Below are 53,134 nucleotides of genomic sequence, written 5' to 3'. Positions count from 1 at the left end.
CTGTTACACCGCTCCAGTTTCCTACATATTCATAAGAACCAGTAAGTGCATTAAATAATGATGTCTTCCCTGTATTCGGATTCCCTAGCAAAGCTACCTTATTCACGCTAATTCCACCTTTATCATTTTCGCGTCACAATGACGAATACTAATTAACTGTCCACGACACTCCAATGTACAAGGACCTTTAAACATCGCTTTCTGTTTCAGGCGAAGTTCGCTTCCTTCCGCTAGACCGAAAGCAGCTAGTCTACGCTTTAATAGCTGATCTAAAGACTGAATGCTTTTTACTAACACTTTCTCTCCAATTTTAATATCTACTAAGCTCATAACCTTCCCCCTCAGAAGAGAATGATAATTATTTTCAAAAAAATTATACCACACCCAATTTCTCTTGTACTATACCCTTTTGCTTCATATTTATTAACATTTCGCTACAATTGTATTTCAATTATTGTCATGCTGTATTCATTTGCCATTCTCATCCATTTCGCTTACAATAAACAATAGCAAATAAAGAATCTCGTTATCACTGGGGGAGCCATGCCGCTGAGAGGGAACACTTCGTTCCGACCCTTCGAACCTGTTAGTTAATGCTAACGCAGGGATTGTGCAAACGTCCGAAATACATACCTCATTTTTATTTACGTATTTCGTATCCTCCTATGATATCTATTCTTTTTTGTACAACTTGGATTTAGGGGGAGACAACATGCGTAACACTAATTTACAAGCGATGATCGAATCTGCTATTCTTGCAGCCTTCGCCATGGTCATCGACATTTTACCATTATCAATTAAACTTCCAACAGGCGGTTCTATCTCATTCGCTATGATTCCTATTTTTATTATTGCTTACCGCTGGGGCTTTAAATCAGCTTTCTTAGGTGGTTTAGTTTGGGGACTATTACAAATTGTCGTAGGTGATGCCTACATTTTAACACCAGTTCAAGCATTCATTGAGTACTTCATTGCCTTTGCTTTTATCGGATTTGCCGGGTTATTCTATCGTCCAATTCAAAATGCACTTTTAGCATCTAATGCGAATGGCAACGAACAATCAAACTTAAGTAGCCATAAAAATAAACCTTCATCAAAACAAAACCAAGGAAAGAAAGTAATTGGATTCATTATCGTTGCTACATTTATCGGTAGTCTAGCTCGTTACTTCTGTCACTTTATTGCCGGTATTATTTTCTGGGGACAATATGCACCGAAAGGTCAATCAGCTGTGCTATATTCATTAATCGTAAATGGCAGCACAATGCTTGGTTCTTTTATTCTATGTACAGTTTTACTTATATTTTTATTTATCACTTCACCACGCTTATTCAAAAGCATCAATGCTTATCAAATAAATGCAAACAAAAAGGGCGCTTAACTAGCGCCCTTTTTTATATCAAAATTCTCAATGAGTAATATCAATAATAAATACAATAAATGCACAAAGAAAAATAAATACCATCACACCTAGTAAATTGCTATTCATGGCTAATCTACTCCTTACATAACCTCTTTTTCTAACAAGATTATATCTCTTAAAAATAAAGATTAGGTAAAGATAATATGAAAATAACTTAAAAAAAAGCGTAGCATGTATGATCTACGCTTTTTTCGGTAAGTAGAAGTAAAATAACACACCGTCTTCTGTATTCTTTACTCCATATTCAGCTTCGTGTAGTTCTAAAATATTCTTTGAAATGGCAAGCCCAAGCCCCGTTCCACCTTGTGAACGATGACGCGCTGCATCCACGCGATAAAAACGATCCCAAATTTTATCTAATTGCTCTTCTTCAATATGAGTACCTTTATTTTCAATACACACTTTTATACGATTTTTCTCATCTATTGTAGAAATAATAATATCCTCTTTATTCGGTGTATAACGTATGGCATTCGTAATGAAGTTCACGATGACTTGTTCAATCCGGCCTTGATTTGCGACTACTTCAAATGGACCTATGTTTTTATGAACACGAAGTTCTTTTTTCTCTATTTCTACAGAAAGGTGTTCACATATATCTTCAATTACTGTATCGATATAAAATGAATCCATTTTCATTTTATATGTACCTGACTCAAATTTAGCTAACTCAAGCATATCTAAAATTAACGTATCCATTTTATCTACTTCTCGTTCCATCGCTTGAAAATAGTACTCTTTTTTATGTTCAGCTACCCCATCCTTTAAAATAGAAATACAGCTTTTCATAATACTTAGCGGTGTTTTTAATTCATGCGAAACACCAGAAATGAATTCCTTCCGCGTCTTTTCTAGCTTTCTTTCCTTTTCAATATCTTGTTCTAGCTGTCCAATATGCGAATGGAGTTTATTCGATAGCGTATTAATATTTTTCGATAAATCACCAATTTCATCTTTTGAAGTAATTGGTATTTTTTCTGTGAAATCTAAATGCGCTATTTTTTTGGTCGTATCATTTATTTTTAATAACGGTTTTGCGATTTGTTTTGAGTAATAGAACGAAGCTAGAAATATAAGAACGACTACAAACGCAACAATGTAAATGTAATAATCTTGCACCATTTGCACAGCTTCATCTACAGGCTGTAAAGAAGCCATTGCATAAATATATGTTACCGATCCGTCTTTTTCTTTTATTGGTTTGATTAATAATTTATATTTTATATCATTTTTTTCATAGTCCATTGTTTGTGTTGCATATTGTATGTGTTTGTTTTCCTTTAGTAATAAATCAGCTTGAAATTCTTTTATGTTATCCAAGAATATACTATTTTTATAAATTGGATTCACAGGACCTTTTACATCTGGGAGCTGTACTTTTGTAACACGTCCTTCTATGTAAAAGCCTAATTCCTGAGCAGCTTCTTCCTGAACAGCTGGTTTCTTTTCCTTAACAAGTTGCTCCCCAGCTGCTCTCCTTTTCTCCTCATCTAATTTAATTTTCTCCTGAAACGCTTTTTCTAATGGCTTATTAGATCCATTTAAATTTTGCTTACTTAACGTGAAAGAGAATGGAATAAAACTATCTTCTTGTTTCATCCCAGAAACAGACATTATTTGTCCTAAAAACTGATCTGATGATTTATTATCAATCTCCTCTATATTGACGAGATTGTATAAGGGAATCTTGAATATTTGTTGTCCAAACTCCTTTTGTTTCCTACGGTCTATCGTTACCTCAAAATAAAAATCATCCACATGTTTTAAATTCCCATTCTGATCTAATGTCGTAATCCACGTATTATTTTCTCTAAAAAAGTCTTGCTCCAGTTTCTGAATTCCTTCTGCATTTCCTGCGTAATTTAAATAATTCTTTTCAAAGGAATTTAAATTCACTTTAATATCTTCTACTTTTCGATTCGCATAATATTGTTTGAAAAATATCGTTTGTCCAATAAATATCGTCGCTAAAATTAACATACATAATGCTGTTGTGAGAGTAAATAATTTTAGTACAATCCCTTTTCTCATACATTCCCCTCAAATTTATATCCAGTTCGTACTACAGTTGTAATGTACTTTGCTTTCTCTCCTAATTTATTTCGCAAATTACGAATATGGCTATTAACTGTTCGATCATCGCCAGCAAATTCGTATCCCCAAATTCTTGAAATTAATTGTTCCCTTGTTAGTACAATCCCTTGGTTTTTCATGAAATACACCAATATTTCAAACTCCGTATGCGTTAAACTAACATCTACCTCATCAACAGTAACAGTACGTGATGGAAAATGAACGTGGATACCATGAATTGATAACGTATCATCTTCATTCTCTAAAGGTTTCTTCGATGCTTTTCTACTTTCTAATAATCGTTTCGCTCTTGCTAATAAAATTGGTGGACTGTACGGCTTCGTCACATAGTCATCTGCTCCAAGTTCAAAACCAAGTAACGTATCATCTTCATCTACGCGCGCCGTCAACATAATAATAGGCACCTCGGACGTCTTCCGAATTCTTCGGCAAACAGACCATCCATCGAGTTCCGGCAACATAATATCTAAAATAACTAAATCAACCTCTTCTTCTTCAAATACAACTAAAGCTTCTTTCCCGTCCCTTGCTTCAAACACTACATATTGTTCACTTAAAAAATAGTCCTTTAATATTTCACGTAATATATCTTCATCTTCAACAATTAAAATGTTTTTTGACATAACGTATGTATCCCCCTCTCGCCTTCAGAAACTATAATTTTATTTTGAATAACTAGCAGTTAACTTCGCCTCGATAATATATCTATCCGGTGCATCTCCTATATAATCAAATGGGTAACAAGTTGTTAGTGTTAATAGTGGTTCTTCTTTTTTTATAATAACAGTACGATCATCCGCATGGGTAATCCACGTCTTTTGAATTTCATATGTGTAAGTTTTATTATCATACTCTAAAATAAGAGTATCCTTTTCTTTCAACTCTCCTAAATCTGTAAATACAGTATCCCGATGCCCACTTAATACAGTATGTCCCCCTCCAGATGGCGTTGTCGTTAAATCGCTAACAAACATACCAACTCCTTTTTTGAGCGTTGCATCATTCGCTCCCCAATATATAGAAAACTTCTTCTTTATTTTCGGTATATTTAACATTGCTACTTTTTCTCCTTCTTTATGTTCTATTTGAGAAGAAGGCACTTGAGAAGTTACAGGTGTTTCATGAGAAAGTTGAGTATCTTGTATATTTTTAAGTTTCTTTATTTCTTCTGCCGTTAATTCTTGCGCAGAGCTTTTTCCTTTATACCATTCCACAGCGTAATATGATCCCATGAATAGCCCTATGGCCATCAATATGATACCGATATAATTGAGTAACTTCATGTTTCATCCCTCCATGCAAAAAATGGTAGGAATAACCTACCATTTTTAATATATGAAATTATCCCATTCTTTATAGGACAATATTTTATTTACGCCTTAACTTTATTACGACGATTCAAACCAAATAATGTACCTACCGCTACGAGACATGCGCTTAATCCCATCATTGCTACATTATTAGATGCTGTATTTGGTAATTTTTCACCTTTTACAATTGGCTTCGCTACTTCTTTTTTTGCCGCATCATTTTTTTGTTTTACTTGTGCCTCTTCTTTTTTCCTTACTTCATTCTTTTGTTGCTCTTTTATCGCAGCTTCTTTTTTAGCCATATCACTTTTCTCTTGTACTTGTGCCGCTTGCTTTTTCTCTTCTTCATTTTTTTGCTGCGCCTTAATTGCTTCTTCTTTTTTAGCTTTATCTTGTTGCACTTGCGCTGCTTCTTCCTTTGTTACTGTTCCAGTATCCGCACTTGCTACTGAAGAATATCCTACTGTTAAAAGTGCCATTGCACAGATTGGTAATAGTTTCTTTTTCATTTTATCTCTCTCCTCTTATACGTTTTACATCACTTCGCATCGGATGTATCACTAGAATAAACAAGAGATATAAATATAAGATGCAGATGAAATATATTTCATTTAAAGATTTCATTGTAAAAAATAAAAAAACATCGCAATATATACGATGTTTTTTTGGGTGCGTGTCTCAATATTTACATGTTACTTTCGCGTGTTTCAGAAGTAGAGCGGGCCGGAGCGATAACTAATTGTCTCGGCTCAGTTTTCTTGAAGTGATTTTTGACGTTACACTTACGACGTTGAACAACCCACGCTTTAATAGGATTTGTTAAAATAATCTTTTGCTCTTCGTTAGGGGCCTCTTCTTCCAATCTACAACTTTCGCTCCATTTACGCCATTTCATTGTAAATTGCGAAGAAGAATGATCGTCTTTACGATCAAACAAGTGCAAAAAATCCATTTCTCCAGCTAGCATTACGGTGTTACTAGTCGCTAAAAAAGAAAAGGTTGTCCAACGTTTCTCCATGCCCTCCTACTCCTTCTTCACATATAGAGTACCTAAAACTTAATTTACCTAAAATATGCTTGCCTTTTACCTTACACCCTTAGTTTATCCAAAATACTATTATGCAACTATCGATTTGTCTTACAACTACCTTACAGTTTTGTAAGAAACGAAAAAACCTTCACTATATATACGTGAAGGTTTCTTAATTCTTATCTATATGATTTTTCATATTATCAAGTCCAGCTTCTTTGAGCTGTGATATCATACCGTGGGAAATTGCGCCTAATACTAAAGTCATTCCAATTAGTGAAATGCGAATTGCAGGTACATCAATTATGTAAGCCAACATACCAAGAACAATTGTTAAAAGCAATGCTTTTATAAATGTTACACTTGTATACTGTTTCTTTTTCATCATAATCACCCTTTGTGGAAGCGTTTTCTTAATGTAATCAGTATATCATATCATCTGACTATTTTGTGGGGATTTTTGTAAAAACCTTATGTCTTCTTTGACTTTTTTCTTTCTATCCTTTACAGTCGAAATGTTCACAAGTTTTACACTGTAGGAGGATTCAAATGAAAATTGAAATAAAAGACACTTTAATTTCTGAAGAACAATTACAAGCAAAAGTAAAAGAACTAGCACTTCAAATCGAGCGTGACTTTGAAGGAGAAGAAATCGTAGTTATCGCCGTATTAAAAGGTTCATTCGTATTTGCTGCTGATTTAATTCGTCACATTAAAAACGAAGTAACAATCGACTTTATCTCTGCATCTAGCTACGGAAATCAAACAGAAACAACTGGAAAAGTAAAACTATTAAAAGATATCGATGTAAACATTACTGGAAAAAACGTAATTGTCGTAGAAGACATTATCGATTCTGGTTTAACACTTCACTTCTTAAAAGATCACTTCTTCATGCACAAACCAAAAGCATTGAAATTCTGTACGTTACTTGATAAACCTGAACGCCGTAAAGTGGACTTAAAAGCTGAATATGTTGGCTTCCAAATTCCAGACGAATTTATCGTTGGCTACGGCATCGACTGCGCAGAAAAATATCGTAACTTACCATTTATCGCTTCAGTTGTAACGGAGTAATATAATAAAATAAAGTGAAACTTTAATCAGTGGTTTTTTTCTCCCACTGATTATTAGCCTTCACCAATCGGGCTTTTACGGGCAGTTAATCTCCCACCTGACTTCCTCGTATTCGGCGAAATTTGAGGTGGGAGTCTTACTGCCCGTTAAGCGGGGTAAACTTCCATCAATTACTGATGGAAGTTTATTTTCTATCACAATTCGTAAAAGACAAAGGGAGAGAATAAAAATGACAAAGACAAAATTTGAAAAGGTACTCCTCATCGTAAATCCAAAAGCTGGACAAGGCGACTTACATACAAATTTGGCGAAAATCGTACCACCTCTTGCGGCAAATTTTCCTGACTTACGTATCCTTCATACGAAAAAACAAGGCGATGCAACAAAATATTGTCAGGAGTTTGCTAGTAAAGTAGATTTAATTATCGTCTTTGGCGGTGACGGAACTGTATTTGAATGCACAAACGGCTTAGCCCCTCTTGAAACTAGACCTACACTTGCAATTATTCCAGGCGGAACTTGCAACGACTTCTCGCGCACACTTGGTGTTCCACAAAACATTGCAGAAGCGGCAAAACTTATCACAAAGGAACACGTAAAACCAGTTGACGTTGCAAAAGCAAATGGACAACATTTCTTAAACTTCTGGGGCATTGGTCTCGTATCTGAAGTATCAAATAATATCGATGCAGAAGAAAAAGCAAAGCTTGGAAAAATCGGCTACTACTTAAGCACAATTCGAACTGTAAAAAATGCTGAAACATTCCCAGTAAAAATCACTTATGACGGACAAGTATATGAAGACGAAGCTGTCCTTGTTATGGTTGGAAACGGTGAATATCTTGGTGGTATTCCTTCCTTTATTCCGAACGTAAAATGTGATGACGGTACACTTGATATTTTCGTAGTCAAGTCAACAGGCATTCAAGCGTTTAAAGATTATATCGGAAAGAAACTATTTGAAGACTCAAATGAAAATGATATTTTCCATGTAAAGGCGAAATCCATTCATATTGAAACAAAAGAAGAAAAAGAAGTAGATACAGATGGCGAAAGTTCGCTTCATACACCGTGTCATATTGAATTGTTACAAGGACACTTTACGATGATTTATAATCCTGCGGTTGTATAAGAAAAAACGAGTGCTATCACTCGTTTTTTCTCTTCTAATCTAGTTATGTTGTTGAATCATTTCTTGTATTTCTTTAACTCTCTCCAAAGTAATTCCATTTCTTTGTTCGATCGCTAAAGGATGCTCGGTTGGCTCTAATTCAACATACGGCGCCATTCCTACTTCTCTTATATGTACATTTGTTTTTAAATTTAGTGTTTCTGGATAAACTGGTATTTCTACAGATAACCAACCAAAGTAAGGATCACTATTTTCTCGGCCTCTTTCATCCCACTTCTCTAATACTTCATCATAACTTTCTTTACTAAGTGATGCCCACACAGTCCAAATGAAATTTTCGTGATAATCAATTATAGGAATCTCTAAACATCCTCTAATAAAATAATGTTCATCATCCATTACACAAAGATCTGATGTTAAATGGAACCGTCCCTCTCTTTCATGAGGCGCCACCTCGTAATAATAATATGGCGCTTCACTTCCGTAGCATAAAGGAAGTTTAAAACGATTCATCTGTACTTTTTCTCCGGATTTTCTTCTTCTTTTCATTTGTTATTCTTTCTCCTATCCTTTTCAGTCACAATCAAATTCTACCCAATTTTTCCAATGCGTATTAGCATTTTTATTCACAATAACACTTGAATCTTTCTTCTCTATTGCAGCGGCTACTGATTGGAAGAATTCATTTTCACTTACTTTTTCTTCTTCAACATGTTTCCATTCTTCCGTTTCATAGGCTACTTGCCAGTCGCCTTCTAAACCAAACTCTTCTAAAATTTCTTCTTTATCCCACCATAATAATTCTTTAGCTTCATCATTAGTAGCAAGCATACGCATGAAGTATGTTGGATACTGCTCTGTCGTTTGTACTTCTATTCCATTATTCGCATAATCTTCTTCTGTAAATTGATATTCAAAATGATGCTCACGAATCTTTAAACTGCCGTTATAAATATCCAGTATAAATTCACCTTCATCATCAAACAACTCATAATCGCCATCATTTAATTGCAAAATGCCATCATCACCCATTGAATGAGTAATACTATCTCCATATACTTGAATATCATTAAATACACCTAATGAACCTGTACCAACAAATTGAAACACCATTAACCAATCCTGATTCTCTCTTTTCATTATCTAAGATAGGAAATTCATACTTACTTTGCTTTCTATCTAATAACCTTAAAATATCTTTTTGCACATTTATCACCTTTTCATTAATATTATCTAACATTTACCGTGCTCTCATGCAGCTGAAAAAATTCCTCTTTCATTGAGTAATAAAAACTCTCAATCTGTTACTTGAAAAACTTCAGAATCTATATTTAATATTTTTTATAAATCTTGATGATTAAAGTTATCTCTTAGACCATGCATATGATAATTAGCATGTATACCATCAATATCTTCTGCTAATATGCTATGCATGTACCATCCATGCTCTTGTAGCATATTTTCTTCCCATGCATCTAAATCCTCTTCTAAATCTTCATCAAGCAAATTCGGATCATACCACACGTCCTCGTAATCTCCAGCAATTAAAAATCTCCAACCAGATGGTAACCCTAAATACTTCTTTATTTCAGGTGCCCATTCATCAATATGTTGAACGTGTAAAGGAAGAAAGAAATCTTCTTCTGTCCCCATTTCTTCACCAGCCCAAATGTACCAACCTGTCGTTCCGTTTTCTACAGGCATTCGTAACCCATTAATTGGAACGGTACCACTTTTCACATTTTGCGCTATTCCTAACTTAAAGTTATCTGGTATTCTACATACTCCGCCCCATATTTTTCACATATGCGTAGTTGCTCTTTTATGCATTTCTTCATCCTCTTAGCATACTCCTCATTTTTTGAAATATAGATTTCTTTGCTGAAGCACGCTCTAACTTCCATAACCCGCACGGATTATAAAATGAATCCTCTTGTTCATAACGATTATCTATATAATGAGATAGATGATACACAGGAGCATTTTCTGTGAAGTTAATTGTATCTCCATCTTTCAAATTAGGTTTTTCCAATATATTATGTAGGTTAAAATCATTTAATAAATCTACAGCTACTTCCGGCTCTATTCCTCCGTCTAAAACAACGTCTGGTAGATTAAATGCTTGCATTCCACATGAATAATAACCGTCCTCTTCATCTCCAACTAAAGTTACAAGATGTGAATACATAGGGAAGATTTCCTTATCCTCTGCAAGCTCTTGCCATTCTTCTTTTGAATAAGCTACACCTGCTGTTTCAACTTTTAAAGCAAGTCCACCTGCATTTAAAAGTTCCATTCCTACATCAATTACTTCTTGTAACCTCTCTGTATCGTCAACTTTTGCAATAACATACACTGTATAAGTATGCTTCTCCAAATCCCGAAGCAATTCTTCATCAAAACGCTCACCACTTGCATAGAAGAAAGCCTCTCTCAAAGAAGGATCTTGTTCATATATATCGATTTCAAAGCCAATCTCCTTCTCCTTATGGTGCATACTATTCCCTGCTAACATATAGTTACTTTTACTCACAACTTCTTGTATTAATTCTGTTCTATCTTTCCATAAACCAGGTACTCCAATAACGATTTGTGTCTCCATTAACATGCTCCCTTTCCAATTAAAATCACTACAATATTTTGGATGATAAAAAAGCATAGCTGAATTACTAAGCACATTCTACTAATCTTCTTTAAAACCCTTAAGAAATACGTAGTAAGCATTTCTTATATATATTGCTCTATATAAAATCCTAGTTATTTCTATATTGTATTTTATACTATCTATTAATTAGCGCTACTTACTTTCATTAAAAATCTAATGAATTCTAGAAAGAAACTCAACTAAAGAACATAAGGTTTTAAAGAAAAAATATCTATTCCGACTCTTTATCGACACTTTTCGATTTTCTATTTCATAATCACTCAAAATGAATTACAATATATTCATACAAAAAGATATCGTAAACTAAGTGTAATATCTACCTTGTTTATTAGTATTAAATAAACAAAAAATCCCGTGTCCAAACTCAACACGGGATTTTTTCATTTACTAACAATCCGAAAATAAGCACGAACCGTCAACAAATAATAACCAATATAAATAACGCTATACACGCCAATGCTAATTAACAACGGGACTGCAATTTCATATGGAATAACTGTCGCTAATCCTTTCAGCGCAAATAAAGTGTGTAATATACCAAGTACTAAAGGAGTGAAGAAGATAAATCTCATTTGTTTTGCGATTGCCTTTTTCATTTCTTTTTTCGTAACACCGAGTTTTCCAAGAACGATGTACCGTTCACGGTCTGCATGTGCTTCTGTTAATTGTTTGAAGTAAATGATAGATCCTGTTGCAAGTAAAAATACAAGTCCTAAGAACATACCACTAAACATCATTAAACCTGATATTTCAATACCATCACGGAAAATAGTATAGAAATCACTGAATTGTTCTCTTCCTTCTGCATCTTCTTCCGGTATTACTTTCTTTAATTTCTCTGTTAACACTTTACTATTTCTTTCATCTTTCACATCAATATTTTTCACAGTATGAGCTCCAATTGCCTTCTTCGCTTGCTCATACACTTCATCCGGAACGACAACTAGAAGTTCATATAAGTTTGTAATATTTTTTGCTTGTACATCTTTCACTTGTACTGGTGCTACTTCTCCAATTGGGAAGATAGCTTCTCGATTTTTATATACGCCACTATCCCTCTTCCCTTCACTGTACATGCCATCAAATGCATACGCTTCTGTCTTCTTTAAAGACACAGTTTCTTCATTTAAATACTTTGCAATTTTATTAAATGCTGACTGTGCGATAATTTCAGTTGTTCTTGCATGTAAACTATCTTTATTTGAAATATTATCACCGTATTCACCTATCACTTTTACTGTCTCTAACTCATATTGATGAATGACTTCATTCTTTTCTTCTTTTAAAATCTCATTCACTTTACGATCCACATGATTATCTTTCACTTCATATGAATAACTAACTGGCTTATATTTTTTTGCTTGCATGTATGTGTTGTAATACATCGTAACAGAAGTTCCAACCGCCGTTAACGTTACTGCGCTTAATACTGCAATCGTCGCTAACGATTTCGCATTTCCTTTAATGCGGTATAGTAACTGAGATGTCGTCACAATTTGCATTCCGTTATAGAATGAAGATTTTTTGTTTCGCACTCTTTTTAATACAAAGACTGTAAAGAACATAAATAATAAATATGTTCCAAGTACTGTTGCTAATAAAATGTAAAGAGCAAGTGGCATAAAGTTATCACTGTTTGCATTTTTAATAGCCGTTACTGATAAGAAATACCCTGATCCAATTAATAATATAGAAATGATAGCCATTATTTTAGAACCTTTTGGCATGACTTCGCCTTCGTTATCTGCACGGAATAGCTCAATTAACTTAAATTGATAAATAACGCGGTACCCTTTAAACGATGTGTATAAAATAATGAAACAAAAAATAACTGCTGTATCTATAACCGCTCCAATCGGTACTTCAAAGTGAACTTTTACACCTAACTCCATCATATTTACAAGTAAATTCAGGAACCCTTTTGAAAGTAAACTACCTATTATAATTCCGATTACTAACGATAATAACCCCATTAACATGTTTTCATAAAAAAGCATTTTACCTATTTCTTTCTTTCGAATACCAAGTAAAGAATAAAGACCTATTTCTTTCTTACGCTTTCGTGTAAAGAAACCATTCGAATATATAATAAATATAGCAACGAAAATAATAAGCATTACACTCGCAAGCTGGAATCCTCGTCCTATGTTATCTCCAGCTTCACTTATTTGTGAATTGTATTGCAACGCCTTAAACGTAAAATAAATGACAATACTAAAAATCATAGACGCAAAGTATATAAAATAATCTTTAAAATTTCGTTTTATATTCCGAAGTGCAATGCTAGATAAGTTCATTTGTAGCACCTCCAGATATGGAAGACATCACATCAATAATTTGTTGGAAGAATTGTTTGCGTGTCATACCCCCGCGGTGTAATTCTTTATATAACTTGCCATCTTTAATAAATACAACACGTTTACAATAACTTGCCGCAAATGCATCATGCGTTACCATTAAAATTGTTACACGATCTTTCTCGTTTAATGTTTTCATGCTTTCTAATAAATCTGTCGCTGACTTTGAATCAAGTGCACCCGTTGGCTCATCCCCAAAAATCATGCTTGGATTTGTTACAATCGCTCTTGATGCTGCACAGCGCTGTTTTTGTCCACCTGATGCTTCATGCGGATATTGATTTAAAATATGATCTATTCCAAACTTCTTCGCAATCGTCTCGACTCGTAATTCTACTTCTTTCGCCTTCACTTTTGATAAAGCGAGTGGCAGTGCAATATTCTCTCGTACTGTTAACGTATCTAACAAGTTATAATCTTGAAAAATGAATCCTAAATGATTACGACGAAATAGCGCCAATTCATCATCATTCATCTTCACAATATCTTTTCCATCAATTAAAATCTCACCTTTTGAAGCTGTATCAATGGTAGAAAGGACATTTAAAAGTGTCGTCTTACCAGAACCAGACGGTCCCATAATACCGACAAACTCTCCTTCTTTTACCTGTAAATGAATATCTTTCAACGCTTCAAACGTATTCCCGCCTGTATCATATATTTTCGAAATCCCTTTCGCCTCTAACATTGTTTTCATCTATCTGTACCTCCTGTTATGATTCTTGATGTTCTCTTTAAGCAACAGAATTCAGTATAGATACATTTTCTTAACAAATAGTGACGGGGTTTCTTAATATTTTCTTAAAAAAGAAATTTAATAATCATAAAAAAGCCTGCAGTTGTTACACTGCAGACTTTCAAATGTTTAATAAATTGATTAACCTAAATATGCTTGTTGTAATGCCTCTAAACCATCTTTATAAATTCCATGGAATAGATTAATTGCCTCTTCATCAGTAACCGCTACAGGAGTGAAGCTACCAGACCATTCAACTAATGATGTGTTAGCATCTTTACCTTCTTTCACACGAATTGTAGATAAATAGTTTGTCACAGGGAACGGTGCTTGCATAATTGAATATGTGTAGTAGCGCTCTTTCTCATTAAATGCTTCTAAACGCTCTACAATCGCATCGCCATCAGGATTAGCTAAATGGCGTACACGCCCGCCTTCCGTTACTTTACTGCTAGGAATATACGGTAACCAATCTGGAAGTGCATCAAAACCTCCAATTAATTTCCATACTTGTTCAGGTGAAGCTGGAATTTTAATAGATGTAATAGTGTTTGCCATTTTCATTACGCTCCTTTTTATTTAACGTTAATTGGTAGTGGTGCATGAGCTGCAACTAGTTTTTGTTCACGCATTTCTTCCCAGAACGCTGCCGGAATCACTGTTTTCAATGCAGCTTGGTCTTCTGCAATTCGTTCCGGTTTACTTGCACCAGGAATAACAGCTGTAACCGCTGGGTTAGCCAGTGAAAACTGTAAAGCAGCAGCTTTAATGCTAATTCCATGACGATCTGCAAGGTTTTTCATTTTATTAACTTTTGCAATGATTTCTGGTGACGCTTTTTGGTATTCGAAGTGAGCACCTCCAGCAAGTACACCTGAGCTATATGGTCCACCAACAACAATGTCCATATTGTTTTTTACAGCTGCAGGCATTACGCGTTGTAACGCACGCTCATGGTCTAATAATGAATAGCGACCCGCTAGTAAAGAAACATTTGGTTTTGCTTCTTCTAAGTCCAGCATAAGTTCAATTGATTCTACTTTGTTTACTCCAAGGCCCCAGCCTTTAATTACACCTTCATCACGCAATTGAGTAAGTGCACGGAATGCTCCTGTTCGAGCAATTTCAAATTGTGAAATCCACTCATCTCCATAAAAATCTTGTGCTACATCATGAATATAAACAAAATCTAGACGATCTGTTTTTAAACGTTTTAAACTATCCTCAATAGAACGAAGAGTTGCATCCGCACTGTAGTCATTGATGATTTTATTTTTACGACCAAATTCGAATAGTCCGCCCTTTTCACCTAAATCACGTGTAGATGGATCTTCCAATTCATCTGAAATAATTCGACCTACTTTTGTACTTAAGAAGTAATCATCACGATTTCGTTTCGATAGTGCTTCACCAAGACGAATCTCTGCTAAACCAGATCCATAAAGTGGCGCTGTATCGAAGTAACGAACACCATTATCCCAAGCAGCATCCACTGTTGCGATTGCTTCTTCTTCTGGAATATTACGGTACATATTACCTAGTGGTGCCGTACCAAAACCAAGTGTGCCTTTTAATAAATCTTTCATTTAAAATCTCCTCCTAAAATCTATTTAAAAATAATGAATGGATATCAATTAATGTGAAAAGGAATGACTGATCAAAAGCGATATAAAGGGTTCGAACAGTCAGAGAAGTATGCACTCCAAAGCACGATAGTTATTAAAAAAACATAGATACTTTGTAGTTTCATATTACTCATGTCCCTCTTACGTATGTAATTATGTCTCATCTAAGACCCAATAAAAAGTACGCACTTTAAAGTGTTATAGATACTAATAAGTAACAATTTTATGTTTCAACGTCTGTAGCTCCAAAATAAAATGATTAAAATTGATTTTATTAAAAAAATCCACTATTCCTGTGGAGGTCACTATAGAAGTTATCAGTGGAAAATGGAAAGTTAGTATTATTCCTTATAAAAAAAAGGCAAAACGAACCGAAGTATGTTCGTTTTGCCTTTTTATCTTCTTTAAAATATTACATTACATTTCGAACAAAAAGGAGCAGAATTTCCTTTTCTAATTTTCGAATCACATTTTGGACAATATACATATCGCTCTTCTATCTTTTGCCGCTCTATCATATGTAAGGATACTATTCTCATACTACACATAACCCCAATTAATATAAGACTAACAATGAGTAGCATAACTCTCACTCCCCTTCTACATGTTACCATAAAATAACAAACCCGATTCTCTCATCAAGAATCGGGTTTATACTTACAGTCCTAACTTTGCCTTTGCACCGTCAGGAATTTTATCTATCGTTACTTGCACTTTATCATGTAAAAACTGTCCTCTTGTAAGCACATGCCAGTACGAACCTTTTTGTAATTCACCTACTCCATCAATCGTTACTTCTTTTTCTTTCCCATCCTTATCGTAAGCTTTCACCGTATATTCACGGCCTTTATTTCCACCTAACTCTTTTCCATCCGTATCAATAATTGCATAATGATTCTCTATATCAAGAAATGGGTTCATCTGATCTAGCAACTTACTTCCATTTAATAAATATGCCGCCCCTGCGACAATAACAAGTAATGCTCCAAAAATAAATCTTTTCATCTATATTCCGCCTTTCATTATGTTTTCTTTAAGATGTTTCTAAGTATAGAGCTTATTTCTTAATAAAAACTCGTACGGTTTCTTAACATTTTCTTAAACTAGAAGTGAAATATTAATTAGAAAGATCAAAACAATAAAAAGTAATTTTTTACACCGTCATTGACGAAATTACACTGTGTTAAAAAAGGAGCTGCATGATGAATAAACAAGAATTTATTGAACTCGTTAATTCAAAATTAAAACTCATCCGTGTTGAAAATGATTTATCACAAGATAAAATGTCAGAAATTATTGGTTTATCGAAGAAAACATTAGTGGACATTGAAAAAGGAAGACGCACACTAACATGGTCAGGTGCTGTTTGTGTCGTAACACTCTTTGAGCAGAGCGATACAGTCCAGATGACATTTGGGGATGATGTGAATGAGATTATAAAAACAATCGCTTTTACACATTACAATACAAACTTCCCGAAAACTTTAGGAGGAAAAGTGTGGTGGCGACAAATAAAAGAATTAAACGGTTATCAAATACAACAAAATATTTTATCTCAACATTATAGAATTTTAGATAAAGAAGACCGTAGAATATGCCATTCATTCGAACTAGATGAAATTGAACAACGATTTATGGAAATGGCAAAAACATCTCAATAAAAATATTTTATTTATACGAAATAATGAAAGGAATAAAAGGATATGAAAAAAATAATGATTACAACGTTATCCCTTGGCCTACTACTTGGATTATCAACTGTTGTTCTTGCAAATACAGGCTCAAAAACTGAAAGTTACGCGGCGGAGCTTGCGCATTTCAAATTAACTAACCCTAATATCACTCGCTCAGAAGTACATTCAATCATGAAGCAAAGAGAAGAGTTGGATGAACTATATAAACAGGTAGATGTATTAGAACTAAATTATGGCATTCGTGTTGATAATACAAAAGATCCTCATACAGAACCAAAACACCGTGATGATTTACCAAAGTATCAGCGTGAGAAATGTATTCAGCTAAGTATCAAAATTTTGGAAAAAGAGCTTCAATTTTTAGATACTCAATATAAAGCTGGCCTCATAAAAGGAGATGTTTATACAATAGACAAAAACAATTTTAATCACTTTAAAGACAAAGAGTTGCAAGAACTAAGTCAATAAAATAAATTCCGGAGTATAATTCAAATGAAGAAACAGATACATATCACTATTTTAAATACGTTAATCATTAGCACGTTAGTATTCAATTTATTTATTTTCACATCAAGAATGAGCTTTTTGCCTTGGTATATTGAAGATGGCTGGGGATACTTAGGTTTAATATTTACATCCTTTATTTTCTTAATTGCCTTCTTTATGTCCTGGCAACTTCACAAAGGTGGAGAAATCACGGCCTTACAAAAGTTCATTCCACTAGCTTCTGCCATACTTTCAATCTTCGTTCTAATCACTCCATCAAGTGATTTTATGACGATATTAGCTAATCTGATCAATACAATCCTATTAACACTTTATATAACCGTATTTCAGACAAAGCCTAATGTAAGTGATAAGGAGCTATTACACTAAAAGGGAGAGTTATTCTACAAAATAACTCTCCCTTCTATACTACTCTCAATAAGTCTAAACCTTCATTCTACTTACTCATCACTGTACTTCTTCTTTGCCTATACACATAAACACCACTCGCAATAACAAAAACAAGCCCGCCAAAATACACGCCATACTCTATCGCGATCGCTACAATCTTGTTAATGTGTTGTCCAAATAATGAGCCGAGCACAAAGTAAACGAGTGTCCAAACAAATCCTGTCGTATAAGAATACAAAGCATACATCTTAAATGACATGTTATTCATTCCAACTAAATACGGCACGATATGTCTTACAACCGGTATGAAATAACTCGTAATTAGTGCGTAATGTCCGTATGCCTCGACCATTTCTTGTGATTTTATAAAATACTTCGCCTTCTTCTTTTTCATTAATTTATGGAGTACTTTTGTCCCAAATATTTTCCCTAGTATATAACCTAAAGAAAGCCCGGATACAACACCTAAATATGTTAATAAAAACGCAGGAATAACACTTAATATACCTAATGAAGATACGAAACCACCGCTCATCACAATCATTTCATCAGGAATTGGCATACCGATAATTCCTAACCATAAACAGAAAAATAATGCCCAATACCCGTACTGTTCAATGTATGATAATAATTCATGTAATTCCATTATGCATATGCTCTCCTTAGCTCTTTTTTACAGCTAAAGACGTAAGCTGGCGGGAAATTGAGCCACACTTTTTCTAATGTAATTTCAGGGAAGAAATGCTGTATAAAGCCTTTTTTCACAAGTGAATATTGAAATGTTATGAATTCCCCATTCTCATGTATCGCTTCCATTGCATTGTTTAAAATACGTTTTGAAACTTCTTCTGGTAAAGAAGTAAAAGGCAATCCTGATAAGACGTAATCAATGCATTCCATATTGAACTCTTCCATATACTTCTTTATATTTTCAGCTGAACCGTGTACAACAATGACGTTCTGCTCATCTTTAAATTTTCTCTTTAGCTCTTTGCAAAACACTTCATTAATTTCAATAAGAAGAAATATTGTTTCCTTCTTCTTTCTCTTCATAATTTCTTTCGTAAAAACTCCTGTACCAGGACCTAACTCTACAATGCATTTCGCTTTATTAAAATCAATTACATCTACCATTTTCTTTGCTAATATTTTTGAACTTGGCGCAATGGCACCAGTATGTTTCGGATGTTTAATAAATTCATGTAAGAATGTTATGAGTTGCATGTAAACCTCTCCCCATTCGTTCAATAGTTTTTAACTTGTGTCTAAGTATAACTATTGTTTCTTAATAAAAATTGAGGAGATTTCTTAAGATTTTATGAAGAATAAAAAAACAGCTATCGCCTATAGCGATAGCTGCCCCTTATTACTTCGCACTCACGATCTTATAATAAGAACGAACTGTTAAGAAGTAATATCCAATATAAATAGCGCCGTATACTCCGATACTAATTAGAAGCGGAATCATAATTTCAAATGGTAGTATGTTCCCTAAACCTTTTAATGCAAACAAGCTGTGCAGGATTCCGATTACTAACGGAATCGCAAAAATAAAGCTTACTTGTTTTGCAATCGCTTTTTTCATTTCTTGTTTTGTGACCCCTATTTTGTGAAGTACAACATAACGCTCACGATCAGCATTTGCTTCTGTTAATTGTTTAAAGTAAATGATAGAACCTGTTGCTAGTAAGAATACAAGTCCTAAGAACATTCCGATGAACATCATTAGTCCAGTTCCTTCAAGCCCCATATGGAAACCAGTGTAGAAGTCTCTAAATGGTGGCACCATTTCTGATTCACCAGCTGGCATCACTTTTGCTAATTTTCCCGTTAACACTTTACTGTTTCTTTCATCTTTTACATCGATATTTTTTACAACACGTGTTCCAAATGCTTGCTTCGCTTGCTCATACATTTCATCTGAAACGACAACAACTAGTTCACCTAAGTTTGTAATTGCATTATCATTTGCGTCTTGAATCGCCAATTTCTTCGTTTCATTTCCAATTTGGAATACCACTTTATTCCCTTTATATTGAGGGCTAAACTCATGCCCTTCAATATAAGAACTATCATATATAAATGCTTCTCCTGCAGCTACATTCACTGTTTCTGCATCAATTTTTTTAGCAAGTTTATTAAATTCAGATTGAGACATAAATTGATATTTCTCTGAGATACTGTAGTTCATATTAAGGATGAAATCAACTTTATCCCCTTCAAACTTTCCTTTTACAGGAACCATTTCAACTTCAAATTGATCTTTTACAGGATGATTTTCTTTCTCTTCAGCAAAAATCGCATTTACTTTCTTATCTAATTCTGCATCTTTCTTCTCATAAGAGTAGCTGTATGGTGCAACTGCTTTTGATTGTGTAAATGTGTTGTAATACATCGTAACTGACGTACCAACTGCTGTTAATGTTACCGCACTTAAAATAGAAATTGTCGCAAGTGACTTTGCATTTCCTTTAATACGATATAGTAACTGTGACGTCGTTACCATATTCATACCGTTATAAAACGATGACTTATTATTTCTTGAACGTTTCAATACGAATACTGTAAAGAACATAAATAGTAAGTACGTACCTAATACTGTCGCAAGTAAAATATAAAGTGCAATTGCCATAAAGTCTGCATACTTAACTGCCTTCATAAACATTAATGCTAAGAAATAACCTGAACCGATTAAGAAAACTGAAATTAATGCCATAATGACTGATCCTTTTGGCATTGCTTCTCCTTCACGTTCCGCACGGAAAAGTTCAATTAATTTAAAGCGATAAATTAAACGATATCCTTGGAGCGATGTATATAAAATAATCACAAGGAAAATAATTGCTGTATCAATAATGGCAGCCATCGGTACTTCAAAATGAACATTTAAGTTTAAGCCCATCATACTTACTAATAACTCAAGGAATAGTTTTGAAAGGACACTACCGATTGCAATCCCAATTACTAATGACATTAGTCCCATTAACATATTTTCATAAAAGAGCATTTTACCAATTTGTCTTTTACGAATACCTAATAACGAATATAAGCCAACTTCTTTTTTACGTTTACGTGTAAAGAATCCGTTCGAATATATAATGAACACTGCTACGAAAATGATAAGCATCACACTTGAAACTTGAAACGCACCGCTAATTTTTTTAGAGGCTTCCGCTGCTTTTTCCATTTGTGAATTATATTGCAGTGCTTTAAATGTAAAGTAAATGACGATACTAAAAATCATAGATGCAAAATATACAAAGTAGTCTTTAAAGTTCCGCTGTATGTTGCGGAGGGCAATGCTAGATAAGGTCATCAGCCATACCTCCAGAAATAGAAGACATTACGTCAACGATTTTTTGGAAGAACTGTTTACGCGTCGATTCACCGCGATGCAATTCTTTATATAGTTCACCATCTTTAATAAAAATAACTCGTTTACAATAACTCGCCGCAAATGCATCGTGTGTTACCATTAAAATGGTAGAGTTATCATATTCATTTAACGACTTCATACTTTCTAATAAATCTGTAGCTGATTTTGAATCAAGCGCTCCAGTTGGCTCGTCCCCGAAAATCATACTTGGATTTGTAACGATTGCACGTGATGCGGCGCAGCGCTGCTTCTGTCCACCAGATACTTGATATGGAAACTGACTTAAAATATGATCGATACCAAACTTTTTCGCAATTTCAAGAACACGTCGATCAATTTCATTTGCCTTTACTTTCGATAAAGCAAGAGGTAACGCAATATTCTCTTTCACTGTTAACGTATCTAATAAGTTATAATCTTGGAAAATGAAACCTAAATGATCGCGGCGGAATAACGCAAGCTTATCATCATTCATCTTCACAATATCTTTTCCATCAATTAAAATTTCACCGTCCGTCGCATTATCAATTGTAGAAAGAACATTTAGTAACGTCGTCTTACCAGAACCCGACGGTCCCATAATTCCAACGAACTCACCTTCTTTTACTTGTAAGTTAATGCCCTTTAACGCCTCAAATTTATTTCCACCTGTGTCATATACTTTTTTAATATTTTTTGCTTCTAACACTGTTTTCATCTCGACATCCCTCATTTCTTCTATTCTCTATTTTCACTATATACATTCTCTACTCTTGCCACTATCGATGTTTCTTACACAAACATGACAGTTATGTAAGGCACATAAGTAAAGACATCAAAAATTTAACGTAATGAATCAAAGTACTTTGTTACTATAACATTGGGATATCATACCATCCATTCATTCTCCTTACAGGAACATTACAATTTTGTAAGGTGAAAAAGCTACCTACAAAGTTGTGCACGAAATGTCGGATGGAGCTATTTCGTTCCTGCTATTCTATGTACAGAGGAGGTCATAATATGGATTCACTTAAAAATATGAATGCAGCAATGCACTATATTGAAGATAACCTTACGAATGAAATTGATTTTAAAGAAGTTGCGAGGCTAGCACTCTGCTCCGAGTATCACTTTAAAAGGATGTTTTCATTTCTAGCTGGCATATCGCTGTCAGATTACATTCGCTGTAGACGTCTTACTCTCGCTGCCTTTGAACTAAAAAACAGCAATATAAAAGTCATTGATGTTGCTATAAAATATGGCTACAATTCACCAGATTCATTTGCACGTGCATTTCAAAATTTGCATGGCATAACGCCTTCAGAAGCTCGAAGTACTAGTCATTCTTTGAAAGCTTATTCACCAATGACCTTCCAATTATCCATTCAAGGAGGAACTGAAATGAACTATCGAATTGAAGAAAAAGACTCATTTCGAATTATAGGTATTACAAAACGAGTGCCAATCGTTTTTAACGGTGTAAATGAAGAAATTGCTTCTATGTGGAAAAGTTTAAACCCACAGTCCATTCAAACATTAAAGATACTTTCAAATGTGGAACCAAATGGAATCATTAGTGCTTCTACAAATTTTTCTGAAGGAAGAATGGAGGAAAAAGGCGAACTCGATCATTATATTGGAGTAGCCACAACGAAAGATTGTCCAGAGCAATTCGCGCAACTTGAAGTCGCAGCTTCAACATGGGCTATATTTGAAGCTGTCGGTCCATTTCCTGATGCATTACAAAATGTGTGGGGACGTATTTATTCTGAATGGTTCCCTTCTTCAAACTATGAACTAGCAGGAGGTCCGGAAATATTGTGGAATGAAAGTAAAGAGATATCCTCGCCGAATTTCAGAAGCGAGATATGGATACCTGTTTTAAAAAAGTAATATAAGAGTCTAAACCTTTTCAAAATAAAAAAGCTGCTCTTCCTTTTTAAAGGAAAAGCAGCTTCTTTATTTTATCCCGCTATTTGCGGGCAGTAAAACTCCCACCTCAAAATTCAGGTGAAGCAAAGAAGTTAGGTGGGAGATAAACTGCCCGTAAACGCCCGATTGGTAAGGGCTAATAATCAGCGGGGGGATGAACCCCCCCACTGATTAAAGTTTCACTTTATACTTCTTCTCGACTCGTTCTTATACAAGAAAATAGTAATAATCGTAAGTACTATAACAACGACAAAAGTAAATACTCTGTCGTTCGAGATAGTACCGGTACCGATTAACAAGGCAGGTATAACTGCCATAATTAAGCCACCAAACATACCGATAAACGATCCTATACTTTGTTTTATTACTTGAGTTTCTGATACCCAATCATAATAACCAAATCGATTATTAATAAAAATTCCCCATACTGCCGAAAAGAGTGAGTATGTTATCGGTGTTATTACGATGAAAAGAGAACTCCAAATATCTAGTTTTAACCCAATTATTAGCAATACGGCACTAATAAGTGATGCAGGTATACTCAATGAAAGATTCATAAGAATTTTACTGTCATAAACCATCTTTGGCGCTATAGGCAATGACTTAATAATCCATACATTTTTTCCTTCTAAAGACAATGACACACATGTTGTACACGTCATTGAAATCGCTGCTGCAATAGCAAATGGAGCAATCTTTTGCAACAAGGGCTCAATTCCAGGGTACGCTATTAATTGACTTGGCCCTACTACAACTACAGCTAACGAGAAAGCTATCGCCATCACGACTCCCATTCCACTATTTATGACATACACTGTAGAAGAGAAGAAACGTTTCAGCTCTTTTTTATACAATGCGACCAATACACTTTCTTTTCTTATACTATTAATCTCATAATTTGAAAGCATATGATAAGTGGAAATCCCTGTGTTTATTTGCTTATATTTTAACGAAAGTATTTTTACAAAAAGATAATACCAACTAACTGATATCCCGACGAATAAGATGAAAGCTATAATATCAGCATGAACAATTGCTTTTTGAAACATGTTAGCTAGTGGATACACTTTAGTTAATTGCTCCGAAACAATTGCACCAATTCCGTTCATATCATTAAGGCTATATTGAGCATTTCCGTTTTTTAGCATAAAGAAACCGAATGTAATAATTACTATAAAACTTAAAATCGTAGTTATTTTATTCGCATTTTTAAATTTAGAAGCGATTGCCGTAATCGCAGCTCCAAAGATTGCTGCAATTGTTGTTGGAATTAAAGATGCTATAAACATACTGATGAACCACATAAAGTAAAAAGAAACTGATTGATTTTCATGTATGCCATAAACAACTCCCATCGGTAGCATGATTATGATTGAAAAGATTGTATTCAGCAAGTATAAATACAAAAATCTACTTGCAATAACAGTACTTACACGAATCGGCAATGACATTAAAAAGTCGTAATCCTTAAAAGCAAAAATTTCTCCATTTGCCTTAAATATAGTGAAAAACAACGTTAATACACTGCTAATAACTAGTGCATAAACGGGAATAATTTCACTCATTCCTAGTTTCACCAATCCATATGCCGAGGCTCCGCAATATAACATTAGCATGACACCAACTAGAGCAATAGATGCTGTCAGCAAAATCTTATTCTGCTTCTTTTTCTTATCTTTTTCATATTTAAAAGTGTTTAGACCGAGCTGCGTTATTAACCGGATTTTTAAAAGTCCTAAACTATTAGTATTCATTAGCAAGCTCCTTCATAAAGAGTTCTTCCAATGAACTTTCCTTTATTAAAGAATGCACTTCTCCTGAAAGTGCTAATTTCCCTCTATTTATCATCGCTATTTTATTACATAACTTCTCCGCTACATCTAAAACGTGCGTAGAAAAGAAAATCGCACTTCCTTTTTCACAAAGCTCTTTCATAATACCTTTCAAAACTACGGCTGCTTTTGGATCAAGACCAACGAAAGGTTCATCTAAAACTAATAATTTCGGTTTATGTAAAACCGCCGATATAATCGCTACTTTTTGTTTCATGCCATGCGAATAAGAAGATATTAAGTCTCCCAAGTAAGGTGTAATCTCAAAGGCATCCCCATACTTCTGGATCTGTTCTTCCCGATCCTTCGCCGGCACTTTAAATACATCCGCAACAAATTTCAAATATTGAATTCCTGTTAATTGCTCATATAAATCTGGATTATCAGGAATATACGCCATTACTCTCTTACATGCAATCGGATCCTTTTTTACTGAATGTCCATCAATAAAAATTTCGCCCTCTTCAAAATCTATAACTCCTACTAACGACTTAATTGTTGTACTTTTCCCCGCACCGTTATGTCCAATAAATCCAAAGATATCTCCTGCTTTAACAGTAATATTTAAATGATTTACTGCTTTCTTTCCACCTTTGTATGTCTTACTAAAATTTATAATTTCTAACATGTAAAATCCCCCCAAGTCATCTTTTTAACTGAATTTTCAGACCTTTAAACAAAAAATTTACTCAGTGAGCTTTTCATTATCCCCACTGAGTATTAAAATCTCTTAACACATAGAAACTATAACTATAAAATTTGATTAATATAGCTCACAATTGTATTTCTTTTTTATATAAAACGTAAGAATATAAATTCGTTATAATAACAGCAACTACTATAATCCCCAGCATCATATAAGATCTCCAATCAGCCGGAGCGAAAACACTTATAATCATAATAATTCCTAAAGCCACAAATACTTTTCCACTAAATCGATGTGTTTTCCGCCACACTTCTTCATTACTTAACGTCCATGGATTACGCATCCCGACAAAAAAGTTTGGCTTACACTGTGGTAAATAATTACCCATTACTAAAAATAAAACACCCACTAATAATTCTGGAACCCGATTAATAAATAAGTTATATCCTAATCCACTTGTAATAATATCTATATTCCCTACAAATAGTAGCAGGAGTACCCCATTATTCATCATCATAAAAGCTTTAGAAAATTTCTCGTAATTTGCTTTTCTTGGATCAATCTTAGGTATCACATTTAGAAATATATATAATGCAATCATAATTCCGACCATAGAAATCATTCCGTAAAATTTAGACGAATAGCCATCTACCTTACCGCCGCTCCAATGTGTCGCAATTGTATCCGGCAAATGTGGCCAAGCAAACGCCCAAGCTAAACAAGTTGTAACAATTAATATAATTGCGAAAAGATGTTTTTTCATTTCCCCTCTTCCCCCTTATTTGTAAACGTAAACACCCAAGTCAACAAATCTTGAAAGACAGTTGTGTTTAAAGAGTACACAACGAATTGCCCTCTTTTTTCATCTTGAATAAGTTCAGCATTTTTAAGTGCACTTAAGTGGTGTGAAATACTTGGTTTCGTCATATTGAAATGTTCGGCAATTTCACCAGCGGTTAGATCACCTTCTTTTAATAAGTCTAAAATTTTTCGCCTTGTTGGATCTGCTAATGCTTTGAATGCTTGATTCAATGTCTTTCTTCCTTTCGATAATTAGACATTTAGATATTTATCTAAATGTTAAAATGATTTCAGTTAATTGTCAATAATATGTAAGGCCCTTTTTACTTTTTCCACTTTTAACCTACATTAATTACTTTATAGAGTAAAACTGTAAAGATGGAAGAAATACGAGGGATACAAAATAAAAAAAGCTCTTCTAACTAAAGGAAGAGCTTCTTTTATTTAAATTTTATCATTTTATTAACAAACGAAGAAATCCAAAAGATTATTAAACTTATAATAAAGGACATACCTACTATCGTTCCGAATGCATTTAACCAATAACTAATCATGCTTTCACACACCTAGTTTGGATTCTATTAAATATAATACGAAATTATTCATTCTTTGTAGAGTCCTTTTGGACAGTTTTATGCGTCATGTCCACTGGAATTTTCGTTGTCCAAGTTCCTTCCGTTCCTCCAATTCTGTTAATATTAATATGTACAGATAAGAAGTCTGGGAATTTTTCACCTTCTAACGGTTCAAAAACAACTACTCCCTCTGGTTTGTCGTGCGCAGCTAACACCGTTTCAAAACTCTTTCCTGTTTGATCAGTTAAGTAAAAAATACTTGCCTCTGGTGCATCAGGATTACCCATACGATCTTTTTGATAATTATCGATATGAGTGTTACTAAGAAAATGCAAATATTGCACAGCATTAAATTTCTTATTTTCATAATGTGGACTCTCTACTTGTTTCCCGTCTTCTTTACCATCAGATTTAATATCAAGCCCAGTTGTATTAAATTCATATGGAACGAGCGAACCATCTTGTTGTTCAAAACGATAATAAACAAGTATTTTGGCATCTTGAATTAATATTTCTTTTATATGAAGAGTAATACCATTATCGACTATTTTTTCATTTAGCTGTATAGACTTTCCATCCGCAGCATCCTTTTTAACTTGATCATTAATCATGTCATTTAATTTTACTTCCGGTTTTACAAAATAAGAATTGTTTAATGCCATTGTACTCGTCGGTATAACGACAGCCGCTATTAAACCCACTATTAATAATTTCTTTTTCGTTTTCTTTTTGCTATCTTTTTTATACATTTGACTAAAGGATTGATAAGCATGTTCTTTAACTTCTTTAGGGACCTCTTGTTTCATTGCTTTTTTAAATTCATTTGAAAACGACATTTGAATTAGATTCCTCCTCATCTATTTCTATACTAGATTGATTCCGAATTTTTTCTAACGCTCTGTGAATTCTAGACCTTACTGTACCTATAGGGATTTGTAATAGTTCTGCAATTTCTTCATACGTATAATCGTGGTAAAAGCGATACACGATTACTATTCTAAATTTAAATGGAAGTTCTTGTATCACCGTTAATAACTGCTCTTCTGTTTCTTTTCTTAATAATACTTTTTCGGGAACGTCTACAACTGGATCATCACGTAATTGTTGTTTTTCAAATAAGCGCATCCTCTTCCATATATTTTTTCTCCACTGACTAATCTGTTTGTAAACAATTCCATTCAACCAAAATAGAAACGGTCTAGATTGATCATATGTTGAAATAGATTTCCAAAGTTGAAAGTAAACTTCATTTACGATTTCATTTGTATCATGCCGATTTTTAACTATAGCGAAGACAGTTTCATATATTCTCTGACTCGTTAAATCAAATATAAATTCAAAAGCCTCCTCATCACCTTTTAATAAACGTTCTATCCAGATATGTATATCTTCATTACTTGCCAAGTAGTGCCCCCTCCTTAACGATGTTCTCACTATATATTGGACAGTAAGCAAAATAAAGTTCCAAATTTCATAAAAAATATATTATTTTTTATGAAATTTCATCTATTTAAAAGGACAATACATTCAGTTATCCCTATAATACTTTTTACTTTTCTCACTTTTAACCTATACTGTTAACTAGCTTATATTTCAACATAATGAAAAGACGTGAAACACATGGTACACTATAGCTACAATTGTTTTTTTGAGGAGGAATATACATATGTATAAAATTTTAATCGTTGAAGACGATCCAAATATTTCATCATTACTGCAATCTCACATTCAAAAATACGGGTACGACGCTGTTGTTACTGAAAACTTTGATGATATTATGGAATCGTTTAACGCCGTGAAACCACACCTTGTTTTACTTGATGTGAACTTACCGAAATTCGATGGATTCTACTGGTGCCGTCAAATTCGTCATGAATCTACTTGTCCAATTATTTTCATTTCAGCGCGTGCTGGTGAGATGGAACAAATTATGGCGATTGAAAGCGGTGCGGATGATTATATTACGAAACCGTTCCACTACGACGTTGTAATGGCAAAAATTAAAGGTCAATTGCGCCGTATTTACGGTGACTATGCACCAAATATTTCTGAGCGTATCGTTGAAGTAGAAGGTTTAAAACTATTCCCTGAACGTCCAGAAATTCACTTCGGATCTGAACAAGTTCTTTTAACGAAGAAAGAAGCAATTTTAGCCGAAATGTTATTATCTAAATTCCCTCGTACAGCGAGCCGTGAAGATTTATTAGCTGCTCTTTGGGATGATGAGAGCTTCGTTGAGGAAAATACATTAAACGTAAACATCACGCGTCTTCGTAAAAAGTTCAATGAGCTTGGTATTGAAAATGCTATTGAAACAGTACGTGGACTTGGGTATCGTTTTAACGCAACTTGGAGTGAATAAGCATGAAGCTATTTTTACGTGATCATTTTACATTTTTTCTACTGTACGTATTAAACTTCGGTATCATTTTCGTTCTCTATGATGCAGTAGATGGATTTCAAAATAATAAGTTTTACTTCATCGTTTTAAGCTTATACTTATTTATTTGTTTCCTTGCTTATCGTTACGTTCGTAACCGTAGAATGTATCATAGATTAAGTGAGCAGCCAGAAAAAATGGAAGATGCGTTTATTGAAAGAGCAACCGCTCCGATGCCTCACGGTGTAAATGAACTCGTGCGTACGCAATACCGTCTCTTCCAAAAAGAACTACAATCGTATGAAGTAAAACAACAGGAACATCAATTGTTCATTAACCATTGGGTGCACCAAATGAAGACACCTGTTTCTGTTATGCAGCTTATGGTACTGGAGATGGAAGACGAACATTTAATTCCGAAATTCAAAAAAGAGTTAGAGCGTCTAAACCAAGGACTTGATATGGCTTTATACATGGCTAGGTTAAATAACTTCCATGAAGATTTCCATGTTGAGACGATTTCATTAAAAGATACGGTAACAAAAAATATTAATGGATTAAAAGAACTATTCATTCGTAATGGTGTCTTCCCTGTTTTAGAAGTACATTCTGATCTAAAGGTTGCTTCTGATGCGAAATGGCTAAAATTTATTATCTATCAGTTAATGACAAATGCAGTCCGTTACTCTGGTGAGCGTGGAAAGAAAGTGTTCTTATCCGCTTATCGAAATGGAAAAGATATTATTCTAGAAGTTCGCGATGAAGGCGTTGGTATTCCGCAAGAAGATATTCGAAGGGTATTTGAACCATTTTACACTGGGAAAAACGGTCGTACATTCGGAGAATCTACCGGTATGGGGCTTTATATTGTAAGTAAAATTTGTGATTATTTAGGTCACTCCGTCAAACTAGATTCTGAAGTTGGTAAAGGAACGACGATTAAAATCATCTTCCACAATGCTGCGAATAATCAAGCAGAGAATGTAGAGAAGGTGACTGAATCATGATCAGAACATATGCTAGCAAAATGTATGAGAACTCACTCTCATACATTTTTTGCAATAAAACTACATATTTCCCTGCTAACGGGAGGCACGTATTATGACATTTTGGCAATTTGCATTTAAAAATGTAACGCGCAACTCTAGAGCTTATTTTGCTTACTTTATAAGCAGTGCCTTTTCCATTGCTGTTTTCTTTTCGTTCGCTGTTTATTTGTTTCATCCGAAATTACAAAATCCCACTATGATCTCTGAAATTTCAGGATTAATGATTTTTTCAGAAGTTGTGATTGTTTTGTTCTCGTTCTTTTTTCTACTCTATTCAATCGGATCGTTTTTAAAAGTTCGTAAAAAGCAATTTGGTATTTTAACTATTTTAGGTATATCAAAAAAACAATTACATCGACTCGTTTTCACTGAAAATATGTTAATTGGTATTTTATCTATCTTTTTCGGTATGCAGTTTGGACTTGTCTTTTCGCAGTTTTTCTTATTAGTAACAGCGAAAATTACACATCTACCGGGGATATATTTATATCCCCCTACGAATGCTTTCATTTTAACAACGATTGTGTTTCTTGGTCTCTTTATCGCTGTATCTTCATTTACACCCATGCTAATTCGTACGAAAAAGACGGTAAACCTATTAAAAACGAATGGTAGGAAACAAAAGGAAAGAAAACCATCCATATTTATCTCTCTATTTGGTGCTATCTGTTTATTAGGTGGTTATATTTTAGCTGCAAACCCTAAATATTTCTTCTCAATAAACACGCAAGTAGGCGTTATCTATATGGTTTCAAGTGTTTTTGTGATTCCAGCGCTTGTTACAATTGGGACATATTTTTTCTTTTCTCAAATTAGTTTCTTACTTATTTATATTTTAAAGAAAAGAAGAAAGTTTTATATGAAACGAATTAATATGCTTTGGATTTCGGATTTAGCAAGTCGTATTCGAACAAATATCAATATGCTTTTTATTGTAGCCATGCTTTCTACAATTGCTTTCACAATGATTACGTTCCTATATGGATTCGGAAAGTTTACAAAGCTAGATGTTGCGAGAACTTCACCTTTTCCATTTTCTTATTTTTCATATGACGCAAATCCTTTTGTTAACAAGCATTTAACTTGGCTTGAACAGCAGTTACAAAAAGAAAATTTCTCTTATAAAAAGATCAAAACTGATTTATATGAAACACCATTGAAAGAAGATGAAGGTATAACGACTTACAATGACATTTATGCAATGAAACAAAGTGACTATAATAAACTTGCAGCTTCCCTGCGAATGAAAGAACTATTCATGAGTGATAACGAAGCATATATCTTAAGCGGCGATGCTTATTTCACCTTATTCAGCCAATTTGAGCCAAGCTTCAATAGAAAATCCATTACACTTTCTAGCACAAATACGATATTACAAGTAAAGGGCTATGAACAAGCAGGGGCCATTCCCTCTGACTTTTCATATCAAACTTTAATTTTACCTGACGCTGTTGTAAACAACTTACCAAGTACAACAAAGCATGTAGCAGCGTACAATTATAACGTACAAAACTGGGAAAAGACGTATGAAATTGCTGATGATTTTATGAAAAGAATACAAAGAGATCGACAAGAATTCCAATACGAAGGACCCCTTGTACGCTCCTATGAATCAGCAGGCTCATTATATAGAATCACATCAGGAAGTGCCGCATACTTCCTAATCGGGACATTCTTAGGTGTCATTTTCTTTATTGGAGCTGGTAGCGTTCTTTACTTCAGAATGTATACAGATTTAACGAACGAACAAGAAAAATATGTAGCAATTTCAAAAATTGGTGTAACAGATGCAGAGATGAAAAGATCTGCAACCATTCAACTTAGCATTTTATTTTTTGTTCCGTACGTTATGGCGTCCATTCATACAATGTTCGCGACAAAAATGCTTCAAGACGTAATTGCTTTATCACTATTCAAAGAAATTTCAGCCGTTCTTATTATTTTTGGAGTAGTTGAATTCATCTTTTTCTTATTTATTCGTTCCTTTTACATGCAAAAGTTATCAGAGTATACGAATGGTTAAGTTTTATAAATATATTAGTACAGGAAAAGGATACCTCTTATATTCTTTTCCTCTTCACTCTATTAGGAGGTTTAGGTGAATGACTTTTTGGCAGTTTGCCTTTAAAAATGTAACAAGAAACGCCAGAGCTTATTTCGCCTATTTTGTAAGCAGTGCGTTTTCCATTGCTATTTTTTTCTCATTTGCAGTTTATTTATTTCATCCTAAATTGCATATGACAGACGTGAATTATGCTCTGAACATATTAATGACAATTTCAGAAGTTGTCATTGTGTTCTTTTCATTTTTCTTTTTACTCTATTCAATTGGTACATTTTTAAAGGTTCGTAAAAAACAATTTGGGATTTTAACAGTACTTGGTATATCTCAAAAACAATTAAAGCGACTCATATTTATAGAAAATATGCTGATTGGTGTTCTTTCTATATTTTTTGGCATTCAACTTGGGCTTGTTTTTTCACAGTTCTTTTTACTAGTTACCGCCAAAATTACACATGTACCTGGCCTATATTTATATTGGCCGACAGGTGCTATCGTTTTAACTATAATCATCTTTCTTGGACTCTTCATTCTCGTATCATCTTTTACACCGATGCTAATCCGTACGAGAAAAGCTGTACGACTTTTAAAAGAAGGAACAAAACAAAAAGAAAGAAAAGCATCCGTACTCATTTCTCTATTTGGTGCGATATGTTTAATATCTGGATATGTATTAGCAGCAAATCCTCTATATTTTATGTCGCTAGGCGACATCATTGGGCTTTTATATGCCGTCTCTAGTATATTTGTCATTCCATCGCTTATTGCAGCCGGAACATATTTTTTCTTTTCACAGATTAGTTTTTTACTTATTCGTATATTAAAAACACGAAGAAAGTTTTATATGAAACGAATTAATATGCTTTGGATTTCGGATTTAGCAACGCGCATTCGAACAAATATTAATATGCTATTTATAGTAGCAATGCTATCAACGCTCGCTTTTACAATGATTACATTCTTATATGGATTCGGGAAATTTACAAAGTTTGATGCGATTAGGCAAAACCCTTTCCCGTTTACATATTTATCACATACTGAAAATACGTTAGCTGATGAACATTTAAACTGGTTAGAACAAAAATTTAATGAAGAGCACTTTACTTATACAAAATTTAAAACAGACATATATGAAGTATCTTCAGCTGAAGATAACGCGCAGCTCTATTATGCCATTAAACAAAGTGACTATAATGTACTTGCTAAGGCGTTAAATTGGGAAACTCTCTCGGTGAATAAGAATGAATCTTATATTCTTATGAAAGACTTAGACGATCAAGTTGTTGGAACAATTCATACTAAAGAAAAGAAAAATACTCTTACACTTGCTCAAAACAATTTACAACTACAAGTGAAAGAATATAAAAGTTATAACCCATTCCCAAACAGCTTAATATACCAATTGCTCATACTATCTGATGAAAATGTAGAAACATTATCCACCGTTTCAAAACAGATGAGTGTATATAACTTTAAAGTTAACGATTGGGAAGAAGCACATACTATCGGTTCAGCATTTATAACAAAAATTGATAACGACAATGCAGCTATTCAGGCAGAACATCCACCGTTTCATGCAAGTGAAGCAAGTGACTCTTTATACAACACGAAACTAAACGTTGCTTCATTTTTCTTAATCGGAACTTTTCTTGGTGTTATTTTCTTCATCGGTGCGGGCAGTGTTCTGTATTTCCGAATGTATACAGATTTAACAAATGAGCAAGAAAAGTATATAACGATTACAAAGATTGGATTAACAGCAGACGAAATGAAACAATCTGCTACAATCCAACTTGCGATTCTTTTCTTTGTCCCTTACATTATGGCATCCATCCATACGATGTTCGCGACAAAGATGCTACAAGAGATATTACATCTCTCGTTCTTCGCTGAAATTACAGTCGTACTTATGATTTTTGGAACGGTTGAAATTCTCTTTTTCCTTTTAATTCGTTCCTTTTATATGCAAAAATTATCACAACATATTAAGTTTTAAAAATAGAAAGGTGATTATTATGGAAGAAGTATTACACATAAAAAACGTCTCAAAAGTGTATGAAGGGAAAGTCCCTCATACCGCTTTAAAAAATATAAATTTACACGTGGATAAAGGTGAATTCGTCGCAATTATGGGGCCTTCTGGAAGTGGTAAATCTACGTTTTTAAACGTTATTTCTACAATTGATTCTCCTACTTCTGGAGAAGTCGTAATTAACGGCAAACAACCTCATACATTTCGTAGAGAAAAATTAGCAATTTTCCGCCGTCAAGAATTAGGATTTGTTTTCCAAAACTTTAACCTATTAGATACGTTAACGATTGGAGAAAATATCGTATTACCTTTAACGTTAGATAATGTTCCTTTAAAAGAAATGGACGAAAAGCTCGATAACATCTCAAAGAAACTTGGAATTGATCATATTTTGGACAAACGTATTTTTGAAGTTTCAGGAGGGCAAGCACAGCGTACTGCGGTAGCACGTGCTGTCATTCATCATCCGTCTCTTTTACTTGCGGATGAACCAACAGGAAACTTAGATTCAAAAGCAGCGATTGATGTAATGGAATTATTTACGAAATTAAACAAAGAAGAAGATGCAACGATTTTAATGGTTACGCATGATCCGTTTGCAGCAAGTTATTGTAACCGTGTTATTTTCATTAAAGATGGAGAGCTTTACAATGAACTGCATCGCGGATTGTATCGTGAGAAGTTTTATCAAGAAATATTAGATGTCCTAGCATTATTAGGAGGAAGACGTGGATGACATTTTGGCAATTCGCATTTAAAAATGTCTCGCGTAATTCTAAAGCATATTTCGCTTATTTTGTAAGTAGTGCTTTTTCTATTATGGTTTTCTTTTCATTTACTGTATATGCGTATCATCCGCGCTTACAAAGTGTACAAGGCTTTCAAGATCGGGATCCTCTAATGAACTTAGCTAGTACAGCACAGCTTGTGATTGTTATGTTCTCGTTTTTCTTTCTCTTATATTCAATTGGAACATTTTTAAATGTTCGGAAGCAGCAATTCGGGATACTCACTATTCTTGGTATCTCACAGAGACAATTAAAAAGATTATTATTTACCGAAAACATGATAATTGGGATATTATCTATCTTTATCGGCATACAGGGTGGTCTTGTATTTTCTAACTTTTTCTTATTAGTCACTTCGAAATTAACAAGTTCGAAAGGTCTTTATTTATATTGGCCAACAGAAGCGGTTATCGTTACAACCGTAACGTTTATCATTTTATTTTTAATCGTTTCTACGTTTACACCAATGTTTATTCGTACTCGAAAAACAACGCAGCTTATTAAGGGAGTTAACAAAAAGAAGAGCGAAAAAAAACCATCTATACTCATTTCACTATTTGCTTTAACTTGTTTAGGACTATGCTATTATATTGCCGGTTATCCGCAAGGCTACATAACGGAAAAAAATGCACAAAATGGGTCTGTATTCTTAATTATGCTATCTATTTTACCGCTCGTAGTAGTTGGGACGTATTTGTTTTTTTCACAAACATTTCTTCTCTTTATCTATATTTTAAAGAAACGAAGAAAGTTTTATTTGAAACAAATAAATATGTTATGGATTTCAGATTTAGTTTCTCGTACCCGCAGTAATATTAATGTACTCTTTATCGTTTCTATGCTATCTGCACTTGCATTTACAATTATTATCGGGTTATTTGCTGCAAACAATCATACGAAAGCATCCATACTAGAACGATATCCAATACCATTCACCTATACATCAGAAGGCGTTAATGCATTTGAACAAAAGCATATTACTACGATTGAAACTGAACTTACAAATGCTAATTTTCAATATGACAAATATAAGTTTACCGTTTTAAAAGATACAGCTTCAAAAGAATCAATTTCCATTATGAAAATGAGTGATTATAACGCAATAGCAAAGCAATTAAACAGACCAGAAATCACTCTTGATTCTACACAAGTTTATAATATTTCTCGCTATTCACCAGCGTTATTAAATCTCGTGTCTAACCCATTTGCGAAGCAGGACACGATTACACTTGGCTCTAATAAAAAAGAATTTCAAATTAAAGGTTTTATTAATAGAGGAATTGAGCCTCCCTTTGCATTACCTCACTTAATTGTGATGCAAGATGAAGTAATTGAAAATATGATTCCTCATATTGAAACAATTACAGTTTATAACTACTTCGTGGAAAATTGGGAAAACGCAATTGTCCCAACAAAAAATATATTAAAAAGCTTAGATCATGATGCAGAAACCTTGTATGAAGCACATAAGGATGAAGAAGATTTCATTAAACCATTCCATATTTATACAGCTACGGATGAACTCGTTCATAGTAAAGGAAATGCGGTTGCTCAGTTCTTTATTTGGGCATTTCTCGGCTTTATTTTCTTTATCGGTGCGGCTAGTGTTTTATACTTCCGTATGTATAACGACTTAACGAATGAAAAACAAAAATACATTACGATTACAAAGCTTGGCTTAACTGAATCAGAAATGTTTCGCTCTGCAACAATTCAATTAGGAATTTTATTTTTCGTTCCTTACATCGTTGCTGGTGTTCACACGTTATTTGCGGTTAAGTTTTTACAAAGTATGTTTTCTTTTTCATTACTAAAAGAGACATGTATCGTACTCACCTTTTTCGGGATTATCGAGATTATTTTCTTCTTCTTAATCCGTTCTCTGTACATTAATAAATTATCACAACATATTAAAACGTGAATAAAATGGCCTTGTGCAATACGCACAAGGCCATTTTCAATAGTTTTTAATTAGCAGCAATATCCACCATAGCCGCCTGCATAACCGCCGTAACCACCATAACCACAACCGCCGCCTCCGCCGAAGCAGCTAGCACCGATGATAATTAATAAAATAAACAATACGATTAGAAGCGCAAAACCGCCTCCGCACCCATGTCTGCGGTTACAATCATCATGTCTGTGTTCACACTTTTCGCTCATTACTCTATTCCTCCTTTAGTATCATTCATAACAAGTTCACCTTGCTCTAAATGAGGGGATTCCATTTATAGTATGTTTTCAGGGCGAATAGGAAGCTTGGCTTACTTAAAAACGGGCTTGTTTTGGCAATTGGGCTTCATCAAAAAAAGATACCTATTCAGGTATCTTTTAAAGAAACATATTCAACACAAGGGCAAAACCGAATGCAATAAATGATAACAATGTTTCCAGCACCGTCCACGTTTTAAACGTTTCCTTCACCGTCAAACCTAAATACTCTTTTACAAGCCAGAAGCCTGCATCATTTACGTGAGAAAACATTAGTGAACCTGCACCGGTTGCTATAACGAGCAATTCTAAATTTACACCAGACATGTGCTGAATAACTGGTGAAACAATTCCTGCTGCTGTCGTTAATGCTACTGTAGCTGATCCGGTCGCTATTCGAATTAATCCAGCTACCATGAAAGCTAAGACGATTGGGGATAACGATATATGTTCTGCCATTTGCGCAATCGCCGTTCCAACTCCACTTTCAATTAATATTTGTTTAAACCCACCACCTGCACCAATTATTAAAATAATTGAGCCTACAGGTAGTAAACTTTCATCTGTTAATTTTTTTATCATCTTTTTATTAATTCCTTGTTTGATGCCAAGTAAATAAAATGCTGCAAAACATGAAATAAGTAAAGCGATTACTGGACTTCCTATAAAGACTAAAAATTCAGTTATTTTTATTGATAAAGAAATATACGGTGCAACTACTGATAAAATCATTAACACGACTGGCAGTAAAATAATAAAAAACGAAACTTTACGACTTGGTAAATCGGTTGATACAGTCGTAACTCGAACAAGCTCCGGTTCATTTTCAGGTATAACCCTCTTATGTACCCACTTCGCAAATATCGGCCCTGCGATGATGGCTGTTGGTAACGCGATAATTAATGAATATAAAAGCACTTTTCCTAAGTTCGCATTATAAATCCCGATTGCAGTCATCGCACCTGGATGCGGAGGCACTAGCCCATGCACAATCGATAATCCAGCAATAACAGGTAACGCAATTAACAATATATTTTGCTTCGTCGTTTTTCGAATGGAAATAACAAGTGGTAATAAAATGACGATCCCCACTTCAAAAAAGACTGGAATCCCTATAACAAACCCTGCAAATAACATTGCCCAAGGTAATTTTTTTACGCCGAAAAATCGAATAAAGAAATCTGCAACTTGCATGCCTGCCCCTGAATCAGACATCATTTTCCCTAAGATAGTTCCAAGTGCCAAAATGCCAACTAAATGCCCTAGTACACTACCAACACCAGTTTCATAGGCAGCCACTATTTTCGTTAAGTTCAGTCCAGACATGATAGCTAAAAACAAACTCGCAACTGTTAAACTAATAAATGCATGCCATTTCCACCATGATACCCCTAAAATGACAATTGCGATCGCAAGTAACGTGACGATTAATAAGTATATATCCATCTCTCATTCCCCTTACTTTATAAAAAAAGAGGGAAAATCCCCTCTTTTTTATACGTCATAATTAACTACATAATGCTGCATTTCTGTATTGTAGTAGCCTTCGCTATATTCAATTACTTCGCCAACTTCATCGTAAGAATAGCGCATACGTTTTAATAACGCTGTCCCCTCTTTTTCACCTAACGATTCTGCAACGAAACTGGGCGCAAGTCCAACTGCGAATTCATCTCTGAAGTTTTCTAAATGTATACCTCGGTCTTCGACTAAATCATAAAGTGATTGTAAATCAAAGTCCGATAAGTCTGTACTTGCCATTTTCGCTGAGAAATAGTGCGTATAATGAATATATGGTGCATCATTTAACGTATATAAACGTTCAATACGAAAACTCTCTTTACCGAATAAGCGAAATGGCACTGTTCCTTCTTCATTATGAACGACTTCTGCCTTTAGCAATTTCTTTTGTACTTTATATCCTTCTTCCACTAACACTTCAGTAAATTTCTTACCCTTTGACAGTTTTGTCGCAGAAGTATTACGGATGACTTTCGTTCCTTTACCGCTCTTCTTTTCCAAATATCCTTCTTGAGCGAGTTCTTTAATCGCATTACGTACTGTAATTTTACTCACTTTGAACTCTTCCTCTAATTGTGGTTCAGAAGGAATATTCGTATGAATCGCATATACACCATGCAATATTCGATCACGAATAATATTTTTTATTTGTAAATATAATGGTCCTTTTTTTCTCGTTACGTTCACCGTTACACCCACTACCTTTCTACATCACCTACTGATGCCGTCATTGCCCGAAGTATATCCTTCTCTGATGACATTGGCGTATCACCGACGATTGTATGTGCAAGCATGCCAGCTGCTGACGCAAATGAAACAGCTTTCTCTGGTGCAAACTCTTCTATCTCGCCATGAATAATCCCGCTCGTATAAGCATCTCCAGCACCTATTCTATCATATACAGAAAACGTAAGTGTTTTTGCAAAAGTGAACGTTCCATCTTTACATATAAACCCGCGCAGTGAATGTGTATTATCACCGTTAATAGAGCGATGTGTACCAGCAATTGTAGCAATATGATACGTTTCAGCTACCTTTGGAATAAGATCAACAAGTTGCGCCTCTCGCTCCGTTTCTTCTGTTTTCATTCCTAAAACAAACATCGCATCTTTTTCGTTCATCATAACGATATCAGCAAGTCCTAGCATTTCTTCATAATGCGGCTTTGCCTGTTCATATCCGTCTTCTCCCCAAAGTGATGGACGATAATTGCAATCAAAAACGACGGCTCCTCCGTTTTCTTTAACTGCTCTCGCTAAAGACTTCATATGATGGCGCACCGTATCATTCATCGCAAGCGTAATACCGCAAAAATGAACGATATCAATTTCCTTAGCAATTTCTTCAAATTGGTACATCTCTTCAGACGCCGTATTGAAGCTACTTTCTAGTCGATTCGAATACGTAACGCGGCTTGCACGTGCACCGAATCCATTTTCTAAAAAATACATACCTACATATTTACCGCCTCTTGAAACAAGAGAAGTTTGAATCCCTAACTTTTGAATGTAAGATACAGCTGCATCTCCAACCGAATTTTCCGGTAAAGTTGAAATAAGAAGCCCTTCATGCCCTAAGTGAGAAAGTGCCGCTGCAACGTTCACACCTGTACCTGAAAATGAGTAATTTAGCGTGTTAGCTTGCGACAACAATTCATATCCAGGTACTTGCAGGCGCATCATTACTTCGCCGAACGCTGCAATTTTCTTACGCATATTGATCAACTAGCTTCTTCACGACTGCTAATAATTCACGCACATCTTCTACTTTCGTGTTACCAGTTTCTTTATCAATAATAGAAGAGTACACGTGCGGGATAACTTGCTCTACATTTGCTTCAAGCGCAATGCGTACAATTGTTTCAAAGTTCTCTTTATCAATTCCGCCTGTTGGCTCTAATGCGAATCCTTCTTCCGCACAAGCTTTCGCAACTGCGCGATATTCTTCTTCATGAGCTAGCCCTTTCATTGGGAAGTATTTCAATGAATTTCCGCCCATATCACGTACAAGTGCGATCGCTGTTTTAATTGGAACGATTGCTTTTTCTTCTCCAGCCGCACTAATTGGGCCAGTAGAAATATTTACGTAACCTACTTTTCCTGTTGGCGATACTAAACTATTAATCCAGCTATCTTTTTTGCCAAGATTTGCACGTGTCGCTCCGACTGAAGGGAACACTTGGTTAATATGGCTACCAGGATAATGCTTCGCAATTTCAGCCACAACTGCCGCTTGGCGATTATCTCCTGCTCCTAGTCCGATTGATACAGCGTCCTCAATTTCTTTTCCGTATGCTTTCATCGCTGTAACAGCTTCTTCTACAGTTGGATAATCTTTTGATAATACACCAACTACTACATAACCTTCTGCTGCTTCAAAAATATCTTTTGCATTTTCGATATTGTTCGCTAATACATTTAATGCTACGCGGCCTTTATAAAAACGTTTTTGAATGTTTGTCATTTTAGTTTCCCCCTACAATTTCTCTCAATTTTTCTTCAATTACATGTATGTCATCACCTTGAAGTGGACGTGGATCAATATCAAAGAACCCTTGTCTTACTCCGTAATCACGTGTATAAATTGCGATTTCCCCTTCGCGTAATGCTGTCACAACGTCTTTTGCTGATTTATTTAATTGTGTCTCGTTAATATGAATACGAGCTCTAAAGATTGCTCTTCCGGCTTCATCTTGAACGATCGTTACATTTACGCCGTTTAATTCTTTTAGCGGTATAAGTACTTGTAACAATTCTTTTTCTTGCTCGCTCTTATCTTCTTTTACTCCGTACTCATCAAGCGCTTGAAGTAAGCCAAATGTTGTTTCTTTCCCAACCTTCATACTTCTTCCGATGCAATGTAATTGCACTTTCAGCCACTCAATATACTTTCTTTTACCGCCCACAATACCAGAAGTAGGCCCTTCAATCGCCTTTGAACCACTATAAATGGCAAGGTCTGCATACTTCACATATTTTTGAATGTCTTCTTCAGCTGCCGCATCGACGATAAGCGGGATGTTATTTCGCTGCGCAACTTCCCATGCTTCTTCAACAGAAATCATATTTTTTTGTACTGCATGATGGGATTTCACATAAAGAATCGCCGCTGTATTTTCACCAATCGCATCTTCAATATGCTCTGCTTTCCCTTCATTTGCATAGCCAACTTCTACAAGTTTACCGCCGCCTAAGTAAATCATCGTTTCAACAGGGGCACCGTATTGAACGTTATGACCCTTTAGCATAATCACTTCGTTTTTCGCGATTACTTCTTGATGAAGTCTTTCACTTTTACGGCGATTTCCTTCTGTAACGATACCAGCGATAGAAAGCGCAATTCCACTCGATGCTGAATTCACAACAACTGCTGCCTCTGACTCTAGAATTCTCGCAATATGGTCTCCTGCTTTATCTACTAAATCAGCAATTTCCACATAATTTTGTCCACCATGTTTCATTGCATCCATAACTGTATCTGCCGGAGCGGATACACCTAAAATACTCATTCTACCGCTCGCATTAATCACTCTTTTTAATCCATACTTAGCATTCAATGAATGACCCATTGATTACAACCCCTTTCGTATCAATCCTTCTTTCAGCAATGCGCTGATCCCCTTCTGAATCAATTAACGTAACCTTCTCATCTTTCACCGTAAATAAAGTTAAATTTGCAATATCGCCTTCTTGAATGCGGCCAAGCTCAGGTTTCTTAAGCCACTCTGCTGCATGTTTCGTAACCGCATCAATCACTTCTTCTAGCGGATAACCTAAGTAAAGGAATTTCGAAAGAACGTGAGCCATACTATACACTGGACCGTGTATACGGTTCTTCCGGTAAATATCTGTACTAATTGTATTAAGCGTAATACCGTAACGCTTCGCCGCTTCTGCTACTTTAAAAGAAAAACTAGCATTACCATGACCAACATCTAAATGTACGCCGCGATTCACTGCATCTAGTAACACAGGTAGCGGTTTGCCTTCTTCATCAAATAAATTATTTTCTTTCCCGTTTAAATAATGTGTAATGACATCATCTTTTTCTAAAAGAGGTACAACTTCCTCAATGCGAGGAGGCGCTGAACCGATATGTACCATAATTGGCAATGATGTTTCACGGGATAAATCACGCGCTATATGAAGTGGATCAATTCCACTATCACAAACGACACTTTTACTCATTCTCGCCTTTAACCCAACGATTACATCTTTATACTTTTCTACTGCTTCTATTACTTTCTCTTTATCTATCCATTCCATATTGGATAATTCATCAATTCGTTTTAAACCGATGCGAGAAATATTTAAAAAGGCAAATAAATTCGTTTTTGCCTGCTCTCTACTTTTTACTAAATCTGCAATGCGATCAGCACCGCAGCTACCTGCATCAACAATTGTCGTTACCCCTTGCTTAACGCCAATTTCATCCACCTCATCGCCATACGGATCAAACTCTGGAAAAGCGTGAACGTGCAAATCAATCCAGCCACTTGATACGTAAGTACCAGAGTAATCAAGAACCTTTCCACCTTCGCCAGCACCAGCTTTCGTCACCTGTGCGATTTTATTATCTTCAATTACAATGTCAATCTCTTCCCCGTTCACACGTTTCACATTACGTAGTACGAATCGTTCTGTCATTGTACTTCCACCCTTTTCTATAAGAAGCCATAAGAATACGCTTACATTAAAATTTCATTTTTCTTTATCTCTTTCACACATTTAGAGTAGCACAAAAAAAGGGAGAAGTAAACATAACGTTATAATGTTTAAAAGTAAATAAAAAGATGCTCCTCAAAATGCTGATAGTACAGGAAATTATATCAACGATTTTTCGAATATATCTATCATAACTTACAATATATCAACGATTTTTCAATTATATCTATCGTAACTCAAAATATATCAACGATTCGACAAGGAATATCGATTTACCGACAAAAAACGCCAATCCCTTTCTTATATACGAAAAGGCTGCTCCAAAACGGAACAACCTCTTTATCTATTCCTGAACCGTCACAATAACCCCATCCATATTGTTCCCCGAAATTTCATACTGCTTATTTACTGGGACATTTACGTTCATATTCTCTGAAACTTTATAATAAGAAACCGTATATTTCTTGCCTTCCACCTCAGTTGAAATTTCTTTTTCCTCTTTTAAGAACTCTAAATATTCCTCTAGCGTAAAATTCTTTTTTTGCATAATTGCGCTATGAGGTAAACCCACGTAACGTATATGCCATGGCTCATATTGAATGCCTGTAATGTTACTTTTATTTTTCGGGTAGCGTAATACAAAGCCATGCTTCCATACGTTCTCCTCCACCCACTTACCTTCAGGAGCCCTCTCCATTTTCTTTTGAGTAGACCCAACATCGAGTGATAATCCTAAATTATGCTCACTGTATCCTGCTGGGAGTGCATAATCTGATCCCATTTCTTTATATAATTTACTTTGTTCTTGAAAATCTCGGTACCCGCTACTCATTAGGAAATGCTGTACTCCATCTTTTCCAGCCGCATCGACAACGTTCAAAAACTTTTTTACAACACCCTTTGATAAGCGAAGGTTTCTATCAAATATTACATAACCTCTTACTAATTCACTATTATGATTTACATTTATAATATCAGACCTAATACTATCTTTTTTTACTGGGTAATCTTTATTAACTAATAGTAGATCCCCTTTATAAATTTGTTCTTTTGTAACCTCTACCTTTTCCATACTTGCAGTCTTTACTGCACTATTTTCCCCGCCGATTTTCACATCAATTTCCTTTTGAAATAACGGTGATATGTAAACGCCTACACAGATTGTGCATGCTATAAAAAAAGAAATAAATACCCACTTTTTCATTTCTAGTTCCTCCTTAACGTAACTTACGTATAGAATAGAAAAAACTATTAAAATAAAAAGTGGGGTAAAGTTTAAATTTTTATTAAATTGTTACGTTCTCGTCTTTTGGCAATCTCACTTCAAATAACGTTCTAACTACATTACTTTCAGCAGAAATCGTACCGTTATGCTGCTCGACAATATTTTTTGCAATAAATAGTCCAAGGCCTGTCCCGCCACGGTTCTCGGTTCTCGCTTTATCACCTGTATAAAACATATCAAATAGATACGGTAAATCTTCTTCTGGAATGCTATCTCCGTAATTCATAACTTGCACGACAACTTCTCCATTATCGACATACCCATTCATATCAACAAATTGTCCATCATATCCGTATCGAACAGCATTTGTTAACAAGTTTTCAAATACTCTAGCTAACAATTTTCCATCACCGTGCATCGGTAAATGAGCATCAACATGCAATCTAGCTTCTAAATGATGTTTCTCTAATAACGGATATAATTCCTCTTCTAACTGTATAAGCAACTCACTTATATCAATAGGCTTTTTATCCAGCTTTAGCATGCCATAATTCATACGTGTAATTTCAAATAGCTCATCAATTAAACTTTCCAGCCTTTGTGATTTCGTATATGCAATCGTGGAAAAATGTTTAATTTGTTCCTTCGTCAAATTCTCATCTTTAAGAATTAAATCTAAATATCCTAACACGGATGTTAATGGCGTTCTTAAATCATGAGCTAAATTCACAACGAGCTGATCTTTACTACTTTCAGCAAAGTCGCCTCTTTCCACAGCTTCTTTTAACTTTTCACTCGCAACATTTATTTCGCGCGCGATATTTCCAAACTCATCATTTGATGAAACTTGAACTTTATTTGTAAAGTTACCGTTCGCAAGATGATGAATCCCATTAGAAATTTCATCAAAGTATTTTAAATACGGTTTTGTCAAAAAGAAGAAAAAGATAATAGATAACGGAATAAAGAAAATTAAAAAGAAGTTAATGTCCCCAAATTCCCTTACCATTGATCGAAATTGCGCTAAAGGCTCTTCGTAGCGAACCATCTTTTTATAATACAGCTGCAATCCTTTATAAATTATATAAGTTACAGTTGCTGCAAGCACCATACTTAACGCAAATAAGGCAATCATTTTAAAACGAAAGCTTTTCATCATGTTAGCCATTGAAAGTATAACCTACCCCCCACACTGTTTTTATTAACTTATCCTTTCTTTTATCTTCCCCAAGCTTTTTCCGTAACGTACGAATATGTACCATAACTGTATTTCCACCTTCATAATAATCATCTGCCCATACTTGCTGAAAAATATTTTCCACATTGTACACTTTCTTCGGATGACTCGCTAATAAATATAAAATGTCAAATTCTTTCGGTGTTAACTCAATTTGCTCTCCATATACATTTACCGTTCGGCGCTCAGGATCAATAATGACTCCGCCAATCTCTAAAGCAGACTTACTTTCCGCTACTTTCGGTTGATTTAACGTAAAAAACCTACGCAGTTGTGCATTTACACGTGCAACTAGTTCTATTGGTGTGAAAGGCTTCGTCATATAATCATCCGCACCTAGTACAAGACCTGTCACCTTATCGAAGTCAGATGTTTTCGCGCTTAAGAAAATAATCGGCATATGATATTTGGCGCGAATCTGTCTCGTCACTTCATATCCATCCATTTTCGGCATCATAATATCTAAAACCACTAAGTCAATTGGCTGCGTTTTAATAATATGCACCGCTTCTTCTCCATCGGCTGCTTTCACAACATGATACCCTTCTTTTTTTAAATGTATCTCAATTAAATCAGCAATTTCTGCCTCATCATCAGCTATCAAAATTGAAATGCGCTTCATCTTACTCCCCCTTTATACGCTCGATTTTAAACTAGTCTATCCAATTTGTACAATACAAAAAAGGCTACCCGTTTGAGTAGCCTTAGTAAATGAAATTATATCGACCATAACTTGAATTATATCGGCGATTTTCCAATTATATCGACCGTAACTTGAATTATATCAGCGATTATTGAAATATATCGACTTACCGACAATTAACGACAAAACCCTCTCGCTATTTGCGGACAGCCTAACGAAACTTCCATTTACCGCTCAAACACAATCCGCTGCTTCGTGATTTCATCCAGTCTCTTGCGGTCTACTTCATACTCAGCTTCAACACTTTGCGGTACAATCACTTTCCCGCCCTTAAGCATCACTTCCGGCGAAATAATATCCTGCTCCCAATGTCTACTAGAAGCGGATATATCACCAGGAATCGTAAAGTTCGGCAATGAAGCAAGCGCAACGTTTTGTGCTCGTGATATACCCATTTCTACCATACCGCCGCACCAAACTGGTATGTTATGCTCCATGCAATAATTATGGATTTGAATAGATTCTGTTAATCCGCCCACTCGCCCTGGTTTAATGTTAACGATGCGGCAACTACCAAGCGTAATCGCAACGCGCGCATCTTCTAAACTATGGATGCTTTCGTCTAAACAAATCGGCGTTTCAATTTTCTTTTGCAGCTGTGCATGATCAAGAAAATCGTAATCCGCTAGCGGTTGTTCAATCATCAGCAATTGAAATTCATCTAGTCGTTTCAGCCTCTCCGTATCCGCTAATGTATAGGCTGAATTTGCATCAGCCATTAACGGGATATTCGGAAACTCTTTACGAATTTCTTTCAATAATTCGTAATCATGCTCTGGCTTTATTTTCACTTTAAAACGCTCGTATCCTTCTTCCGCGTACTTCTCGATTTGTTTTAGCATAACCGGAATCGTATTGATCCCGATTACAACGCCGACCTCAATTTCAGACTTCGTTCCGCCAAGCAATGTCGCTAGTGGTTTCTTTTGACGCGTCGCATATAAATCCCAAACAGCCCCTTCTATTCCGGCCTTTGCCATTCGGTTTCTCTTTATATGCTGGAACAAACTCGGCACTTCATTCGGATGAGAGATTTCAGTTTCCAATAAATCCGGTATTAAAAAATCCTGAAGTACATGCAGTGCTGTCTTCACCGTTTCTTCCGTATACCACGGTTCAGAAAAAGCAACGACTTCACCAAATCCAATGTGCCCGTCCGTATCTTCTAATTCAACGACGATACTCTCACGCCTTTCGTAAGTTCCGTAGCTTGCAGCAAACGGGATTGCGAGTGGCATTTCCGTTATATAAAGTATCGCTTTTTTTATCTCCACCTACATCTCCTCCAATAATTGTCTTAACTCTCGTCTTAACAATTTTTTCGAAGCGTTTCGTGGTAATTCCTCTAAGAAACACACTTTCTTCGGCACTTTATATTTCGCTAATTTCTCCTCGCAAAAATGAAGAATTTCTTCTTCTCTTACCTCTCCGCTTTTTACAACAAAAGCAGCTGGCACTTGTCCCCAACTTTCGTCAGCCATACCGACAACACCGGCTTCTGCTACTGCAGGATGAGATAGTAACACTTCTTCAATTTGAGCTGGATATATATTTTCTCCCCCAGAAATAATTAAATCACTGCGGCGGTCTAATACGTATAAAAATCCTTCTTCATCTAAATAACCGAGGTCACCAGTATGAAGCCAGCCATTTTGAATTGTTTCACGCGTCGCATCTTCACGGTTGAAATAGCCACCTGTTACGTTCGGTCCTTTTACAACAATTTCTCCTTCAGCATGTGGAGGCACTATTACGCCGTCTTTTTCAATACGAAGCTGACATTGGAATAGTGGTTTTCCAGCTGATCCTACTTTCGTTAACATGTAATCTGCTGATAACGTACAAATTTGCGAAGACGTTTCTGTCATACCGTACGTTTGATACACAGGAATTCCTTTTTCTACACACGTTTCTAATAACGGTTTCGGCGCTGGCCCTCCGCCTAGTAACATGCATCGTAAAGAAGAGGGATATGTCTCTTCTCCAAGTCGCTCTAAAAGATCTGTTAACATTTTAGAAACGACAGAAATAATCGTAACGCCTCTCGTTTGAAGTGCTTCATGAATAAAATTAGCATCATATTTCGGAACGAGTAAAATGCGCATACCGTACATAATATTTTTCATTAACAGAGATAGCCCGCCAACGTGGAACATCGGCATACAAGCTAACCAGCAATCATCATCACGAAGCCCTAAATTAAGCGAAGAACCGACTGCGCTTGCCCAATGATTACTGTACGTTAAAATAACGCCTTTCGGCTTCCCTGTCGTCCCAGACGTATAAATAATTGTCATCGCTTCTTCTAAAGAGAATTCTTCCTGTATAGATGCTTCCGCCTTCGATCCATTCATCACTTCAGCAAATGAATATACAGGAACATCTGTAGTCTCAAAATCTTGATCCGTCACTAAACAAACAACTTCAGCATCATCCATTTGCCAAAGTAGCTCTTCTCTTGAAAGACGCGTATTTAAAAGCACAGCTACTGCACCTACGTAAGATAGGGCGTGAATAACTGTAATCATCTCCATACCATTTTTCATCAGAACAGCCACCTTTTGTCCACGCTTCACTCCAACGTGCGTGAGGTGTTCACAAACAGATACTACTTTTTCATGCAACTGCATAAAAGTAACCTTTTCGTCCTCTATTTCAATTGCAGTGCGATCTGGTGTTAAAAATGCACGTTGCTTTAACCAATTTGGCATAGTTTCCATCATACATTCTCCTTTCCTGAAAGAAAGAGACTTGATATGACATCAAGTCTCTTAGTTGTTTTGTTTCCGGTTGATTCCATCTAGCTACAGCGGCTAGAACAGTCGGTCGTTTCACGCCTTCTTGTTCTAAGCAAGCCGCTTCCGCTTTTGGTTTCATCCAGCTGCGCCTCCTAGCCCCTTCCATCTAAGAACCTTCCGCACGAGAAAGTAAAAAACACTTTCTGTGCGAAAGAACCTTAGCCTACGAGGCTAAACAGTCGGCTCCGCTTTTGGTTTGATCACGGGAAACGAGGGAATTGACCGAAGTCCGGGCTGCGTTTTTCTTTGAACGCGTCACGACCTTCTTTTGCTTCGTCAGTTGTGTAGTACAATAACGTTGCATCTCCAGCTAATTGTTGAATACCAGCTAGACCGTCTGTGTCTGCGTTGAATGCAGCTTTTAGGAAACGAAGTGCCATTGGGCTGTTTGCTAAAATTTCTTGTGCCCATTGTACTGTTTCTGCTTCAAGCTCTTCTAATGGTACTACAGTGTTTACTAAGCCCATATCAAGCGCTTCCTGTGCACTATATTGACGACATAAGTACCAAATTTCGCGAGCTTTCTTGTGGCCTACCATACGAGCTAAGTAACCAGCTCCGTATCCACCGTCAAAGCTTCCTACTTTAGGACCTGTTTGTCCGAATACAGCGTTGTCTGCAGCGATCGTTAAGTCACATACGATATGAAGTACGTGTCCTCCACCGATTGCATAACCTGCTACCATTGCGATAACTGGTTTAGGAATTGCGCGAATTAGACGTTGTAAGTCTAATACGTTGAGACGTGGGATTTGGTCGTCACCTACATATCCACCATGACCGCGAACTTTTTGGTCGCCGCCAGAACAGAATGCACGTCCACCTTCACCTGTTAAAATGATAACGCCAACATTTGCATCATCACGAGCGTGTGCAAAAGCGTTGATCAACTCCATTACCGTTTTAGGACGGAATGCGTTATGTACTTCAGGGCGGTTAATCGAAATCTTTGCGATACCATTGTATGTTGAATAAATAATATCTTCGTAATTGCCTTCTTTTACCCATTCAATAGCCATTACAACTACCTCCTTGTATATTTCTGATCTCCTCTATAAGTGTAGCTTCCCTCTTAGGTGAAAAAAGCATCACTGCATAGTTTTTAGAAATCCCTTTACTATTGTATCAAACTTTTCAGGTTGTTCCACATGAATTGCATGGCCAGCACCATCAATTTTGACAAATTTCGCGTCAGAGACGCATTTTTCGATATTTTTTAATATGCGAAAGAACTTTTCATCATGCTCACCGTTCATTAAAAGAACAGGCATTTTTAAGTTTTGTAGCTCATTCCACCATGAAGGCTGAGCCCCTGTTCCCATGCCTCGCAAGCTATTTGCAAGTCCTTTTGGATTGTTAGCAAGTCGTTCTTTTCGCACTGCTTCTTGTACCTTTTCTGCTAAACGTTTTTGCGTTTCGAACAGCGGAATATTTTCCCACATCGCTACAAAACTTTCGATTCCTTCTCGCTCAATTTTATGAGCAAGTCGCTCATCTTTTTCACGACGTTCTTTTCTAGCCTCTTCACTTTCAAGCCCAGCTGTACAATTTTCTAATAAAAGAGAACGTACATATTCTGGATATAGGCATGCCATCGTAATCGCCAGCCTACCGCCCATTGAATAGCCGAGTATGTGCGCTTTTTCAATATGAAGGTAATCTAGCAGCTCTTTCATTTGTAATGCCGCATTTCTAATATCATAATGCGTCACAGCTTCAGGACTTTCCGTTTTTCCGTGCCCAACAATGTCTACTAAAATGACTTGAAATTTCTCGCTCCAAGAAGGAACGAAAAAACGCCACGTTTCCATGCTTCCCGTAAAACCATGAAGAAGTAGAAGTGGTTCACCGCTTCCGACTACTTCATATTCATACGATACACCTTGCAGCGTTACTTTCATCGTGATTCACCTTGTAAAGATGTAGTAATCACGTCCATCGTTTTTGCCCATAATGTACGGTGCAATGTTAAGTTCTCATCACGATTCGTACAAATTTCCACAACGTGTAAACCTTCCGCCCTTGTTCCCTTTTGTACCTCTTCTCGGAATTGCTCCCAACCATTTACACGGCTAAATGAACCACCGTACATTTTAACAACGTGTTCATAATCAAGCCCAATCGGTGTTCCAAATAATGATTCAAAATGTTCCTTTTTCTCATACTGTGGTAAGAATGAGAAAATACCACCACCGTCATTATTTACAACGACAATTGTTATGTTTAATTCATGTAATTTCGCTGCTAACAGTCCATTTAAATCGTGATAAAATGATAAATCACCGATGACTAATACGAGCGGATCACAAATAACGCTCGCGCCTAAAGCTGTTGAAATGATTCCATCGATACCATTTACACCGCGATTTGCCATCACCTGAATGTTTTTATTTGATGTGAAGAAGAATGAATCTGTATCACGAATTGGCATACTATTACTCACAAATAACGTTGCCCCATCTGGTAATACGCGTACAATATCCGTAATAACCTTTCCTTCAAATGCCGTTTCGTATGTTTCCATTTCACGAAGCGTTTCCTTCGTTTTTTCGTTTATATGTTGCCACATTCGGGACCAATCATTCTTTTTCATAGCTGGCATTTTTTCTATTAATGCCTTGCAAAATGCAATATCATTTGCCTGTACAACTTCTGTCGCAACGAGAGCTGGATCTCTCCATTGTCCAGATTCGTCAACAACGATATGAACAGCTTTCGTCTGTTTTTTAATGAACTGCGTTAATGCTTTCGAAACAGGCATACCACCAAAGCGAATCATCACTTCTGGCTTCCACGTTTCTTTTAACAATTCATTTCGTAAAAATGTATCGTAACAGTCAATTACCATCGTTTTATCGTGATGTCCGCTACGAATGTTAGAAAGTGGATCCGCTAATATTGGATATCCTGTTTTTTCAGCTAATTGTGCTGCAAACGCTGCGATTTCTGAATGACTATCATCTCCACAAATAATAAGCCCCTTTTCCATATGTGAAAGGCGCCCTACAAGAGAATCTACATATTCACTCGGCATCACCGCGTTCCCTTGCTGAACTACTCCTGTATATTCCCCGCGTCCTTTATCCCATAAACTTTCTAATGAAAAGTCCGGGATAAGCGGTTCACGCACTGGAAAATTAAGATGAACAGGTCCTTGCGGCGTTAAAAGTGCGCTTGCTATCATGCGCTGCGTCGTCATGCGAGCATAATGATACATCGCTTCACTCGCTTCTGGAATTGCCATCTCTGTAAATTGCTTCACAAACGTACCGTATAAATT

54 protein-coding genes, 2 pseudogenes and 1 riboswitch are annotated in these 53,134 nt (G+C 35.5%); of the genes and pseudogenes, 13 read left to right on the top strand and 43 right to left on the bottom strand.

Annotated features, from left to right (window positions below; translation table 11 throughout):
- The coding region (locus tag JDS92_RS15560; RefSeq protein ID WP_199632128.1) for a FeoB small GTPase domain-containing protein at positions 1-106 on the bottom strand (106 nt) is incomplete at its 3' end.
- Positions 103-330, bottom strand: a complete 228-nt coding sequence (locus JDS92_RS15555; protein WP_000060512.1) for a FeoA family protein — start codon at positions 328-330, stop codon at positions 103-105. The genes JDS92_RS15555 and JDS92_RS15560, both read right to left, overlap by 4 nt.
- A 194-nt stretch (positions 331-524) precedes the next feature.
- A riboswitch (TPP riboswitch) is annotated at positions 525-626 on the top strand.
- Between the two features lie 86 nt (positions 627-712).
- Here JDS92_RS15555 and thiT point away from each other — a divergent pair.
- Complete coding sequence (gene thiT, locus JDS92_RS15550; protein ID WP_097957392.1) at positions 713-1,381, top strand: energy-coupled thiamine transporter ThiT; 669 nt, start codon at positions 713-715, stop codon at positions 1,379-1,381.
- A 222-nt stretch (positions 1,382-1,603) separates the two neighbouring features.
- On the opposite strand, the gene JDS92_RS15545 is transcribed toward thiT, so the two are convergent.
- The 6 genes from JDS92_RS15545 to JDS92_RS15520 form a co-directional block, all read right to left on the bottom strand.
- Positions 1,604-3,454: a sensor histidine kinase gene (locus JDS92_RS15545; protein WP_098911440.1), complete on the bottom strand. Its 1,851-nt coding sequence runs from the start codon at positions 3,452-3,454 to the stop codon at positions 1,604-1,606.
- Positions 3,451-4,140, bottom strand: a complete 690-nt coding sequence (locus tag JDS92_RS15540; protein ID WP_000041849.1) for a response regulator transcription factor — start codon at positions 4,138-4,140, stop codon at positions 3,451-3,453. Before JDS92_RS15540 ends, JDS92_RS15545 begins: the two co-directional genes overlap by 4 nt.
- Before the next feature lie 39 nt (positions 4,141-4,179).
- Entirely contained in the window at positions 4,180-4,800 is a 621-nt protein-coding gene (locus JDS92_RS15535) for a class D sortase (RefSeq protein ID WP_000771580.1), read from the bottom strand.
- Positions 4,801-4,889: 89 nt separating this feature from the next.
- Positions 4,890-5,336, bottom strand: coding sequence for an LPXTG cell wall anchor domain-containing protein (locus JDS92_RS15530; protein WP_098911441.1), 447 nt, complete (start codon positions 5,334-5,336; stop codon positions 4,890-4,892).
- Positions 5,337-5,512: 176 nt separating this feature from the next.
- Positions 5,513-5,845: a hypothetical protein gene (locus JDS92_RS15525; protein ID WP_000415608.1), complete on the bottom strand. Its 333-nt coding sequence runs from the start codon at positions 5,843-5,845 to the stop codon at positions 5,513-5,515.
- 184 nt (positions 5,846-6,029) lie between these two features.
- Positions 6,030-6,245: a hypothetical protein gene (locus JDS92_RS15520; protein ID WP_002039823.1), complete on the bottom strand. Its 216-nt coding sequence runs from the start codon at positions 6,243-6,245 to the stop codon at positions 6,030-6,032.
- A 161-nt stretch (positions 6,246-6,406) separates the two neighbouring features.
- Between JDS92_RS15520 and hpt the strand changes: the two genes are divergently transcribed.
- Together hpt and JDS92_RS15510 are read left to right on the top strand one after the other, a co-directional pair.
- On the top strand, positions 6,407-6,934 hold the full coding sequence (gene hpt / locus JDS92_RS15515; RefSeq protein WP_000687583.1) for a hypoxanthine phosphoribosyltransferase: 528 nt from the start codon (positions 6,407-6,409) through the stop codon (positions 6,932-6,934).
- 229 nt (positions 6,935-7,163) lie between these two features.
- Positions 7,164-8,066, top strand: coding sequence for a diacylglycerol/lipid kinase family protein (locus JDS92_RS15510; protein WP_087970505.1), 903 nt, complete (start codon positions 7,164-7,166; stop codon positions 8,064-8,066).
- Between the two features lie 39 nt (positions 8,067-8,105).
- Here the strand turns inward: JDS92_RS15510 and JDS92_RS15505 are convergent, their stop codons facing one another.
- From JDS92_RS15505 to JDS92_RS15460, 10 genes and pseudogenes are all read right to left on the bottom strand, one after another.
- A complete protein-coding gene (locus JDS92_RS15505) occupies positions 8,106-8,615 on the bottom strand; it encodes a DUF2199 domain-containing protein (protein WP_087970504.1) in 510 nt (169 codons plus the stop codon).
- Positions 8,616-8,639: 24 nt separating this feature from the next.
- A pseudogene (locus tag JDS92_RS15500) lies at positions 8,640-9,306 on the bottom strand (DUF7003 family protein).
- Between the two features lie 104 nt (positions 9,307-9,410).
- A pseudogene (locus JDS92_RS15495) lies at positions 9,411-9,904 on the bottom strand (immunity protein Imm33 domain-containing protein); the annotation flags it as partial.
- On the bottom strand, positions 9,901-10,668 hold the full coding sequence (locus JDS92_RS15490) for a DUF4261 domain-containing protein (protein WP_142345856.1): 768 nt from the start codon (positions 10,666-10,668) through the stop codon (positions 9,901-9,903). The gene JDS92_RS15490 and the pseudogene JDS92_RS15495, both read right to left, overlap by 4 nt.
- Positions 10,669-11,111: 443 nt before the next feature.
- Positions 11,112-13,028: an FtsX-like permease family protein gene (locus JDS92_RS15485; RefSeq protein WP_199632126.1), complete on the bottom strand. Its 1,917-nt coding sequence runs from the start codon at positions 13,026-13,028 to the stop codon at positions 11,112-11,114.
- Positions 13,015-13,785, bottom strand: a complete 771-nt coding sequence (locus JDS92_RS15480) for an ABC transporter ATP-binding protein (RefSeq protein ID WP_098911443.1) — start codon at positions 13,783-13,785, stop codon at positions 13,015-13,017. Before JDS92_RS15480 ends, JDS92_RS15485 begins: the two co-directional genes overlap by 14 nt.
- Positions 13,786-13,965: 180 nt before the next feature.
- A complete protein-coding gene (locus JDS92_RS15475; protein ID WP_087970499.1) occupies positions 13,966-14,382 on the bottom strand; it encodes an SRPBCC family protein in 417 nt (138 codons plus the stop codon).
- A gap of 17 nt (positions 14,383-14,399) precedes the next feature.
- The gene (locus JDS92_RS15470) at positions 14,400-15,410 is read right to left on the bottom strand and encodes an aldo/keto reductase (RefSeq protein WP_098911444.1); all 1,011 of its coding nucleotides are present in this window, start codon (positions 15,408-15,410) and stop codon (positions 14,400-14,402) included.
- A 443-nt stretch (positions 15,411-15,853) separates the two neighbouring features.
- Positions 15,854-16,033 (bottom strand): hypothetical protein, encoded by a 180-nt coding sequence (locus JDS92_RS15465; RefSeq protein WP_087970497.1) that lies wholly within the window; start codon positions 16,031-16,033, stop codon positions 15,854-15,856.
- A gap of 73 nt (positions 16,034-16,106) precedes the next feature.
- On the bottom strand, positions 16,107-16,454 hold the full coding sequence (locus tag JDS92_RS15460; RefSeq protein ID WP_087970496.1) for a YxeA family protein: 348 nt from the start codon (positions 16,452-16,454) through the stop codon (positions 16,107-16,109).
- A 197-nt stretch (positions 16,455-16,651) separates the two neighbouring features.
- Here JDS92_RS15460 and JDS92_RS15455 point away from each other — a divergent pair, with 197 nt between their 5' ends.
- Genes JDS92_RS15455 through JDS92_RS15445 form a run of 3 tightly spaced genes read left to right on the top strand, consistent with a single transcriptional unit; the run spans position 16,652 to position 18,019 of the window.
- Positions 16,652-17,110 carry a helix-turn-helix transcriptional regulator gene (locus tag JDS92_RS15455; protein WP_098911445.1) on the top strand — a complete coding sequence of 153 codons (459 nt, stop codon included), beginning with the start codon at positions 16,652-16,654 and terminating at the stop codon, positions 17,108-17,110.
- A gap of 42 nt (positions 17,111-17,152) precedes the next feature.
- Entirely contained in the window at positions 17,153-17,611 is a 459-nt protein-coding gene (locus JDS92_RS15450; RefSeq protein ID WP_098911446.1) for a hypothetical protein, read from the top strand.
- Positions 17,612-17,635: 24 nt separating this feature from the next.
- On the top strand, positions 17,636-18,019 hold the full coding sequence (locus JDS92_RS15445; protein WP_098911447.1) for a hypothetical protein: 384 nt from the start codon (positions 17,636-17,638) through the stop codon (positions 18,017-18,019).
- Between the two features lie 67 nt (positions 18,020-18,086).
- Here JDS92_RS15445 and JDS92_RS15440 read toward each other — a convergent pair whose 3' ends face one another.
- The 4 genes from JDS92_RS15440 to JDS92_RS15425 form a co-directional block, all read right to left on the bottom strand.
- Positions 18,087-18,686, bottom strand: a complete 600-nt coding sequence (locus JDS92_RS15440) for a DedA family protein (protein WP_098911448.1) — start codon at positions 18,684-18,686, stop codon at positions 18,087-18,089.
- On the bottom strand, positions 18,686-19,264 hold the full coding sequence (locus tag JDS92_RS15435) for a class I SAM-dependent methyltransferase (RefSeq protein WP_098911449.1): 579 nt from the start codon (positions 19,262-19,264) through the stop codon (positions 18,686-18,688). Before JDS92_RS15435 ends, JDS92_RS15440 begins: the two co-directional genes overlap by 1 nt.
- A gap of 142 nt (positions 19,265-19,406) precedes the next feature.
- Positions 19,407-21,356 (bottom strand): ABC transporter permease, encoded by a 1,950-nt coding sequence (locus JDS92_RS15430; protein ID WP_199632125.1) that lies wholly within the window; start codon positions 21,354-21,356, stop codon positions 19,407-19,409.
- Positions 21,343-22,113 carry an ABC transporter ATP-binding protein gene (locus JDS92_RS15425; RefSeq protein WP_000859662.1) on the bottom strand — a complete coding sequence of 257 codons (771 nt, stop codon included), beginning with the start codon at positions 22,111-22,113 and terminating at the stop codon, positions 21,343-21,345. Before JDS92_RS15425 ends, JDS92_RS15430 begins: the two co-directional genes overlap by 14 nt.
- A 305-nt stretch (positions 22,114-22,418) precedes the next feature.
- On the opposite strand from JDS92_RS15425, the gene JDS92_RS15420 reads away from it, so the two are divergent.
- Positions 22,419-23,291 (top strand): AraC family transcriptional regulator, encoded by an 873-nt coding sequence (locus tag JDS92_RS15420; RefSeq protein WP_000377676.1) that lies wholly within the window; start codon positions 22,419-22,421, stop codon positions 23,289-23,291.
- A 218-nt stretch (positions 23,292-23,509) separates the two neighbouring features.
- Here JDS92_RS15420 and JDS92_RS15415 read toward each other — a convergent pair whose 3' ends face one another.
- The 6 genes from JDS92_RS15415 to JDS92_RS15390 all read right to left on the bottom strand — a co-directional run bounded on the left by JDS92_RS15415 (position 23,510) and on the right by JDS92_RS15390 (position 28,588).
- The gene (locus tag JDS92_RS15415) at positions 23,510-25,084 is read right to left on the bottom strand and encodes a putative ABC transporter permease subunit (protein WP_199632124.1); all 1,575 of its coding nucleotides are present in this window, start codon (positions 25,082-25,084) and stop codon (positions 23,510-23,512) included.
- Complete coding sequence (locus tag JDS92_RS15410) at positions 25,074-25,790, bottom strand: ABC transporter ATP-binding protein (RefSeq protein ID WP_199632123.1); 717 nt, start codon at positions 25,788-25,790, stop codon at positions 25,074-25,076. The genes JDS92_RS15415 and JDS92_RS15410 overlap by 11 nt, the downstream gene beginning before the upstream one ends.
- Positions 25,791-25,935: 145 nt before the next feature.
- Positions 25,936-26,571 carry an SdpI family protein gene (locus tag JDS92_RS15405; protein WP_000716342.1) on the bottom strand — a complete coding sequence of 212 codons (636 nt, stop codon included), beginning with the start codon at positions 26,569-26,571 and terminating at the stop codon, positions 25,936-25,938.
- Positions 26,568-26,840 carry an autorepressor SdpR family transcription factor gene (locus JDS92_RS15400; RefSeq protein WP_001070532.1) on the bottom strand — a complete coding sequence of 91 codons (273 nt, stop codon included), beginning with the start codon at positions 26,838-26,840 and terminating at the stop codon, positions 26,568-26,570. The genes JDS92_RS15405 and JDS92_RS15400 overlap by 4 nt, the downstream gene beginning before the upstream one ends.
- 367 nt (positions 26,841-27,207) lie before the next feature.
- Positions 27,208-28,020, bottom strand: coding sequence for a DUF4179 domain-containing protein (locus JDS92_RS15395; RefSeq protein WP_098710978.1), 813 nt, complete (start codon positions 28,018-28,020; stop codon positions 27,208-27,210).
- Positions 28,004-28,588 (bottom strand): sigma-70 family RNA polymerase sigma factor, encoded by a 585-nt coding sequence (locus tag JDS92_RS15390; protein WP_000157855.1) that lies wholly within the window; start codon positions 28,586-28,588, stop codon positions 28,004-28,006. The genes JDS92_RS15395 and JDS92_RS15390 overlap by 17 nt, the downstream gene beginning before the upstream one ends.
- Before the next feature lie 262 nt (positions 28,589-28,850).
- Between JDS92_RS15390 and JDS92_RS15385 the strand changes: the two genes are divergently transcribed.
- The 6 genes from JDS92_RS15385 (at position 28,851) to JDS92_RS15360 (ending at position 37,416) form a co-directional block, all read left to right on the top strand.
- Entirely contained in the window at positions 28,851-29,546 is a 696-nt protein-coding gene (locus JDS92_RS15385) for a response regulator transcription factor (RefSeq protein WP_000276732.1), read from the top strand.
- Between the two features lie 2 nt (positions 29,547-29,548).
- Positions 29,549-30,571, top strand: a complete 1,023-nt coding sequence (locus JDS92_RS15380; protein ID WP_000765359.1) for a sensor histidine kinase — start codon at positions 29,549-29,551, stop codon at positions 30,569-30,571.
- A gap of 94 nt (positions 30,572-30,665) precedes the next feature.
- Positions 30,666-32,636, top strand: coding sequence for an FtsX-like permease family protein (locus JDS92_RS15375; protein WP_000145026.1), 1,971 nt, complete (start codon positions 30,666-30,668; stop codon positions 32,634-32,636).
- A gap of 79 nt (positions 32,637-32,715) precedes the next feature.
- On the top strand, positions 32,716-34,671 hold the full coding sequence (locus JDS92_RS15370) for an FtsX-like permease family protein (RefSeq protein WP_000144986.1): 1,956 nt from the start codon (positions 32,716-32,718) through the stop codon (positions 34,669-34,671).
- A gap of 19 nt (positions 34,672-34,690) precedes the next feature.
- On the top strand, positions 34,691-35,443 hold the full coding sequence (locus JDS92_RS15365; RefSeq protein WP_000393256.1) for an ABC transporter ATP-binding protein: 753 nt from the start codon (positions 34,691-34,693) through the stop codon (positions 35,441-35,443).
- Positions 35,440-37,416 (top strand): FtsX-like permease family protein, encoded by a 1,977-nt coding sequence (locus JDS92_RS15360; RefSeq protein ID WP_000144930.1) that lies wholly within the window; start codon positions 35,440-35,442, stop codon positions 37,414-37,416. Before JDS92_RS15365 ends, JDS92_RS15360 begins: the two co-directional genes overlap by 4 nt.
- A 50-nt stretch (positions 37,417-37,466) precedes the next feature.
- On the opposite strand, the gene JDS92_RS15355 is transcribed toward JDS92_RS15360, so the two are convergent.
- The 15 genes from JDS92_RS15355 to menD all read right to left on the bottom strand — a co-directional run.
- Positions 37,467-37,658, bottom strand: coding sequence for a YjcZ family sporulation protein (locus JDS92_RS15355; protein WP_001290392.1), 192 nt, complete (start codon positions 37,656-37,658; stop codon positions 37,467-37,469).
- A gap of 168 nt (positions 37,659-37,826) precedes the next feature.
- Positions 37,827-39,152: a gluconate permease GntP gene (gntP, locus tag JDS92_RS15350; RefSeq protein ID WP_000356144.1), complete on the bottom strand. Its 1,326-nt coding sequence runs from the start codon at positions 39,150-39,152 to the stop codon at positions 37,827-37,829.
- Positions 39,153-39,200: 48 nt separating this feature from the next.
- A complete protein-coding gene (locus tag JDS92_RS15345) occupies positions 39,201-39,926 on the bottom strand; it encodes a GntR family transcriptional regulator (protein WP_000539290.1) in 726 nt (241 codons plus the stop codon).
- Positions 39,926-40,942, bottom strand: a complete 1,017-nt coding sequence (locus JDS92_RS15340; protein WP_098657189.1) for a sugar kinase — start codon at positions 40,940-40,942, stop codon at positions 39,926-39,928. The genes JDS92_RS15345 and JDS92_RS15340 overlap by 1 nt, the downstream gene beginning before the upstream one ends.
- Positions 40,935-41,690 (bottom strand): 2-dehydro-3-deoxy-phosphogluconate aldolase, encoded by a 756-nt coding sequence (dagF, locus tag JDS92_RS15335; protein ID WP_199632122.1) that lies wholly within the window; start codon positions 41,688-41,690, stop codon positions 40,935-40,937. The genes JDS92_RS15340 and dagF overlap by 8 nt, the downstream gene beginning before the upstream one ends.
- A 1-nt stretch (position 41,691) precedes the next feature.
- Positions 41,692-42,795: a DgaE family pyridoxal phosphate-dependent ammonia lyase gene (locus tag JDS92_RS15330; protein WP_199632121.1), complete on the bottom strand. Its 1,104-nt coding sequence runs from the start codon at positions 42,793-42,795 to the stop codon at positions 41,692-41,694.
- Complete coding sequence (locus JDS92_RS15325; RefSeq protein ID WP_097957369.1) at positions 42,773-43,873, bottom strand: amidohydrolase/deacetylase family metallohydrolase; 1,101 nt, start codon at positions 43,871-43,873, stop codon at positions 42,773-42,775. The genes JDS92_RS15330 and JDS92_RS15325 overlap by 23 nt, the downstream gene beginning before the upstream one ends.
- 361 nt (positions 43,874-44,234) lie before the next feature.
- Positions 44,235-45,095 (bottom strand): D-Ala-D-Ala carboxypeptidase VanY, encoded by an 861-nt coding sequence (locus JDS92_RS15320; protein WP_000759391.1) that lies wholly within the window; start codon positions 45,093-45,095, stop codon positions 44,235-44,237.
- Between the two features lie 82 nt (positions 45,096-45,177).
- Positions 45,178-46,284: a sensor histidine kinase gene (locus JDS92_RS15315; RefSeq protein ID WP_000002593.1), complete on the bottom strand. Its 1,107-nt coding sequence runs from the start codon at positions 46,282-46,284 to the stop codon at positions 45,178-45,180.
- Positions 46,277-46,975, bottom strand: coding sequence for a response regulator transcription factor (locus JDS92_RS15310; protein ID WP_000822514.1), 699 nt, complete (start codon positions 46,973-46,975; stop codon positions 46,277-46,279). Before JDS92_RS15310 ends, JDS92_RS15315 begins: the two co-directional genes overlap by 8 nt.
- Positions 46,976-47,223: 248 nt before the next feature.
- On the bottom strand, positions 47,224-48,330 hold the full coding sequence (gene menC / locus JDS92_RS15305; protein ID WP_173780970.1) for an o-succinylbenzoate synthase: 1,107 nt from the start codon (positions 48,328-48,330) through the stop codon (positions 47,224-47,226).
- Positions 48,331-49,776, bottom strand: coding sequence for an o-succinylbenzoate--CoA ligase (locus JDS92_RS15300; protein WP_199632120.1), 1,446 nt, complete (start codon positions 49,774-49,776; stop codon positions 48,331-48,333). It lies immediately after the preceding gene.
- Positions 49,777-50,054: 278 nt separating this feature from the next.
- A complete protein-coding gene (gene menB, locus JDS92_RS15295; RefSeq protein WP_000963888.1) occupies positions 50,055-50,873 on the bottom strand; it encodes a 1,4-dihydroxy-2-naphthoyl-CoA synthase in 819 nt (272 codons plus the stop codon).
- A gap of 69 nt (positions 50,874-50,942) precedes the next feature.
- Positions 50,943-51,755: a 2-succinyl-6-hydroxy-2,4-cyclohexadiene-1-carboxylate synthase gene (menH, locus tag JDS92_RS15290; RefSeq protein ID WP_097959478.1), complete on the bottom strand. Its 813-nt coding sequence runs from the start codon at positions 51,753-51,755 to the stop codon at positions 50,943-50,945.
- On the bottom strand, positions 51,752-53,134 hold a 1,383-nt coding region (gene menD / locus JDS92_RS15285; protein ID WP_199632119.1), incomplete at its 5' end, for a 2-succinyl-5-enolpyruvyl-6-hydroxy-3-cyclohexene-1-carboxylic-acid synthase. The genes menH and menD, both read right to left, overlap by 4 nt.

This window comes from Bacillus cereus group sp. N12, from assembly GCF_016483575.1.
GTDB classification, from domain to species: Bacteria; Bacillota; Bacilli; order Bacillales; family Bacillaceae_G; genus Bacillus_A; species Bacillus_A toyonensis.
The sequence above is the reverse complement of the archived record's forward strand: the minus strand, read 5'-3'. Positions and strand labels throughout refer to the sequence as shown.

Bases quoted from the DNA above. Each gene is read 5' to 3' on its own strand.
- JDS92_RS15300 (WP_199632120.1), bottom strand. From the start codon at position 49,776: ATGGAAACTATGCCAAATTGGTTAAAGCAACGTGCATTTTTAACACCA.
- JDS92_RS15330 (WP_199632121.1), bottom strand. From the start codon at position 42,795: ATGGGTCATTCATTGAATGCTAAGTATGGATTAAAAAGAGTGATTAAT.
- thiT (WP_097957392.1), top strand. From the start codon at position 713: ATGCGTAACACTAATTTACAAGCGATGATCGAATCTGCTATTCTTGCA.
- JDS92_RS15410 (WP_199632123.1), bottom strand. From the start codon at position 25,790: ATGTTAGAAATTATAAATTTTAGTAAGACATACAAAGGTGGAAAGAAA.
- JDS92_RS15520 (WP_002039823.1), bottom strand. From the start codon at position 6,245: ATGATGAAAAAGAAACAGTATACAAGTGTAACATTTATAAAAGCATTG.
- JDS92_RS15480 (WP_098911443.1), bottom strand. From the start codon at position 13,785: ATGAAAACAATGTTAGAGGCGAAAGGGATTTCGAAAATATATGATACA.
- JDS92_RS15435 (WP_098911449.1), bottom strand. From the start codon at position 19,264: ATGCAACTCATAACATTCTTACATGAATTTATTAAACATCCGAAACAT.
- JDS92_RS15505 (WP_087970504.1), bottom strand. From the start codon at position 8,615: ATGAAAAGAAGAAGAAAATCCGGAGAAAAAGTACAGATGAATCGTTTT.
- JDS92_RS15310 (WP_000822514.1), bottom strand. From the start codon at position 46,975: ATGAAGCGCATTTCAATTTTGATAGCTGATGATGAGGCAGAAATTGCT.
- JDS92_RS15465 (WP_087970497.1), bottom strand. From the start codon at position 16,033: ATGCTACTCATTGTTAGTCTTATATTAATTGGGGTTATGTGTAGTATG.
- JDS92_RS15370 (WP_000144986.1), top strand. From the start codon at position 32,716: ATGACTTTTTGGCAGTTTGCCTTTAAAAATGTAACAAGAAACGCCAGA.
- JDS92_RS15455 (WP_098911445.1), top strand. From the start codon at position 16,652: ATGAATAAACAAGAATTTATTGAACTCGTTAATTCAAAATTAAAACTC.
- hpt (WP_000687583.1), top strand. From the start codon at position 6,407: ATGAAAATTGAAATAAAAGACACTTTAATTTCTGAAGAACAATTACAA.
- JDS92_RS15355 (WP_001290392.1), bottom strand. From the start codon at position 37,658: ATGAGCGAAAAGTGTGAACACAGACATGATGATTGTAACCGCAGACAT.
- JDS92_RS15530 (WP_098911441.1), bottom strand. From the start codon at position 5,336: ATGAAAAAGAAACTATTACCAATCTGTGCAATGGCACTTTTAACAGTA.
- JDS92_RS15415 (WP_199632124.1), bottom strand. From the start codon at position 25,084: ATGAATACTAATAGTTTAGGACTTTTAAAAATCCGGTTAATAACGCAG.
- JDS92_RS15325 (WP_097957369.1), bottom strand. From the start codon at position 43,873: ATGACAGAACGATTCGTACTACGTAATGTGAAACGTGTGAACGGGGAA.
- JDS92_RS15460 (WP_087970496.1), bottom strand. From the start codon at position 16,454: ATGAAAAGATTTATTTTTGGAGCATTACTTGTTATTGTCGCAGGGGCG.
- JDS92_RS15340 (WP_098657189.1), bottom strand. From the start codon at position 40,942: ATGCGTAAGAAAATTGCAGCGTTCGGCGAAGTAATGATGCGCCTGCAA.
- JDS92_RS15425 (WP_000859662.1), bottom strand. From the start codon at position 22,113: ATGAAAACAGTGTTAGAAGCAAAAAATATTAAAAAAGTATATGACACA.
- JDS92_RS15450 (WP_098911446.1), top strand. From the start codon at position 17,153: ATGAAAAAAATAATGATTACAACGTTATCCCTTGGCCTACTACTTGGA.
- JDS92_RS15445 (WP_098911447.1), top strand. From the start codon at position 17,636: ATGAAGAAACAGATACATATCACTATTTTAAATACGTTAATCATTAGC.
- JDS92_RS15485 (WP_199632126.1), bottom strand. From the start codon at position 13,028: ATGAACTTATCTAGCATTGCACTTCGGAATATAAAACGAAATTTTAAA.
- JDS92_RS15365 (WP_000393256.1), top strand. From the start codon at position 34,691: ATGGAAGAAGTATTACACATAAAAAACGTCTCAAAAGTGTATGAAGGG.
- JDS92_RS15545 (WP_098911440.1), bottom strand. From the start codon at position 3,454: ATGAGAAAAGGGATTGTACTAAAATTATTTACTCTCACAACAGCATTA.
- JDS92_RS15540 (WP_000041849.1), bottom strand. From the start codon at position 4,140: ATGTCAAAAAACATTTTAATTGTTGAAGATGAAGATATATTACGTGAA.
- JDS92_RS15360 (WP_000144930.1), top strand. From the start codon at position 35,440: ATGACATTTTGGCAATTCGCATTTAAAAATGTCTCGCGTAATTCTAAA.
- menB (WP_000963888.1), bottom strand. From the start codon at position 50,873: ATGGCTATTGAATGGGTAAAAGAAGGCAATTACGAAGATATTATTTAT.
- menH (WP_097959478.1), bottom strand. From the start codon at position 51,755: ATGAAAGTAACGCTGCAAGGTGTATCGTATGAATATGAAGTAGTCGGA.
- JDS92_RS15430 (WP_199632125.1), bottom strand. From the start codon at position 21,356: ATGACCTTATCTAGCATTGCCCTCCGCAACATACAGCGGAACTTTAAA.
- JDS92_RS15385 (WP_000276732.1), top strand. From the start codon at position 28,851: ATGTATAAAATTTTAATCGTTGAAGACGATCCAAATATTTCATCATTA.
- JDS92_RS15395 (WP_098710978.1), bottom strand. From the start codon at position 28,020: ATGTCGTTTTCAAATGAATTTAAAAAAGCAATGAAACAAGAGGTCCCT.
- JDS92_RS15315 (WP_000002593.1), bottom strand. From the start codon at position 46,284: ATGGCTAACATGATGAAAAGCTTTCGTTTTAAAATGATTGCCTTATTT.
- gntP (WP_000356144.1), bottom strand. From the start codon at position 39,152: ATGGATATATACTTATTAATCGTCACGTTACTTGCGATCGCAATTGTC.
- JDS92_RS15525 (WP_000415608.1), bottom strand. From the start codon at position 5,845: ATGGAGAAACGTTGGACAACCTTTTCTTTTTTAGCGACTAGTAACACC.
- JDS92_RS15490 (WP_142345856.1), bottom strand. From the start codon at position 10,668: ATGGAGACACAAATCGTTATTGGAGTACCTGGTTTATGGAAAGATAGA.
- JDS92_RS15475 (WP_087970499.1), bottom strand. From the start codon at position 14,382: ATGGCAAACACTATTACATCTATTAAAATTCCAGCTTCACCTGAACAA.
- JDS92_RS15380 (WP_000765359.1), top strand. From the start codon at position 29,549: ATGAAGCTATTTTTACGTGATCATTTTACATTTTTTCTACTGTACGTA.
- JDS92_RS15440 (WP_098911448.1), bottom strand. From the start codon at position 18,686: ATGGAATTACATGAATTATTATCATACATTGAACAGTACGGGTATTGG.
- JDS92_RS15535 (WP_000771580.1), bottom strand. From the start codon at position 4,800: ATGAAGTTACTCAATTATATCGGTATCATATTGATGGCCATAGGGCTA.
- JDS92_RS15420 (WP_000377676.1), top strand. From the start codon at position 22,419: ATGGATTCACTTAAAAATATGAATGCAGCAATGCACTATATTGAAGAT.
- dagF (WP_199632122.1), bottom strand. From the start codon at position 41,690: ATGACAAACATTCAAAAACGTTTTTATAAAGGCCGCGTAGCATTAAAT.
- JDS92_RS15555 (WP_000060512.1), bottom strand. From the start codon at position 330: ATGAGCTTAGTAGATATTAAAATTGGAGAGAAAGTGTTAGTAAAAAGC.
- JDS92_RS15405 (WP_000716342.1), bottom strand. From the start codon at position 26,571: ATGAAAAAACATCTTTTCGCAATTATATTAATTGTTACAACTTGTTTA.
- JDS92_RS15510 (WP_087970505.1), top strand. From the start codon at position 7,164: ATGACAAAGACAAAATTTGAAAAGGTACTCCTCATCGTAAATCCAAAA.
- JDS92_RS15375 (WP_000145026.1), top strand. From the start codon at position 30,666: ATGACATTTTGGCAATTTGCATTTAAAAATGTAACGCGCAACTCTAGA.
- JDS92_RS15320 (WP_000759391.1), bottom strand. From the start codon at position 45,095: ATGAAAAAGTGGGTATTTATTTCTTTTTTTATAGCATGCACAATCTGT.
- JDS92_RS15470 (WP_098911444.1), bottom strand. From the start codon at position 15,410: ATGAAAGATTTATTAAAAGGCACACTTGGTTTTGGTACGGCACCACTA.